44 protein-coding genes and 1 pseudogene are annotated in these 50,609 nt (G+C 37.0%); 33 read left to right on the top strand and 12 right to left on the bottom strand.

Annotated features, from left to right (window positions below; translation table 11 throughout):
- Positions 1-682: 682 nt before the first annotated feature.
- From AAV97_RS02535 to AAV97_RS02515, 5 genes are all read left to right on the top strand, one after another.
- Complete coding sequence (locus AAV97_RS02535; protein ID WP_046759717.1) at positions 683-1,219, top strand: PAAR domain-containing protein; 537 nt, start codon at positions 683-685, stop codon at positions 1,217-1,219.
- The gene (locus tag AAV97_RS02530) at positions 1,206-1,739 is read left to right on the top strand and encodes a hypothetical protein (RefSeq protein WP_046759716.1); all 534 of its coding nucleotides are present in this window, start codon (positions 1,206-1,208) and stop codon (positions 1,737-1,739) included. Before AAV97_RS02535 ends, AAV97_RS02530 begins: the two co-directional genes overlap by 14 nt.
- Before the next feature lie 9 nt (positions 1,740-1,748).
- On the top strand, positions 1,749-2,126 hold the full coding sequence (locus tag AAV97_RS02525) for a hypothetical protein (RefSeq protein WP_005032367.1): 378 nt from the start codon (positions 1,749-1,751) through the stop codon (positions 2,124-2,126).
- A gap of 58 nt (positions 2,127-2,184) precedes the next feature.
- A complete protein-coding gene (locus AAV97_RS02520) occupies positions 2,185-2,475 on the top strand; it encodes a hypothetical protein (RefSeq protein WP_004824633.1) in 291 nt (96 codons plus the stop codon).
- A 596-nt stretch (positions 2,476-3,071) separates the two neighbouring features.
- The gene (locus AAV97_RS02515; RefSeq protein WP_046759715.1) at positions 3,072-5,261 is read left to right on the top strand and encodes a TonB-dependent receptor domain-containing protein; all 2,190 of its coding nucleotides are present in this window, start codon (positions 3,072-3,074) and stop codon (positions 5,259-5,261) included.
- Positions 5,262-5,418: 157 nt separating this feature from the next.
- Here AAV97_RS02515 and ruvB read toward each other — a convergent pair whose 3' ends face one another.
- The 4 genes from ruvB to AAV97_RS02495 are packed head-to-tail and all read right to left on the bottom strand — an operon-like array spanning position 5,419 to position 9,069.
- A complete protein-coding gene (gene ruvB, locus AAV97_RS02510; protein ID WP_046759714.1) occupies positions 5,419-6,420 on the bottom strand; it encodes a Holliday junction branch migration DNA helicase RuvB in 1,002 nt (333 codons plus the stop codon).
- 17 nt (positions 6,421-6,437) lie between these two features.
- The gene (gene ruvA / locus AAV97_RS02505; protein ID WP_005032363.1) at positions 6,438-7,040 is read right to left on the bottom strand and encodes a Holliday junction branch migration protein RuvA; all 603 of its coding nucleotides are present in this window, start codon (positions 7,038-7,040) and stop codon (positions 6,438-6,440) included.
- A gap of 23 nt (positions 7,041-7,063) precedes the next feature.
- Positions 7,064-7,729, bottom strand: coding sequence for a hypothetical protein (locus AAV97_RS02500; RefSeq protein WP_009584539.1), 666 nt, complete (start codon positions 7,727-7,729; stop codon positions 7,064-7,066).
- Positions 7,729-9,069, bottom strand: coding sequence for a deoxyguanosinetriphosphate triphosphohydrolase (locus AAV97_RS02495; protein WP_046759713.1), 1,341 nt, complete (start codon positions 9,067-9,069; stop codon positions 7,729-7,731). The genes AAV97_RS02500 and AAV97_RS02495 overlap by 1 nt, the downstream gene beginning before the upstream one ends.
- A 336-nt stretch (positions 9,070-9,405) precedes the next feature.
- Between AAV97_RS02495 and AAV97_RS02490 the strand changes: the two genes are divergently transcribed.
- The 8 genes from AAV97_RS02490 (at position 9,406) to AAV97_RS02460 (ending at position 17,233) form a co-directional block, all read left to right on the top strand.
- Positions 9,406-9,981 carry a hypothetical protein gene (locus AAV97_RS02490; protein WP_042086848.1) on the top strand — a complete coding sequence of 192 codons (576 nt, stop codon included), beginning with the start codon at positions 9,406-9,408 and terminating at the stop codon, positions 9,979-9,981.
- Between the two features lie 26 nt (positions 9,982-10,007).
- A complete protein-coding gene (locus tag AAV97_RS21595) occupies positions 10,008-10,760 on the top strand; it encodes a hypothetical protein (RefSeq protein ID WP_155769244.1) in 753 nt (250 codons plus the stop codon).
- A 185-nt stretch (positions 10,761-10,945) separates the two neighbouring features.
- Positions 10,946-14,779, top strand: coding sequence for a phosphoribosylformylglycinamidine synthase (gene purL / locus AAV97_RS02480; protein ID WP_046759718.1), 3,834 nt, complete (start codon positions 10,946-10,948; stop codon positions 14,777-14,779).
- 106 nt (positions 14,780-14,885) lie between these two features.
- The gene (locus AAV97_RS02475) at positions 14,886-15,344 is read left to right on the top strand and encodes a hypothetical protein (RefSeq protein WP_228136498.1); all 459 of its coding nucleotides are present in this window, start codon (positions 14,886-14,888) and stop codon (positions 15,342-15,344) included.
- 139 nt (positions 15,345-15,483) lie between these two features.
- Positions 15,484-15,609 (top strand): KGW motif small protein, encoded by a 126-nt coding sequence (locus AAV97_RS21530; protein ID WP_265597202.1) that lies wholly within the window; start codon positions 15,484-15,486, stop codon positions 15,607-15,609.
- A 232-nt stretch (positions 15,610-15,841) separates the two neighbouring features.
- Positions 15,842-16,354 carry a hypothetical protein gene (locus AAV97_RS02470; RefSeq protein WP_046759710.1) on the top strand — a complete coding sequence of 171 codons (513 nt, stop codon included), beginning with the start codon at positions 15,842-15,844 and terminating at the stop codon, positions 16,352-16,354.
- 3 nt (positions 16,355-16,357) lie between these two features.
- Entirely contained in the window at positions 16,358-16,771 is a 414-nt protein-coding gene (locus AAV97_RS02465; protein WP_046759709.1) for a hypothetical protein, read from the top strand.
- A gap of 57 nt (positions 16,772-16,828) precedes the next feature.
- A complete protein-coding gene (locus AAV97_RS02460) occupies positions 16,829-17,233 on the top strand; it encodes a hypothetical protein (RefSeq protein WP_046759708.1) in 405 nt (134 codons plus the stop codon).
- 537 nt (positions 17,234-17,770) lie between these two features.
- On the opposite strand, the gene gltP is transcribed toward AAV97_RS02460, so the two are convergent.
- The 5 genes from gltP to AAV97_RS02435 all read right to left on the bottom strand — a co-directional run bounded on the left by gltP (position 17,771) and on the right by AAV97_RS02435 (position 24,327).
- Positions 17,771-19,060, bottom strand: a complete 1,290-nt coding sequence (gene gltP / locus AAV97_RS02455; RefSeq protein ID WP_004824615.1) for a glutamate/aspartate:proton symporter GltP — start codon at positions 19,058-19,060, stop codon at positions 17,771-17,773.
- Positions 19,061-19,330: 270 nt separating this feature from the next.
- Complete coding sequence (locus AAV97_RS02450; RefSeq protein WP_046759707.1) at positions 19,331-20,446, bottom strand: ABC transporter permease; 1,116 nt, start codon at positions 20,444-20,446, stop codon at positions 19,331-19,333.
- A complete protein-coding gene (locus AAV97_RS02445) occupies positions 20,439-21,572 on the bottom strand; it encodes an ABC transporter permease (RefSeq protein WP_046759706.1) in 1,134 nt (377 codons plus the stop codon). The genes AAV97_RS02450 and AAV97_RS02445 overlap by 8 nt, the downstream gene beginning before the upstream one ends.
- Positions 21,573-21,574: 2 nt before the next feature.
- Complete coding sequence (locus AAV97_RS02440) at positions 21,575-22,807, bottom strand: HlyD family secretion protein (protein WP_046759705.1); 1,233 nt, start codon at positions 22,805-22,807, stop codon at positions 21,575-21,577.
- A gap of 14 nt (positions 22,808-22,821) precedes the next feature.
- Entirely contained in the window at positions 22,822-24,327 is a 1,506-nt protein-coding gene (locus AAV97_RS02435; RefSeq protein ID WP_046759704.1) for a TolC family protein, read from the bottom strand.
- A 186-nt stretch (positions 24,328-24,513) separates the two neighbouring features.
- Between AAV97_RS02435 and AAV97_RS02430 the strand changes: the two genes are divergently transcribed.
- The 4 genes and pseudogenes from AAV97_RS02430 (at position 24,514) to serC (ending at position 27,031) form a co-directional block, all read left to right on the top strand.
- The gene (locus tag AAV97_RS02430) at positions 24,514-24,924 is read left to right on the top strand and encodes an SRPBCC domain-containing protein (RefSeq protein ID WP_004824604.1); all 411 of its coding nucleotides are present in this window, start codon (positions 24,514-24,516) and stop codon (positions 24,922-24,924) included.
- An 85-nt stretch (positions 24,925-25,009) separates the two neighbouring features.
- Positions 25,010-25,096: pseudogene (locus AAV97_RS21090) on the top strand (LysE family translocator); the annotation flags it as partial.
- A 218-nt stretch (positions 25,097-25,314) separates the two neighbouring features.
- Positions 25,315-25,806: a GNAT family N-acetyltransferase gene (locus AAV97_RS02425; RefSeq protein ID WP_046759703.1), complete on the top strand. Its 492-nt coding sequence runs from the start codon at positions 25,315-25,317 to the stop codon at positions 25,804-25,806.
- Between the two features lie 145 nt (positions 25,807-25,951).
- The gene (gene serC, locus AAV97_RS02420) at positions 25,952-27,031 is read left to right on the top strand and encodes a 3-phosphoserine/phosphohydroxythreonine transaminase (protein WP_009584520.1); all 1,080 of its coding nucleotides are present in this window, start codon (positions 25,952-25,954) and stop codon (positions 27,029-27,031) included.
- An 877-nt stretch (positions 27,032-27,908) separates the two neighbouring features.
- On the opposite strand, the gene AAV97_RS02415 is transcribed toward serC, so the two are convergent.
- A complete protein-coding gene (locus AAV97_RS02415) occupies positions 27,909-28,838 on the bottom strand; it encodes a hypothetical protein (RefSeq protein ID WP_010591375.1) in 930 nt (309 codons plus the stop codon).
- Between the two features lie 270 nt (positions 28,839-29,108).
- On the opposite strand from AAV97_RS02415, the gene AAV97_RS02410 reads away from it, so the two are divergent.
- The 7 genes from AAV97_RS02410 (at position 29,109) to AAV97_RS02380 (ending at position 37,308) form a co-directional block, all read left to right on the top strand.
- A complete protein-coding gene (locus AAV97_RS02410; RefSeq protein ID WP_004824594.1) occupies positions 29,109-29,579 on the top strand; it encodes a YaiI/YqxD family protein in 471 nt (156 codons plus the stop codon).
- A 104-nt stretch (positions 29,580-29,683) separates the two neighbouring features.
- On the top strand, positions 29,684-30,598 hold the full coding sequence (locus tag AAV97_RS02405; protein WP_005032330.1) for a DMT family transporter: 915 nt from the start codon (positions 29,684-29,686) through the stop codon (positions 30,596-30,598).
- A 209-nt stretch (positions 30,599-30,807) separates the two neighbouring features.
- Entirely contained in the window at positions 30,808-32,199 is a 1,392-nt protein-coding gene (locus AAV97_RS02400) for an LLM class flavin-dependent oxidoreductase (RefSeq protein WP_046759702.1), read from the top strand.
- A gap of 319 nt (positions 32,200-32,518) precedes the next feature.
- A complete protein-coding gene (locus AAV97_RS02395) occupies positions 32,519-33,769 on the top strand; it encodes an SfnB family sulfur acquisition oxidoreductase (protein ID WP_046759701.1) in 1,251 nt (416 codons plus the stop codon).
- A gap of 32 nt (positions 33,770-33,801) precedes the next feature.
- On the top strand, positions 33,802-35,058 hold the full coding sequence (locus tag AAV97_RS02390; RefSeq protein ID WP_042086872.1) for an acyl-CoA dehydrogenase family protein: 1,257 nt from the start codon (positions 33,802-33,804) through the stop codon (positions 35,056-35,058).
- A gap of 333 nt (positions 35,059-35,391) precedes the next feature.
- Entirely contained in the window at positions 35,392-36,219 is an 828-nt protein-coding gene (locus AAV97_RS02385; protein WP_046759700.1) for an SDR family oxidoreductase, read from the top strand.
- Between the two features lie 138 nt (positions 36,220-36,357).
- Positions 36,358-37,308, top strand: a complete 951-nt coding sequence (locus tag AAV97_RS02380; protein WP_005032325.1) for a LysR substrate-binding domain-containing protein — start codon at positions 36,358-36,360, stop codon at positions 37,306-37,308.
- Between the two features lie 52 nt (positions 37,309-37,360).
- Here AAV97_RS02380 and AAV97_RS02375 read toward each other — a convergent pair whose 3' ends face one another.
- Positions 37,361-37,981, bottom strand: a complete 621-nt coding sequence (locus AAV97_RS02375) for a TetR/AcrR family transcriptional regulator (protein WP_004824579.1) — start codon at positions 37,979-37,981, stop codon at positions 37,361-37,363.
- A 492-nt stretch (positions 37,982-38,473) separates the two neighbouring features.
- Here AAV97_RS02375 and AAV97_RS02370 point away from each other — a divergent pair, with 492 nt between their 5' ends.
- The 3 genes from AAV97_RS02370 (at position 38,474) to AAV97_RS02360 (ending at position 43,119) form a co-directional block, all read left to right on the top strand.
- A complete protein-coding gene (locus AAV97_RS02370) occupies positions 38,474-40,255 on the top strand; it encodes an acyl-CoA dehydrogenase C-terminal domain-containing protein (RefSeq protein WP_046759699.1) in 1,782 nt (593 codons plus the stop codon).
- Positions 40,256-40,338: 83 nt separating this feature from the next.
- Positions 40,339-41,514 (top strand): thiolase family protein, encoded by a 1,176-nt coding sequence (locus AAV97_RS02365; RefSeq protein WP_171249342.1) that lies wholly within the window; start codon positions 40,339-40,341, stop codon positions 41,512-41,514.
- A gap of 105 nt (positions 41,515-41,619) precedes the next feature.
- Positions 41,620-43,119 (top strand): succinate CoA transferase, encoded by a 1,500-nt coding sequence (locus tag AAV97_RS02360; RefSeq protein WP_046759697.1) that lies wholly within the window; start codon positions 41,620-41,622, stop codon positions 43,117-43,119.
- A gap of 67 nt (positions 43,120-43,186) precedes the next feature.
- Here the strand turns inward: AAV97_RS02360 and cysS are convergent, their stop codons facing one another.
- Entirely contained in the window at positions 43,187-44,608 is a 1,422-nt protein-coding gene (cysS, locus tag AAV97_RS02355) for a cysteine--tRNA ligase (protein WP_009584517.1), read from the bottom strand.
- A 196-nt stretch (positions 44,609-44,804) separates the two neighbouring features.
- Here cysS and AAV97_RS02350 point away from each other — a divergent pair, with 196 nt between their 5' ends.
- The 6 genes from AAV97_RS02350 to AAV97_RS02325 all read left to right on the top strand — a co-directional run.
- The gene (locus AAV97_RS02350) at positions 44,805-45,797 is read left to right on the top strand and encodes a KpsF/GutQ family sugar-phosphate isomerase (RefSeq protein WP_009584531.1); all 993 of its coding nucleotides are present in this window, start codon (positions 44,805-44,807) and stop codon (positions 45,795-45,797) included.
- A gap of 3 nt (positions 45,798-45,800) precedes the next feature.
- The gene (locus tag AAV97_RS02345; RefSeq protein WP_004824568.1) at positions 45,801-46,340 is read left to right on the top strand and encodes a KdsC family phosphatase; all 540 of its coding nucleotides are present in this window, start codon (positions 45,801-45,803) and stop codon (positions 46,338-46,340) included.
- A 39-nt stretch (positions 46,341-46,379) separates the two neighbouring features.
- Entirely contained in the window at positions 46,380-46,925 is a 546-nt protein-coding gene (gene lptC / locus AAV97_RS02340) for an LPS export ABC transporter periplasmic protein LptC (protein WP_004824565.1), read from the top strand.
- Positions 46,912-47,478, top strand: a complete 567-nt coding sequence (lptA, locus tag AAV97_RS02335) for a lipopolysaccharide transport periplasmic protein LptA (RefSeq protein WP_004824563.1) — start codon at positions 46,912-46,914, stop codon at positions 47,476-47,478. The genes lptC and lptA overlap by 14 nt, the downstream gene beginning before the upstream one ends.
- Positions 47,478-48,221, top strand: coding sequence for an LPS export ABC transporter ATP-binding protein (gene lptB / locus AAV97_RS02330; protein WP_004824561.1), 744 nt, complete (start codon positions 47,478-47,480; stop codon positions 48,219-48,221). Before lptA ends, lptB begins: the two co-directional genes overlap by 1 nt.
- A 570-nt stretch (positions 48,222-48,791) precedes the next feature.
- The coding region (locus AAV97_RS02325) for an Ig-like domain-containing protein (RefSeq protein WP_046759696.1) at positions 48,792-50,609 on the top strand (1,818 nt) is incomplete at its 3' end.

The following is a 50,609-nucleotide window of genomic DNA, read 5'->3' as shown; positions in this document are numbered from 1 at the left end:
TATTTTGAGGGGGGATTACCCATCTGTTGTAACCTTTGCACCTACAGACAGTCTATCTTTAAGCTTTTGGAAGTCTTTTTTGGGAATGTTATTTGGAAGAGCTTGTAAAGCAAGTTTGTTTTGAATGGCTGTATAAGGGTGCTTACCGACCAAATAGGACATATCATTTTTTAAAATTAGCTGCAATTGCACTTGAAGCTATAACTATTAATAAAACACATAAATATTTCATGTTAAGCCCTTTATAAAATGTTAATTATTCTGCCTTGATTATATTGTGAACTATATTTGAGATACTTTAAATTAACAATAGGAGCTGTTCATATATCCATCTGATCCTTCAAGTTCCATAAATAAAGATCATTTATATAAAGTCGATTGATTTCTCAAATAAATAAGAAGTTTTTGTTCATTACTTAAATTACATTTAAGTAATATTAAATTTTAAATGTATTAATTCTTCACTATTTCTGATAATTTTTGTATAGTTTTGATGGAAATGAGAATTCTTATTATTTTTTTTTGCATATTTCTCAAATCTGATCTCGTCAATCTCATGGAATTTTATGTATGACAAATTTTAATCTTTGACCAAATACAATTGCGCTTTTAGGTATTTTTATAAAAAGAAAATAAGTTTTAAATTTAGTAATTTCAATTATTTATTTTAAGGTAATCAAAGATGCAAGCATTTATAACAAAAGATTGCTTTACTGACCATGGTGGGCGAATTCTCGAAGGTGATGATTCTTGGATCGTTGAAGGCAAGGGGGTTCATCTTGAAGGAATGACACATTATTGCCCAAAATGTAAGGTTTTATCTAAGGCTATTGCAACACAAAGAGGATTTATACAAATTAATGGTCGCAATCTTATTGTGGCTGGTGATACTTCAACTTGTGGGGCTAAATACATAAAAATATCTGATTTGGCTGTTCGTTGTAGAGGTCTGCAAAATAGTTCAATAATGAAAATAATACAATTGATGAATGAACAGCTTTTTTCTGATGAATTTATGCTGATTGATGTGGAAACAAGTAGCATTATTGCAAATATGCCCTACAAGATACATAGAGAGAACGGACGTATAGAAGAGGGGGTTACTGATGAGAATGGTTTAATATCATCACTACAAAATACTAATCGTGCTGAAAAACTTAAAATAGAGATTGTTAATAATTTCTTTAACTTAGATGATTTTTTAGATGAACATTTTTAATAAAACACTTACAATGTCAGGAACAGGAGCTAAAGCCCCAGTTAAAATAGCGATTAAAACAAACTATAGAATAACCATTATGGTCAATGACAATACAGTTATCCTTGGGACACATGCTGGGATGTTATTGATAGGACCAAATACATTTGAAATTTATGACCCTAATGGTAGCTTTCATTATCCTGGTATTTCGGGAGGATCTTTAGGATTATTCCCTGTTGATGACTTAGGTAAACAGCATGACGTTTTTAAAAAATATCTTGAATATCAGTTAATTAATGGTGAGAGAGTTTATTTGTATTCATTTTATGTATCTAGAAAAGAGTTCTATCAAATTGAAGAAAATATTCTAAATCAAGTTGGCTGTGGACCAGTTTTAAATTGTACTCAATGTACCTCTGGTGCAATATCTGGAGTTGGTATTTTTAAGAATATACCATCTGGTATTTTTCTTCCTTCTAATTTAAAAAAGGAAATGGATAAAATTTCAAAACCTTTAAAAATCATAACAGGAAATTAGGGTCTGCTTATGAATAAATATGTAAGTTATATTGTTTTAAATACTCAACTACTTATAGGTTTTATTTTTTCATACAATTTTATAGATAGGGCGTTAATTAAAGAAAATTTTTTTATATATATACTTCTTGTTTTTATTTGTTCAAACATATTATTTTTTATGGGTAATTTCATTAAATATTTCTCAGTTAAAGCATTCTTATCAATTTTTATTTCTAGTTTTTTTATTACCTTGATTGTTCTTAAATTTAATAAACCTGAGATGGAGTTAAGACCTATTGATTATGCGTTAGTAATGGGATATTTAATTGTAATTTTAAAGCTTTATATAACGACTCCCATAGTTTTAATCATAGAAATTTTATTAAAGAAAAAGTATAAGTTTTAATACTTCTTTGGTGCTGAAAAAATCCCTGCCTTAATTGTTGAGAAAAAGAAGTAATTTCATGAAATTAAAAATATTATTTTGGCTTTCTACTTTAAATCTGTTTGGTATATTTTTAGTTTATATACTTTCATTTATGACAAGAAATAATCACTATGCCATATCTATAGATATGTTTTTTGTAGGCTCATCGGTTGTTTTATTTGCATTATCACTATTGCTCAGAAACACAAAAGCAATATCAATTAGTTTGTTATCTATAGGGCTTGCGGTCGGTATGAATTTTTTTAATATCAGTATTAGCTATCAGAAATGGATTGAACGTGAGCAACCTGAATTAGGACATAGATAGGCTTTTCACTGTTTTGAAAAAGTGAATAATGAAAAAAAAATCTTAATGATTATTGAAGAAGAGCATAATAGCTCAGTTTCTGCAATGATTTTTTATGGTATCTCCATAAAAAATACAGCGAGCCTAACACTCAAGCACAACATAAATTTAATAGTATATCCAGCCTAAATATGGGCTGTTAAAATTTTTTTTTGGTGGATCATCAAGCATCAACCTTCACTCAATTAAGACAATGTTATCTGATTAAAATTACCTCCCTATTCCCAGAATTGAATCCCATGGAGCAAGTTGGCAATTCATCAAGTCATCAAGCGACATTGGTTATTAAATCGCTGTTATAAGCGTGATGAGGCTATTGCTCATCAAGCTGTCATAACTTGGAATATGATCTGTTGTAGATAATAAGAAAGATAAGCATTGATTGCAGTCTATTTATGATTCTGAAAATTACATTTAAGTAATATTTAATTTTAAATGTATTAATTCTTCACTATTTCTGATAAGTTTTGTACGGCTTTGATGTAAATGAGAATACTTATTATTTATGTTTGCATATTTTTCAAATCTGATCTCGTCCATCCCATGGAATTTTATGTATGAGAAAGTTTAATCTTCGTCCTGTTTCGATAGCGCTTTTAGGTATTACAACAAGCACAGTCTATGCAAATAACAATGCAGAAGTGAATTCTGCTCAACAACTTGCCACTATTGTTGTTTCAGCTGCAGGCTACGAGCAAAAGTTAAAAGATGCACCAGCCAGTATTACGGTGATTACCGAAAAAGATTTAAAAGATAAACGTATAAACTCTATTGCAGACGCGTTAGTCGATATTGAAGGTGTTGATATTAGCCCTCAAGCTGGAAAAACAGGGGGACTGAATATTCGAATTCGAGGAATGGATGCTGAATATTCTTTGGTGCTAATCGATGGTCGCCGTCAAAACAGTACAGGAGATATTACTCCCAATGGATTCGGTGAATCCAACAATAGTTTTATCCCACCGATTTCAGCAATTGAACGGATTGAGGTGATTCGAGGACCTGCTTCTACACTTTATGGTTCTGATGCAATGGGAGGGGTTGTCAATATCATTACTAAAAAAGTATCCAATGAATGGACAGGTAGTTCGACCATAGAGGCAACTTTACTGCCAAACAGTTCTAATTTTGGTAATCAACGTGCTGTAGATTCTTTTATAACAAGTCCAATTATTAAAGATTTGTTGGGGTTGCAGCTTCGTACACGAACAGCTAGACGAGCTCAGTCCAATGTCGGTTATCTCGACCAAAGTGATAATGCTGTAATACTTGATAGAGGAGATAATCCGACCAAATCAGCGATTGATACTGTTGGTGCTCGTTTAGCACTGACACCAACAAAACAGCATGATCTTTACTTAGAGTATGAAAAAACTGAGCAATGGTATGACAACAGTAAAGCTCAATTGGGCACATTGGGTGCAAATGGAGGCTATGACAAAGCTCAAGAATATAATCGAGATCGAATTGTACTTGCGCATACATGGCGCAATGATATTGGGACCTTAGATTCGAGTATTAGTAATACACAGACAGAAACAATAGGTCGACTTATTCCTGCACGTGCTCAAGTGGGATCAACTGTAATTAACCCGCGTCTTCTTGAAAGTAAAGATACGATTTTTGATATAAAATTTGCTAGTCAATATTTTGATGCCCATAACATTACTTTGGGTGGACAGTGGTGGGATGCCAGTATTAAAGATGGATTAAGGGTAAATAAAGAGGTTTCTTTTAAACAGATTGGTGTTTTTGCAGAAGATACATGGGCACTTACTCCAAGTTTGGCTCTCACAACGGGTTTGCGTTTTGATAATCATGATACCTTTGGCTCCTTTTGGACACCTAGAACCTATTTGGTGTGGAATGCAAATGATAATTGGACCCTTAAAGGTGGCTATAGTGAGGGATATAAAGCACCTCGCTTAGAACGTCTAACCAATGGGATTTATAATGTTGGTGGGCAAGGACGAACGCCACTTTTTGGTAATCCAAATTTAAAGCCGGAAACAAGCCGTAACCTCGAGTTCGGTACTTATTTTACGAATGAGTCCAATTTTGATGCCAATATCACTACATTTTATAGTCAAGTGAAAGACAAAATAGTCAATGGACCTATCGAAAGAACCTGTGATGCCAAGAATATTGCTGATAAAAAGTCTTGTGAAGAATATATGTCAAGCATTGGTACGCCATGGTTAATGCAATCTGGCGACACTGGCACTCGTGCTTGGAGTGTTAGGCGTCCAATTAATGCACAAAAAGCTAACATCTATGGTATCGAAACAGGATTGAATTGGGAGTTCGTGCCGACTTGGAAATTGGGATTGAACTATACATGGACTGAAACGGAAATTCAGGATAAAGCACTGGGAAATCCACCTTTAAACGATACGCCTAAACATATTGTGAATGCATCAATGAAATGGCAAGCCGATGATAAAATTCAATTATGGGCGAGGGGTGAATACCGAAGTGAACGTGCGCGTTATACGTCTAGCTATAATAATTTAACAGCAACCGAAAAGGGGGTATATGATGCCCTCGGTGATTTTAAAGCCTATGCTTTAATGCACGTAGGATCAAACTTTAATGTAAATGAGAAGTTGGATATCGGAGTAGGCTTATACAATGTATTTGATAAAAACTTTATCGATTATCAAAAAGTAGGTTCACTTTATTATAATCAGTACAGCAACACGCAAGAAGGTCGTCGAGTTCAATTGAGTACTACCTTTAAATTCTAGCATGAGCATATATCGAAACTTTATCCTGATAGAGTTTCGATATTTTATAAATTAAAGCATTGATTTTTTGTATTTAAAATTAATAAAAAGAATTTTTATCTTGATGGATACAAAACCATCAATAGGGATCGGGAATATTTAATATTCCCGATCTAACTTACTTGGATTCGGGGGGCGTCATACCAAATTGCAAATAAGCTTGATTAGTCGCAATACGTCCGCGTGCTGTACGCATCGCATAGCCTTGCTGAATCAAATAAGGTTCAATCACATCTTCTAAAGTACCAGAATCTTCAGCCATGGCAGCGGCTAAAGCTTCAACACCTGCTGGACCACCATCAAAGCGTTCTAATAACATCGACAAATAACGACGGTCGAGTGTATCTAACCCATCTTTATCGACATTCAGCATATCTAAGGCACGTTGCGCCATTTCTTGAGTGACTTCACCTGTTCCTTTGACTTGTGCATAGTCTCGCACACGACGTAATAAACGGTTGGCAATACGAGGTGTTCCACGTGCTCTTCGAGCGATCTCTTTTGCACCATCAGGTGTAGTAGGCACATCCATTAAATGTGCTGAACGAGCCACAATGTGGGTTAAATCTTCAACGGAATAGAACTCAAGACGTTGCACAATCCCAAAACGATCACGTAATGGAGAGGTGAGTAGACCTGCTCGAGTTGTTGCGGCAACCAAGGTAAATGGTGGTAAATCCAGCTTAATCGAACGTGCGGCTGGACCTTCACCGATCATAATATCAAGCTGATAATCTTCCATGGCAGGATAAAGGATTTCTTCAATTACAGGCGAAAGGCGATGAATTTCATCAATAAAGAGCACATCGCCTTCTTCAAGATTGGTCAGCATGGCTGCCAAATCACCTGCGCGCTCCAAAACAGGACCAGAGGTTGATTTTAGATTACCTTCCATTTCACGTGCGATGATATTGGCTAAAGTGGTTTTACCTAAACCCGGTGGACCAAATATCAAAGTATGATCAAGTGCTTCACCACGACCACGTGCAGCGCCAATAAAGATTTCCATTTGCTCACGGACTACAGGCTGACCGATGTAGTCATCCAATGATGTTGGGCGTATGGCACGATCAAAATGATCTTCAGGTTTTTCAGTCCCACTAATTAAACGGTCTTGCATGAGTATTTTGATCTGTCTTATTTATTCATGGATTTGAGTGCAGCACGGATGATGTCGCTTGCTTCAGTATAGTCTGCTTTCACGGCATTAATCAGTTTTTGTGCTTCTAAAGGTTTATAACCTAACGATTGTAATGCTGCTTCAGCTTCAGCAACAGCAGAATTACCTGTAAATTGTATTTGAGCTGTAGTCGAGTTATTTGAAGTGCTGCCTGTCGAAAATGCCTTAAAACGATCACGAAGTTCAATCATTAAGCGTTCCGCTGTTTTGGTACCGACACCTGGAACTTTAACCAAAGTTTTGACGTCACCATTTTCAACAGTATGCACTAACATTTCTACACTTAAGGTAGAAAGAATACCCAAAGCCATTTTAGGACCCACACCGTTTACTTTGAGTAGGGTACGAAAAATGGTTTTTTCTTGCGCGTTTGAAAAGCCATATAACAATTGAGCATCTTCACGAACAGCTAAATGCGTCCATAAGGTGACCTGTTGTCCTTTTTGCAGTTGGCAAAATGTTGAAAGTGGGGTGTCAATTTCATAGCCCACTCCATTAACATTTAAAAGTACTGTTGGTGCTTCTAAAGCGAAGACTTCACCGATAAGACATCCGATCATTGCATTGGTTCACTTAATTTTGTTCATGGTTGAATAGTAGATGCCATTTGCTCTAAACGCAAAATTGCTTTGAGGATTTCTTTACGATTTCGTGCAGATTTTATCCAAGCAGGTAAGCGAGAAAAATAACTGGAATTTCCTGTATTTTGTGTTCTTTCACGTAAATCAGCGAGAATAAAGGATTTGAGTACTTGTAAATGCTCAGGATTGTGTATGTAGAGATTGCCAAGTCGGGTATGCGCAGTCAAATACAGTTTAAGCCCAAATTGCGTATGCTTAAGTCGATTTGCGTTGGCATAGTCGATATCTCGTGGTTTTACGCTGAGTTGAGAAGTCTTATTGCATATAGGACAAATTGCCTTTACATGTGTCACTGGATTTTTAAGATGATATATTTTCTGGTTTACACTGAGTTGAGTTCCACCACAAAAATGACAGCGTTCGGTAACATAAACATAGTAATGACCATTAAATTCTTTATTGTATTCTTTAGAATGACTGTCTAAGTGACGGTTGCATTTACGACACGTAAATACAAAATGCGAAGTGCATTCACAACTGAACGTTGTTTTGTCTAACTTTTGATAATGGATGATTCCTGGGGTTTCGCAGTCAGGGCAATGCACCCATTGATCGGCAAAAATAAACTGAGATTTATACACCCCATCATCAATATAGCGTGATGTCATCAGAAAAACCCTACCTTATTCCCTTGAAGTTCTTGCGCCAAATTATAGGCTTGGTGATCTGAAAACTTACTGACAATATCAAGAACTTGCATAATATTGTCATAGTGATTATCACTAAAGCGTGCGCCAAAACGTTCTAAAATGGACATCAAGCGACCATCTTTAAAACTTAAAGTTTTATGTGGTGTGGTCAGTGGAATAAATGCATCTAAGATATGTTGCAGGCTTTGATGTGCAATAATTTCCAACCCTGACTTTTGTGGATGTTCAAAGATCTTTTCACGAGCGAGGTTTTTGGCACGATCTATTCCCAGTTCAATATCTTCAGAACAGTATTGCAATAAAGAGTCTTTGAGTTGTCCTGATATAATTTGGAAATGTTGCTTTGCAAAAGCAGTCGTGACTTCTTCAACTAAACGTTTCATCACACGACCACGTAATGCTGCAATCTTTTGTTGCCAAGTGGTGTAGGGCATATTTAATTCAGCAGGAACACCAAAATCTCCTAATAAATCAAGAAAAATAGGTTCAACTTCTTCATAAGAAAGCATGTTGAGAATAATCCCATCCTCTAAATCAATTAAGGCATAACAAATATCATCTGCTGCTTCTAATAAATAGGTTAAAGGATGGCGACACCAGCGATATTCACCTAATTGAATTAAGCCAAGTTGGTCTGCAATTTGTTTGAGGATTTCTTTCTCAGCTTGATAACAGCCAAATTTTGCCCGTTTACTAGCAGGTGTATTACCTTGAGATTCTATGGTTTGGGATAACCACGGATACTTTAAGTAAGCTCCTAACGTTGCGTAAGTTAAGCGCATTCCTCCATCATGAGGATGGTAGTCAATTTTGGTCAGCAAACGTAATCCTTGCGCATTACCCTCAAACTGACGAACATCTGCTTGTTGTTCAGAACTTAAGTCTTTTAAAAAATCAGTATGTGCTGCATCGTCAAACCATTCACGAATGGCATATTCACCAGCATGCCCAAAAGGTGGATTGCCAATATCATGTGCTAAACATGCTGCTTGTATGATTGCGCCAACATCGGCTGGGGAAATCCAGATTGGAAGTTCTTTTTGTATTTTTTCGGCTGCCAGCATACCCAATGAACGACCAATACATGAAACTTCTAGAGAGTGCGTGAGTCGTGTATGGATACCATCGTGTTGAGTCAGTGGATGGACTTGAGTTTTACGATTCAGTTGTCTAAAACTTTGTGAAAATATAATGCGGTCATAGTCTTTATGAAAAGGGCTTCGTGCTTGTTCTGTACTTTGTTTCTTACTTCCTAAACGAACAGTTGAGAGAAGTTCTAACCAACGCATTTGAGTCATTTATCATTTATCATTTTTTCGTTAATTGTATGATGCCAAATTTATGAAAGATGTACTAGAGGCGGGCGACATAAGTTGTCCCACTATATTTATATTTGGGCGCGTTTTTCCAAATTTTTTTCGCCCTAATTTTTGAAGTCTGTTGATACTTCACAAATGCTAGGTCAGGGCTGGTATTTAAGTTCTTTGAGGAAATAGAAATTGTCGTTGATAGTGTGAAATTAAACTTTTATACATGTTTGCATTCATTAGTCTTATATGTTCAACTTATTTTATTTTTAATTTTATATATTTAGGAAATAAAATAAAAGTAGCTTGCGTTTTTAGGAGTTCAAATTGGTTAACCCAAAAGAGCCACAACAACAAGATGAAATGAAACAACTGTTAGAGAGTTTTCTAGCAAATGTATTCGCAATAACAATCATAGGTGTGATTGGATTATTTTTATACGGATTCGTACAATTTTTAGCTTCCTTTGAACCTAAAACTCGTTTGAAGTATGCGGATGTAACTGTAGAGGAGAGACTTCGCAACTCACCTAAAATTTTTGATTATTTTTACAGGCAATCAAAATTAATTTTTGCAGAAAAATTACCATTGATAAAATATGATGATTTTCTATGGGTCTACCAAAAATCAACTTATAAACGTTATCACTTTGAAATTTCAAGTTTAGATTTATCACAACAGCAATTTGAAGATATTTTTATTGCTAAATTTAATCATGCTGGATGGGAGTTGATTCAAACTGACCGGGATCGACCTTATCAATTAGACCAAGTAGATTATACTTTTGTGGATCAATTAGGAAATCGAGCATTCGTCACTAAACCCATGCATAATCAAAAAAACTTAAATTTCTGGAAAATTTCAATGGTTGAAAATTCAGGTGTTTACACGTATAAGCAGTGAAAAATTTAACTTAATATCATTGAGTAATTAGAGTAAAGCATGAAAAAAAATTATTTTTATACACAGCAGCTATTTTATTTACAGCATGTAGTCAATCGCATGAAAACAAACAGGGGACAATAAAAGAAAATACGCAGCAGTATGACAACCCAAAAGCAAAGCATGAAGAGAAAAATGATTCAAGAAAACCTAAAGTTACTATAGATCAGCCGATTGCAACTTTTGCTTTTCAGAAAACCTCAGATGGTCATCTAACCAATAATTGTATCTGGACAGATGATCCAGATGCACAAGGAAAAGTGTATTGGAGCATCATACCGAGCAGTATGTTGAATGGAAAATCTAAATTTACTGCAGAGGATATTACGCCAAGCAAAGTAAAAATTGGACAACCAATAAAAAACTGCAATGAAGGTTATCAAAATGAAACAGCAAAATATGCTTATGCGATAGATCATGATGGTGATCTAGTGAATACGGTTGCCCTCAAATTAGACCGAATGATAGAAACAGCAGACCACCTTTATACAATTGATCTGAATAAAAACGCACATCCTGAAAAAATTTATGTTTGCTATAACATGGAAAGTTTAGATGTATTTTTTATAGATTCTGTGCCCAAAAATCCCGATTTAAGACATGTAAATGTTGAATTGTCCTATGCAATTGATGGAGAAATTGAACCAGATATTTCATGTGGAAAAGTTTTTTATCAAAAAAGTGGAATCATTGCAAAAGAAGATCCGAAAACAGGGGACTACACATATAGTGCTCAATAATTCAATTGTTACGAATCATGTTTAAAGACGAAAGTCAAAGTAAATCGAATGTTTAAAAGCAAGATTTCAGTCTTTTTTAAGTTGGATATGACTAGCTGAAATCTTGCTTTCACAGTAGAATATGCGCTCTCTTCAAGTCACATTGAGGTAGGTTGCCAAAGCCTGCCCGTGGAGCCAAAAACAGCATGTTTATCGTTGCCGGTGCACCTGCACACTCTTCTTTTAAGCAAACACAACTATTAACACGCCTTGCGTCAATCAGTTCTGTTCAATCAATAGAAAGCCAATGGGTTTACCTTTTCGACCAAGCGCTCAACGAGCAACAACAGCAATCTGCTTTACAGCTTTTAAACGATGGTGCATCGTTTGAACTACATCAGGCAACCAGTGATGAAGTACAGATTTTAGTCACGCCACGTGTCGGTACAATTTCGCCGTGGTCGTCTAAGGCAACCGATATTTTTGCCAATTGTAATACGCCTGTACACCGCTTAGAACGCGGTGTTTTGTTTACTTTAAAGGGTATTTCTGAAGTATCTGAAGAAGTGAAACAAGTTTTACATGACCGTATGACAGAAAGCGTTTTCAATAAAATTGATGATGCATCCGCATTGTTCTCAGAAACTGCACCTAAGCCGTTAAACTCAATTGATATCTTAGGTCAAGGTAAAGATGCACTGGTTAAAGCAAATTCTGAATTCGGTTTTGCATTATCAGATGAAGAAATTGATTATTTAACAGCAGCATTTAATAAATTAGGTCGTAACCCACACGACATCGAGTTGATGATGTTTGCTCAAGCAAACTCAGAACACTGTCGTCACAAAATTTTTGGTTCTGAATGGACAATTGATGGTGAAAAACAACCATTGTCATTGTTCCAAATGATTAAAAATACCTATAAAGAATCTCCGACAGACGTATTATCAGCCTATAAAGATAATGCATCGGTGATTGTTGGTTTTGATACGCAACGTTTTTATCCTAAAAAAGATGAAGCAACTGGGCACTATGTTTATAAATATAAGAGCCAAGCTGCCCACATCTTAATGAAAGTGGAAACCCATAACCATCCAACTGCAATCGCACCATTTGCTGGCGCGGCAACAGGTTCAGGTGGTGAAATTCGTGATGAAGGTGCAACTGGTCGTGGTGGTAAACCAAAAGCTGGTTTAACAGGCTTTACAGTGTCTAACCTGAATATTCCGGGTTTTGAACAACCTTGGGAAGAGAATTACGGTAAACCATCACGTATGGCTTCACCACTTCAAATCATGATTGATGGTCCATTGGGTGGTGCTGCATTCAATAATGAATTTGGTCGTCCCGCACTTAATGGTTACTTCCGTACTTTTGAACAAAACGTAAATGGTGAAGTAAAAGGTTTCCATAAACCGATCATGATTGCAGGCGGTTACGGTAACATTCGCCCTGATCATGTCGAAAAAGATGCGATTCAACCAGGTGATTTACTGATTGTCTTAGGCGGTCCTGCAATGCTGATCGGCTTAGGCGGTGGTGCAGCATCTTCTGTAGACAGTGGTAAATTGGGTGAAAACCTAGATTTTGCTTCGGTTCAACGTGAAAACCCAGAAATGGAACGTCGTTGTCAAGAAGTGATCGATGCATGTTGGAGAATGGAAGATTTTAACCCGATCGTATCTGTGCATGATGTTGGTGCTGGCGGTATTTCCAATGCAATGCCTGAATTGGTCAACGACCATGAATTAGGTGCAATTCTTGATCTTCGTAAGATTCCATCACTAGAACCTGGTATGTCACCAATGGAAATCTGGTCAAACGAAGCACAAGAACGTTATGTGTTGGCAATCAAACCAGAATCATTAGAATTGTTTGAGTCTATCTGTGCACGTGAACGTTGCCCATTTGCAGTATTAGGGGAAGCAACAGAAGCACGTCAACTTACTGTGAATGATCCATTGTTTGATAACAAAGCAGTGGATATGCCAATGCAAGTCATGCTTGGTGGTACACCACGTATGAGCCGTTCATATGAAACAATTGAACGTAAAGGCAATGCATTCGATGCTTCTAAAGTTGACTTGAAAGATGCAATTTTCCGTGTATTGAAAAATCCAACTGTTGCGTCTAAATCTTTTCTAATTACCATCGGTGACCGTTCGATCACAGGTATGGTTGCACGTGATCAAATGGTGGGTCGCTGGCAAGTTCCTGTTGCCGATGCCGCAGTAACCACAACCAGTTTGCAAGGTTATACAGGTGAAGCAATGGCAATGGGAGAGCGTCCTCCAGTCGCATTGTTAAATCCTGCCGCTTCTGCACGTTTAGCAGTTGCCGAAGCAATCAGTAATATCATGTGTGCCAATATTGAACAGATCAGCGATATTAAATTATCAGCAAACTGGATGGCGGCAGCAGGTCAAAAAGGTGAAGATCAAGCATTATTTGAAGGTGTAAAAGCCATTGGTATGGAAATGTGTCCTGCCTTGGGTATTGCGATCCCTGTTGGTAAAGACTCACTGTCTATGCGTACCACTTGGAATGATCAAGGTGAAGATAAAGCAGTCACTTCACCAATGTCAGGTGTCATCACTGCATTTGCACCTGTATTAGATGTACGTAAAACTTTAACCCCTGAATTGAAAAATGAAGATTCCGTTTTAGTCCGTATTGATTTATCTAAAGGTCAGTTCCGTTTAGGCGGTTCGATTCTTGCTCAGGTATATAAAGCAATTGGTTCTGTAACGCCAGATGTTGACAGTTTTGACGATTTCAAAGCATTCTTTGCTTTAGTACAAGACTGGAATAACCGTGGTTTAATCAAGGCTTATCATGACATTGGTGATGGTGGTCTATTGGCAACTGTTGCTGAAATGATGTTTGCTTCACGCTTAGGTGTGTCACTTGAAAACCAAACGAATGAAAGCTTATTTGCTGAAGAAATCGGTGCAGTATTGCAAATTTCTCAAGCAGATTGGGCAACTTTGGCTGATGAGGTTGCAGTCTCAAGCTTAAGAGATGCGATTGCTGTAGTCGGTACAGTCAACGATTCTGATCAGCTTACTGTCAATGGTCTAGTGCTAGAGCGTGCTGAATTACAACAAGCTTGGACTGAAGTTTCTCATCAAATCCAGCGTTTGCGTGATAATGTAGAAACTGCTGACTCTGAGTTTGCATTGATTGGCGACCGTGAGCATAAAGGCTTAATCGCATTACCAACATTTGATTTAAATGAACCTGTTGAAGCGCCATATATCAACGAACGTCGTCCAAACATGATGATTCTACGTGAACAGGGTGTTAACGGTCATGTGGAAATGGCTGCTGCATTTGATAAAGTCGGCTTCAATACTGTTGATGTCCACATGAGTGATTTACTTTCAGGTCGTGTTGATTTAGATGATTTTGAAGGTTTGGTTGCTTGCGGTGGCTTCTCTTATGGTGACGTTTTAGGTGCAGGTGGTGGTTGGGCTAAATCTGTATTGTTCAATACGAAGTTGCGTGATCAATTTGAAAAATTCTTTAATCGTGACAATACTTTCTCCGTAGGTATTTGTAATGGTTGCCAAATGTTGGCACAGCTTGCGCCACTGATTCCAGGTGCAGACAACTGGCCACGTTTCCGTCGTAATACTTCAGAAGTATTTGAAGCACGTGTAGTCAATGTAAAAGTTGAAAAAACACCTTCTATTCTTTTAGAAGGTATGGAAGGTTCTATTTTACCTATTGCTGTTGCACATGGTGAAGGTCGTGCAGAAACTTCTGCGGAAAACTTTGCTTCACTCAATGCGGGTAATCAAGTTATTTTACGTTATGTCGATAGCTTGGGTAATGTAACTCAACAGTATCCATTGAACCCGAATGGCTCGCCTGAAGCAATTTCTGGTGTAACCTCAAAAGATGGTCGTGCCACCATTATGATGCCACATCCTGAACGGAATTTCCGTGCAGTTCAACACTCTTGGAAACCTGAGGAATGGACAGAAGATGGTGCATGGTTACGTATGTTCCGTAATGCACGTAAGTTTATTGGTTAATTAGATCTATACCAATGAATTGTAAAAGCCCCGTAAGGGGCTTTTTTAATTTATGATGTTTGAAAATATTGAATACGTATGAAAAATGAAAAAAAGATTATTGGATGTGACAAGAGTTATTTTGGATAAGTTTAGCAATCGCTATCATGATTATGATAAGTTCTGGGGTATAGGTGTATTGTATAGCCATGCAAAGCATTTAAATACATCGAGCTTTACTTTTAAATTGTTGAATCAACACCATGATATTAACGATGTTTTTTTAGAGAAAGTTCATCAAAAATTCTCTAAACATTTAGTTCATTATTTAAGTATTCATCATAAATTTCTGACTGATTTAAGTTTGGCTATGATTAAAATTGACTTCGATCGTGATCATCTTTTAAAGCCCTCAACGTTATATGGGGATTATTTTTATGTGCAAGTCGAGCTTATAGATCAAAAAGGTCAGTATTTTATTGCTGAGTTGGATGGCTATTGTTGTCCTCACATTGAATGGATTCAACAAAGAAAATTGATTGATTCATTGCCATTAGAACAAAAAAAATTTTACTGGGAAGCTTAGAGTGAACATCAATAAATGCATTGATAATTTGTTACATTTTTTGAGTTGGTTTATTTCTTGCTTGTTATAAATTGTCTATTAAAAGACCAATGTTTTGCCCCAAAGGTGTTCCAACATGTAGCAAGAATGAGGTGATAAAATGATAAGAATAGTAAATTATTCAACAGCAGAAAAGGTCATCCTTCGCCAAAAAGGATGGAAATGGTTTGGTGCAGTTTTACTGCTACAAATAGTGATTATTTTGAGCGCATATTTTATTGCTTAAAAAATACTTTTATTCACATTTAATCGCAAAAGCCACTTGATTGTGGTTTTTTGCATATAATTTTTATAAATGATGCTAAGTATATGTAAATGATAAAAAACATGATGATTTATAAAGTTAATCTTATTTCAAAAATTATTTAACGCTATACTTTCACAAATAATATTATTTTCAATATCAGACAAGCTTATCGCGCTGAAAAAATAATGAGCAAATAAAATAGGATTTCGATATGACAAGAATAATCTTTGCGATTTCAATACTTTTTGGGTGGCAATTTACGCATGCTCAAGGCGTTCAAATTGGATCATTAATTGACATCAAAGCTTTGAATTGCGACATGATTTTTCAAAAGCCTGAAAGCAAAATTGCGGGATTATTGCGTGACTTTAGCGCAAATGGACCAAAGCAGGTCAAATTAAATAAATCAAAACAAATGATGACGATTGGAGGGCATACTTATCTGGGAATACAAGGTCATCAGTATTATAAAACAGCACATACTGAACAGGATGATTTAGCGGTTGATACTGATGTTTTTGGGGTTCGACTAATCAAAATTGCATTACAAAAACATCAATTGGCAAATACGCAATACAAGGGCTATTATTTTGTATTTCGAGGGGAGCCAACCACAGTACTTTATCATTTACGTAAGGTTGTAGGTGATGAATGGAATATCGAAAATGCTATAGATGAAACACCTCAAGGAAATTCAAAATTAAGCTGTGGTTATACAAGTTAAATCATGAATAGAGCTATATTTTTAATTACTTTTATAATTGCTTTAACTGGTTGTTTTCCATATATAGTGATGACAGAGCCTAAAATTAATCTGATTGTAAAAGATTCAGATGGGAGATTAGTCGATCAAGCCCATGTCGTTTTAACAACAATATTAAAAGATGGAAAGATGACTCAAACATATAAGTCTCAATATACTGAAAATGGGATGGCATATTTTGATATTAGAAAATCGCTGACATTAAATATGGGAACAAATAGACAGTATTTTTGGTCAATTTGTATCTCTAAAGAGGGTCATAAACTGCAAACACATACGATTAAGGATCAAAGTAATCTTGAGATCCATTTAGAAAAATTGCAAGACTCTGAAGTAAATCAAAAGTGTCCAACTCATATAAGTCGAGTAGAGCGGTAATTGTCAATAAAGAAACAGTCTTTTAATAGATATTTCGAATTTAAGGAAGATCAATGTATGGACAAATTTTTTTTAATTCCCTTTTTCATCTTTTTAACAGGATGTTTTCCTGTTTATAAAACACAAAAGCCGCAACTGACTGTAAATGTTGTAAATGAACGGGGAGTCGCTATTCCTAATGTAAAAGTCGTCTTAGTGACCAGTGTACGTCCAGCAAAAATAGATGACCAATACGATGAAAAGTATAGCAACCAAATAGGCGTCGTAAACTTTGAAAAGCAAGCGCAATGGAAAGTTGAAAGTCTAATGATTCATGGTGTGCAGTTTTACGATTGGCATTTATGTGTGGCAAAAGAAGGCTATATTACTCAAGATTTTATTGATGTCACTAAAAATGAGCAGATTAAAATTATTTTAAAGCAGGGTAATACACCATTAAGACAATATGCTTATCAGTGCTAAGATGTTAAATATTAATGCTGATTATCATACTTAAAGGTAAATAACTCATAATAAAGCTTGTTCTCTCCTAAGCATTTAACAAATATAGTCAACTTGATGAAAAATTCAGACAGTAAAATATCATTTCTCTTGATCACTAAAATGAATGCTATCGATATATTGTTTGATGACCTAAAGCTTGCACTGCCAAGCTTTACCTCCAAAGTTTAAACCGTTTTGCGCAGGCGATACTTTACTTTTCAGAGATGAAAAGTAACAAAAATCTTGCGTTTAACAGGGGTCTTGCGCTGCGAACAAAGCAATCCTTTGTTTTTTGCTCATATACCCCCGCTCAACATGGCGACATTCATGTCGCCTCACGATAGCAAGACCATCAATGATTCAAAAGGGCAAAATATATGAATGATCAAAATCTTCTAAGGAGTATATAGGTTATTGAATATCAATGATTGATCGCAAAGTACTTGTATGAATCATTAGACGGTTTGACTATATGCATAAAAAAACCACCCGGAGGTGGTTTTTCATCTTAAAAAATTAATGTGTGGCATCAAAATTATAAGATTTTTGTTTTTCAGTATCGAATTTGCCTTCCCATTTACTGATTACAAGAACAGCAAGTGCGTTACCAATTACATTTAATACTGTACGTGCCATATCTAAGATACGGTCAATACCCGCAATAAATGCCAAACCTTCTAGTGGAATACCCACACTGCCCAATGTTGCCAGTAGCACAACGAAAGACACACCTGGAACACCTGCGATCCCTTTAGAGGTAATCATCAGTGTAAGCACTAAAACAATTTGTTGTGTGATGGTTAAATCAATACCATAAAGTTGAGCAATAAAGATTGCCGCAATACTTTGGTAAAGCGTAGAACCATCTAGGTTAAATGAATAACCAATCGGTACAACGAAACTGGTGATTGACTTAGGCGCACCATAAGCTTCCATTTTTTCCATCATACGAGGTAAAACGGTTTCAGAGCTTGCAGTCGAATAAGCAAGTATCAATTCATCTTTTAAGATTTTGATAATTGTCCAAATACTGAAACCACAGAATTTAGCCACAAAACCAAGCACGATAAAGATAAAGAATAGAATTGCTGCATAAACCAATACTGCCAGTTTAATCAGTGGCAATAAAGAACTGAAACCAAAGTTTGCGACAGTAGCAGCGATCAAGCCGAAAACACCAAACGGTGCAAACATCATGATCATATGCGTTACTTTAAACATGGTTTCAGAAACAGCTTTTAATACATCGATTAAAGGCTGTTTGGTTTCTTTAGATAATGATCCAAGACCGATACCAAAAATCACTGCAAAGAAGATGATTGGCAACATATGCCCATCGCTCATTGCAGCAAAGATATTCGGTGGAATAAGTGAAAGAACGGTATTCACTAAACCATGAGCTTCATGACTGACTTCCTGTGTCGTTTCTTTATATTGAGAAATATCAGAAGTTGTCAGTGTAGACATATCAATGCCTGCGCCTGGCTGGAATACATTCGCAGCAACTAAGCCCACAATGATGGCGACGGTCGTAATAATCTCAAAGTAAACAATGGTTTTTAAACCTAATTTACCGACACTTTTACTGTCGCCTGCATTGGCAATCCCTAAAATCAGCATGGAAAGCACAAGTGGGATTACAATCATTTTGATCAGATTAATAAAAATCTTACCTAATGGTTGTAGAAAGTTTGCAACGATGTCATTACGAAGTTCAGGAGAGTTGTGCAAGAATGCACCAACAAGGATACCTAAGAAGAGCGCAATAACAATTTGCCAAGCTAGGCTAATTCTCATTTTCTTCATACTGAGCCCTTAAAATTCAGATTTTGGCGAAAAGAAAACTCTATCAAAAAAATGAAAAAAAAATCCCGCTAAAGTATGTGGGTACTTTAGGGTGGGAGATTCTGAACATTCAGAGTATTTTGAAAATGGTGTATTCTGACGCTATTTGACTCTGTAATACTAATATTTTTATTAAAAATGCGTTCAATTGATTAAAAATAATTCAGTTTGATTAAATTATTCGATTTTATTGTGAAATTTTATTAATTATATAAATTATATTTTACATATTCATTCTATTTGTTTATGTCTTTTGCTGAGTCGGAGATAAGCCCATATCATCAAAATTGCAAACAGCGATCCAAGATAGATCAACTTAGGAATAACGATGAAAGTGGGTACACCCATTTGATTGAGTTGGATAAACAAATTGATGCCTTGTGTGGATGGTAAAATATGAGCAAACGCTTGCATCCAATGCGGCATTGCGGCTAAAGGCCAAGCAGCGCCAGATAATAAAAATAAAGGAATTGATGTAAAAACAATAACATGTCCAGCCCGTTCTGAAATATCCAGATAACTTGCTAGAACCATTGCCATTGCAATCACACAGCTAATAAATATAGGTACTGCAAATAGCATTCCCCAAAAGTTTCCACCTCGTGGATAATCATTGAGCCAATAGGTAAAACCAAATAAATAAAAACAACCCAAACAACCGATGGTTAAAGCGGCTAAATAAATCGCAACAAACTCAGGCAGGGTAGCACGCCAGTATTGTTCACGATAACCAGCAAGCAGCATGCATAAACCTAAAACGATGGTCTGATGGATAATTAATGGTGCAATTGCTGGAAAAATATAACTGCCATATCCAGATAAAGTATTAAATAGTGGAATTTGATGAACAGGAATTGAGGGTTGAAAGTGTGAAATTTTCCCAAACCTTTCTGCATGCTCTGCAATTGTATTTTCAATCGAAGTGGCTAGACCTAAACCAATTTGTTTAGTTTTAAGAAAATAAGCACTACTTAAATATAAACCGATACCGCCTTCTTCGCCCCGTACAACACTATTGGACAAGTTCTCAGGCAACAATAAAATACCATCGGCTTTTTGTTGTTGAACCATTTGTTTAGCATGTTCAAAATTACCCGTAATTTCTGTAATTGCTACATTGGGGCTTTTAGAAACTTCGACAATAATTTCATGACTGAGAAAGCTTTGTTCTTCATCTACAATAATGATCGGTAAGTTTTCTGCTGTTTGTGCTTTATAGGCAGTAGGATAAAAAAAACTATAAAAAAATACCGAGAGTATCATCGTGGTCAATATGGACGAATTTTTCGCTATATTTTTAAAAGTGGCAAAATAGTGTTGAGCGAGTGCTTTAAAGAAATTAATCATATTGCGCCCCTTGAACCACTTTTTTGAGGAGCAAAGTAGAGATTGCACCATATAAAATACAATAAATGGTTAAAATTCCGAGAGGAAGCATCGAGATAAAAATGGGACTGCCCACGACCCATTGTTCAGTTTGTAATTTTGCATAAGGTGTATAAGGGATAATATTGGCCCAAAACTGAGTAAAGATAGGGGCATTATTCAAAGGCAGGGTGACACCTGCAAAACTCAAAGAAGAACCGCCATAGACTGCAATAAAGCCAAAGGTTTTAGATAAATTTTTGGTTGCAAGTACAACTGTGCTACTGATTAGGGCATAAGCTGTATAAAGTAAAAATTGTCCAAGCAAGATCATCCATAAACTTCCAGCAATAAACCAACCTCGAATTTCAACCAGCCAAAACATCCAGACCCATGTCCAAAAACAGAAGATCAATACATAGAGCATATTTTTAGCCAGTAATGCAGTAAAGATAGATCTTCCTTGAACCCATTGCCTAACACTTGCATATTTCAGTTCTTGACCAACTGCAAAAGCAACGCAACAACAAAGCAAGAGGTGCAAAATTGCTGGAATCATAAAAGGTTCTAGATAGAACTCATAACTCAGATTTGGATTAAATAATGGTGAGATTTTAACATTCGGTGTCGCGATTTCAGCATAAGGAATTTTGTTTTGATAATAAGAGTGTTGTGCAAAATCACCGATTGCCTCAACTGTTGAGAGTAACATTGCAGATGAAATGCCATTTCCGATACTGAAATAGGACTGGTTAAATGCAATGCTGATTTGCGCATCTTGTGCTTGTACCAATCTTTGTTCAGCACCTACAGGAATATGTACATAACCCCAAATTTTGGTTTGATTCAGTAAATGTTCAACTTGATTTGGGTCATTTGAAACGGTATGAATCGAAAGTGTGTGGTTGTGACTGAGATATTTCTCGATATTACGACTTAACTCACTTTGATCTTGATCAATAATGGCGATCGGTAAATGTTCTGCTTTGCCTGCATAAAACATGCTACTAAATAAAACAATAACAAACAAAGGAGCGAGTGTGACTAAGCATAAATCCCACTTATGTGTAAACAGATATCGAAGCTCTCTTCGCATGCTCGCCCACATGTTTATTGATGCTCTTGAAGTTTAAAAATCACACTCATACCGACTTTCAAATCAGGCAATGCTTCAGCAGGCGTCAATTTAATTTTAAAGCTACGAATATCATAACCGCCTGTTTGACGCGTGGTTTTAATGGTTGCAAATTCACCTTCTGCATCAATGTTTTTAATGTGAAATGAAACAGTTTTGTTTAATGCAGGTATAAATCCATCGAGTGATTTTGCTTGATAAACCTGTGCATATTGATCTTCTCTAACATTTAAGCTGACCCATTTTTCTTCATCTTGGATAATACTCACCACAGGGACACCAATCGCAACCAATTCAGATGGTTTGCCATAGGTTTTGGATACAGTACCATTCACAGGCGAATAGAGTTTGGTTTCTGCTTCTAGCGCATTTGCCTCGGCAACAGCAGCTTTGGCAATTTCAACTTGCGCATCAGCACCTGATTTTTGTTCAGCAGTGCTGCCACGTTTGGCACGCGCATATTGTTGATAGGCAGCTTCACTCATTTGCGTGGCGGATTGGGCAGCAGCAAACATTTCATCACGGCGTTGGCGTGAAATTACGCCCTGAGCAAAAAGAGTGGAACCACGTTGGTAGGTTGCTTTAGCAAGATTTTCTTGTGCCTTTACACTTTGCCAATTGGCATAGAGGGTATCAATATTTTCTTGTTGCGAGCCACGATTAGTTGTGGATTGCAATGCCAAAGCTGATTGTAGGGTGGCAAGAGCCTGCTGTTTCTTTGCTTCAATTTCTGGACTGCTTAGAGTAACTAGAAGTTGACCCTTATTCACTTTTTGTCCATCACTGACAAAGATACCCTCAATTCGACTGGGCACTTTGGTACTGACATGCAGTGTTTCTGCTTCTACACGACCTTGAACATCTACAGTTTTAGGTTGGTAACTTTTCCATAATCCAAATGCAATCAATCCGATAAGAATGATGAGAATAATCAAACCAATTGCAATTACAGTTCTTTTTTTAAAGGCATTTTCCTTGACTGTTGAATGTTGAATCGCGTGTGATTGTTCATCCGTTGACTGAGATAATGTGGAGTTTTCAGCCTCATTGATTACACGATCATCCTGTGACCTTGAGTTGTTCTGATGTTCCTGAACTTGATCTGACGCTTGCGTATTGGCGATGTTGTCATGCGAACTTTCAGCATTTAACTTAGCGTCTGATGTTGAATTATTATGCGTATTCTGATGGTTATTTTCTTGTGACATTTTTAGCTCCATCTTCAACGAATAAAATCGGTGTTGGTTTGATTAACATAGTCTTTGAACTGAGAAATTGAGCCATGACTTTGCAGTAGGGTCGCCAAAGCCATTACATATTTATAAGCATTGAGTGCTTTTTCAGTTTTTAATACACTCAATTGATTCTGTGCATCAATCACTTGGCTCGCTGTCCCCATATCTTCTTTAAATGACAATTGCTGAATACGGAGATTTTCGAGAGCAGCTTGTTCATTTTGTTGTAAAAGTTGATTGGATTGTTGGGCTGTACTTAACTCACTATAAGATTTGTAAATAATATTCTCAATCTCTTGTTGGGTACGTGCAGTCATTAATTCAGTCGCATATCGCTGCAATTCAGCAGCTTGTACATTTTTATTTTTATCAATGCCTGAGAATAAGTTGTAACGGGCAGCAACTCCTACAATCCAGTTTTGATTGTGATCTAAACTATATTCCCCAAAAGCAAATAATTTAGGTTTCTTGGTTGCACTCTGAATTTTGACATTTTGATTGGCTAACTGTGTATCCATCTGCATCTTTCGAACTAGACTTGATGTTTCAGGATAAGAATCAAGCAATTGATTTAGGGATTGGCTTTGTTGACGATTGACAAAAAGTGGGGTTGTTAGTTGGTCTATACTGGATTTATTGAGTAAATTTTTTAGTTGAAACTGACTGGATTGTAAATTCGCAGTGGCATTTTGTTCAGTTCGCAAGGCATTATTTCGTGCAACTTCAAATTGCATACGCTGTCCTTTGCTGACAAAACCCTGTTTCTCCAGTTTGAGGGCATTGTCATAGTGTTGTTGCATTGCTTTAAGGTTGAAACGGCTGGCATCTACAAGTTGTTGTTGTAATTGCACATTAAAATAAGCCTGTATCACTTCAAAACGTTGCGTATCTTGTTGCTGTTTGGCATCCAACTGGCTACGTTCAGCTTTTAAATTTGCAATTTGTTTGGTGCTGGATGTAATACCACCAGTATAAATTGGCATCATTACTGAAACTGTTGGACGAACAACTTCATCTTCTAACACAACGTTTGCAGTATCTGGAATTAAACCAATACCATTATGAATGCCTTGTGTTAATCCCTGTTTTAAAGGATCCGTGATCGTGGAAGGAATGTTTTGTTCTGATTGCCATTGATCAACACGTTCATTGACACCTTGCGATAAGGTTTGTTCGAGATTATTTTTCACACCGTTTAATGGAAGGTCTGTTTCAGTATGAAATTTATAAGCACGGACATTCAAGTCTACACGTGGTAAACCAATATTTTTTACAGCCTCAGCTTGAAGTTTTGATGCTCGATTTAAAGCGTCACTGGCTTGAGTTGTATAAGAGTTTTCAAGTAAATATTGTTCTGCTTGGCTGTAGCTTAAATTTTCAGCAAAACTCATTTGCCCCAAGATCAGGCTGTAAAAAACATATCCGAAAGTTGAAAGTTGAAGTGTTTTGGATAATGCTTTTCTATTTTTAAGGTGTTGTGATTTGATCAGCATAATCTTTTGCATCTGACTAAATTTAAAAACTATTTTACATGGAAAAGGCTGGAGTAAATAATCTAAATAGCCCTAAGAATATGTGTAGTTTTGTAGTTTTATACAGTACATAGGATTGATTAAATTATAATCGCTAAGGCGATATTTAAATAACAATCGAATCGTAAAACAATTATGGAGAAGAAAATGTCAAAAATTACTGTGGAATCTTTAGTTAAGGCACCTATAGACGTGGTATGGCGTATTTATAATAACCCTCAGGATATAGAGCAGTGGAATACAGCTTCACCTGATTGGCATACGGTAAATTCGAAAAATGATTTACGCATCGGTGGTGAGTTTTCAAATCGTATGGAAGCTAAAGATGGCAGTATGGGTTTTGATTTTGCTGGCACTTATACAGAGATTATTCCAAATGAAAAAATTGCATACTCATTTGGAGAGCGCCAAGCTGAAATTACCTTTACTCAACAGGACCAAGCTATATTGGTTCGCATAAGCTTTGATCCTGAAACTGTATACCCTGTTGAACAACAGCGTGCAGGCTGGCAAGCCATTTTAGATAATTTTGCGCGCTATGTGGAAAACGAAAATTAGCGCTGTACAAACGTATAATACAAAATATTTTAAAGTACTTAACTTAATGATCTGAAAATATTTTAGATCGAAGTTGGGTACTATTTTGGAAATCTTATTGTATACCTTGAGTGTGATGTATAGCCCTGGTCCAGTCAATTTTATTGGGTTAAATTCAGGATTAACCGGCAAAATTTCTTATTTCGTGTCTAGTATCAGTTAAAAAACACGTGTAGTCGCAAACATAGACGAATTATCAACAGACTCTAGTAGTAATTGATTGAATTATAGATTATAAACTTAAAATACACGGCAATTTTGATCAATAAGTCTACTACAAGCCAAGACGGTTTATGGCTATATCCATCTACTTGATTGCAAACCAACAATATCTCTACAGAACCCAAATATATGATCAGTTCAACAAGATTATGTTTAAAACCGTTTACTTCTGCTGACGCTGATGAGTGTTATGCCTGCATTACGCCGACATTGACAAAGTATATGTCCTGGGACCCACCTCAAGATCAAAATGCTTTCGAAAATATTTGGCGAACATGGTTAATCACCATTCAAGATGAGTCAGATTGGGTTTTTGTCATTCGAGATCAATTGAATGATGAATTTTTGGGTTTGGTTGGCTTTCATCAAGCAAAGCAGTCTAGACCTGAGTTAGGTATCTGGATTAGAGAAGATCGCCATGGCTTTGCTTATGGAAAAGAAGCCGTGACAGCAATTGCCGATTGGGCTTCAAGACATTTTAATTTTGAAGCTTTTATTTATCCTGTTGCAATTGAAAACTATGCAAGCTGTCGTATCGCTGAATCTTTAAATGGAACGCCCATCTATTGTTCGCAACAACCAAAATATAAATCAGTAACCTACTTGATCCCTAAAATTTAAACAATATTCAAATTTTGTTATTGAAAACTTAGCTCTAAATATGCAATTACATTGAAATATTGACTGATAAAGCTACTGCAAGAAAAGGCGATTTGTGGTTAAATGCGCCTATTTCATTCGTTTCACTTTATAAAAGGGAAAAATCATGCGCGCGTACAATTTCTGTGCTGGTCCTGCTGCATTACCTACTGCCGTTTTAGAAAAAGCTCAAGCTGAGTTATTGGATTGGCATGGTAAAGGCTTATCCATCATGGAAATGAGCCACCGTAGTAAAGACTATGTGGCTGTCGCTGAAAAAGCAGAAGCAGACTTACGTAAATTGATGAACATTCCTGAGAACTACAAAGTATTGTTCTTGCAAGGTGGCGCATCACTTCAGTTCTCCGCAATTCCACTTAATTTATTGGGCAAAAACTCAAAAGCAGATTATATCCATACTGGGATTTGGTCTGAAAAGGCTACTCAAGAAGCGCAACGTTATGGTGATATTCATATTGTTGAGGCGGGTACAACAATTGAGGGGAAATTAGCCATCTCTGAGCAAAGTACATGGGATTTGTCTGATGATGCTGCTTATGTTCATTATGCCGACAATGAAACGATTGGTGGGATTCAATTTACCAATATTCCTGAAACCAATAAACCTTTAGTTTCAGATCTATCATCAAGTATTTTATCTGCACCACTGGATGTTTCAAAGTTTGGTCTGATTTATGCCGGTGCGCAAAAAAATATTGGTCCTGCTGGTTTAACTTTGGTGATTGTTCGTGATGACTTGTTGGATCAAGCAAAACCTGAAATTCCAAGTTTACTGAAATACGGTGCACAAGCTAAAAATGATTCTATGGTCAATACACCTGCGACCTATGCATGGTATTTGTCTGGTCTTGTGTTTGAGTGGTTGCTTGAACAGGGTGGTGTAGATGCAATGCATAAAACCAACCTTGAAAAATCTAAATTGCTTTATGGTTATATTGATTCAAGCGATTTTTATAACAATCCAATCGCAGTTCAGAACCGTTCGATCATGAATGTACCTTTTACCTTGGCTGATGCTGCACTTGATAAATTGTTCCTGAAAGAGGCGGAAGAAAATCATTTATTAAATCTTGCAGGTCACCGTTCAGTAGGTGGAATGCGTGCAAGTATTTATAATGCTGTACCTTTAGAAGGTGTACAGGCATTAGTCAACTTTATGGATGATTTCGCTCAACGTAATGGCTAATAGGCTGTTCTGAATAAAAACATGCCATCTTTTAGAGATGGCATTCTTTCTTTAACTTCAAGATTAGAGAAAGGAAGGGCGAAGATTAAAGCGAATAAAAATCCCTCTGATCATCATCAAGAGGGATTTTTTATGTAAATAGATCATGTTGCGCATTAAGTCATTGGAAAGATGCCTAATATATGGATCAATATTGCAGCTAAAAACATACCCAGAACAAAAAAGCAACATGCTCCTTTATCCAAACGTAAGTGAAAACCACTAACTTGATTGATTAGACTAGTCGATTGTTCAGGTATAATTTTCATTACTGAGCCTAGATTTTAAATTATTGTTAAATCCTACTGGTTCGTCGTATTTTTAACATAATTGGCTGGTTAAATAAAGCGCTAAATCTAATTATTATAATTTTTGAGAAATTATTATCTCTAAAAAAATATAAACAGTATGAATTTAAAATATGACTTTTGTGGATGGTTTGTGGATAACTTTGGCTGTTTCAAAATTTTATCGGAAAAAATACGTAGAAATGCATGCTAAACGAGCTTAGCCTATACACAAATCAATGATATTTAATAAATTAATTTTTAGGTCTAAATGTTTGTTTTTAAATTTATTTATAAATTCATAAATCTCTACTTTGAGAAACATAGGGATCACTTGATTATTAAAATAATTCCTTATATTGCTTAATTTATTAACAAACAAATTGGGGGAGATTAATTCATTTTGAATTTAAATTGTGGATAAATCGTTATTTTGAATTCAAAACAAGAAAAATTGAACAGCAAAAATTCAATATATCAAAAATGTTACAAAACGTGTAATAAAAAAGCATGATGGACCTTCATCATGCTTTTTTTAATGCTATACAAGTTTATGCAGCAGAATAAATATTGGCTTGAATCCAAATATTGCCACGAATGTATTGACCAATTTCGAAATTTTTATAAGCAGGGTCTTTGGTTGCGATTCGAACAAGAATCGCAGGTTGATTTTCTTCAAGAATCAAGGTCACATCGTAAAGTGTGTAATCTTGTTGCATAAACTGCATTTGGGTCTTTCCAACGACTTTGCCTTGGAACCATGCTTCATCTTCTTGTCCGAGTGTTTCACCGTACAGATATGCTACCATTTTTGAAAAATCAACGGTTACAGGAGCTTTATCGTCCTCAGATTTGGGTTCCCATGCATCGATTTGCTCTTGCAAGTTTTCTGGAGCAACACCATTGTTTTGTGAAAGAATATCATTCAATGCACGATGATGTTTGATTGAAGCAGGATCATCAACAATGATTTGTTCATGATCAGAAACTTTCTCTAGTTCATATGCCCATGCATTTAATTGAACTCTATATTGCTGATCTTGTAGGTATTGATGACTGTTGACACTGTATAAACTATCAAAGGCGTAGACCACACTGTTAGTTCCAACTTTTAAACTCAGTACTGCTTGAGTATTGGTTTTACAGGTGATAATACGATCAATAGAAGCATTTAATTGATATGGGCTTTCAAAACTAGGAAATGCGGTTTTGACGGCTTTAGGCTTATTATTTTCAACATCGATGACTTGGCATAATTGCACAGCAGAGCCATTTGGACCTTGAATCAGCCAAGTTGATACATCCATATCGCACTCTTGTGAACATAGACCCATCGGCATAACAGGCGCATCTAAAGCAAGACCTAACCATTTGGGCACTTCTGTTGTTGGATTCTCAGTTAAAAGATTCCAATGTTCGACATGGCTACCAAAATTTTGATCTTCGATGATAATTGTTTCAGGTCTGTTTTGATTGTTCATTTTCACGTATTAAATGCCTCTCTTATTCTATTAAATCGAGGATGATGTATAAATTTCAAGTCACGAAATGTAAAATCATAAGAAAAACCAGAAGATTAAAGCGAATTTTCGACAAGAATGGCTCGGGTTGTATTTTAAATGAACAATATAAGAATCTTCTTGTGAAGATTAATATGATATTGAGGTAGCACGAACAAATAAAATAATAAGCATAGGACACATCATAAGCATTTTGCTAAAATGCTTGAAAATCTTGATTAGAGATATTTTGTGCTGCCATTTAAACTTTGGGTCGATGCAGATGCACTTCCTAAAATTCTTCGTGAAGTGATTTTACGCGCTTCTGATCGTTACCAACTCGAAGTCACTTTTGTTGCCAATCAACCTGTTGGAATCACGCCTTCGGTTCGAATTAATTCAATTCAGGCGATGTCTGGTGCTGATCAAGCCGATCAAGAGATTGTTGAGCGTATGGGTGAGCATGATATTGTGATTACTCAAGATATTCCTTTGGCTGCTCAAGTTATTGAGAAAGGGGGTGTTGCAATCCACCCACGTGGAGAGGTGTATACCTCAGCCAATGTAAAAGCTCGACTGCATTTACGTGATTTCATGGATACTTTGCGTGGAGCAGGTGTACAAACAGGTGGACCGCCGCCAATTTCTGAACGTGATAAACGTGAATTTTCGAGCAGCCTAGATCAAACAATTCAAAAGCAGAAACGGAAAACTTCGATTTAAGCCATTTTCATTCGCTTTTTATTTTGAATTTTTATAATTGTTTGATCTTATCATCTCTAACTCGACAATCCATTGAATTGAACTGATGACTTACAGGACAAATTATGCCTTCCAAATCTAACCTAGTGACGACCTATATTTTATTGGTCTTCATTTGGGCAAGCACGCCTTTGGCGATTGTTTGGAGTGTGGCTGATTTGCATATGATGTGGGCGTTGGTATTGCGTTTTTTTATCGCATTGCCGATTGCATTACTTTTACTTTTAATCCTCAAAGTCAAACTACCGCTCAATAAAATTGCTTTGCATAGTTACCTTGCAGGATCATTCAGTTTGATTGGTTCGCAGATTTTTACTTATGCAGCAACCAGTTATTTGAGTTCAGGAATTATTGCGTTAATGTTTGGTTTAGCACCGATTATGGCGGGATTGATTGGTCGTTTTGGTTTTGGTCAACGCTTGCTTGGAATTCAATGGTTAGGCATGCTGGTCGCGGTATGCGGTTTGGCAATCATTTGTATGAGTGGTAGTGCAAGTCAACATGTACATCCTATCGGTATCGGGTTGATGTTGATGAGTGTATTTACTTATGCTTTGTCAATTTTTTGGGTCAAAAAGGTCAATGCCGATGTGCTACCCATGGCACAAGCAACAGGTTCAATTCTTGTTTCAACCTTAGCAGCAAGCTGTCTTATTCCTTTTATCTGGCAACATGCCCCAACACATATCCCAGAAACTAAATCTTTATTTGCCCTGATTTATACGGTGTTGATGGCATCATTGTTGGCGATGTTCTGTTACTTCAAATTGGTTCAAAATATTAAAGCAACGACTTTATCCTTAACAACGGTCATGACACCAATGATCGCCATGTTTTTGGGGGCAATGTTGAATAATGAAAAACTGACAATAACGGTATTTGTTGGTGCAGCCGTATTAATTTGTGGTTTATTTTTATATTTCTATAAAGATTTTAAAGCCAGTCGAAGACTTGCTGAAAAAATCAAAACTTCATCTTGATTATTTATACTCAGTAAATTGCAGTATTACTTTCAAAGTTATTTATTTTTGTTTTAAACACAGCAATATGGAAAGATGTGAGAAAACAATATAAATAAGCCATAAAATAATATAAAAAATTTCATGATAATCATCGAAGATATTAAGATAAAAGAATAGACATAAATGGCATAGGATAAAAATAATATGAATACCGATGTTGAATAGAAATGACTAAGCAAATTAGCTTCAATGCTTTTGAAATGAATTGTATTGCACATCAATCTCCGGGGGTATGGCGTCATCCATCAGACCGTTCTACAGAATACAAAGATATTGAATATTGGACTGATCTCGCCAAGATTTTAGAAAAAGGCTTATTTGATGGGATTTTCATCGCAGATGTGCTGGGAATTTATGATGTATATCATCAAAGTGCTGAGCATGCTTTAACAGGAGCAGTACAGGTTCCTGTAAATGATCCGTTACAAATTGTCCCAGCAATGGCAGCAGTGACACAGCATTTAGGTTTTGGCGTCACCACCTCTATTTCATTTGAGCACCCTTATCCCTTTGCGCGAAGAATCAGTACTTTGGATCATTTGACTAAGGGGAGAGTAGGTTGGAATATTGTCACTTCTTATCTAGAAAGTGGCTCTAAAAATCTGGGGTTAAGCACACAACTCAATCACGATGACCGTTATGACGTTGCAGATGAATATTTAGAAGTACTGTATAAGCTTTGGGAAGGCTCATGGGAAGAAGGAGCAGTTTTAAGAGATAAACAAGCTGGTCAATTTGCAGACCATACCAAAGTTCATCCGATTTTGCATGAAGGTAAATATTTTAAAGTACCTGGTATTCATATTTGTGAACCATCACCACAGCGTACGCCTGTATTGTACCAAGCAGGGGCTTCATCTCGTGGACAAAAATTTGCCAGTCAAAATGCGGAATGTATTTTTATTGCACCACCTTCAAAAATTGCTGCAAAGAAAATTGTTCAGAGCATTCGTCAGAAATTGCGTGAGGAAGGGCGAGATCCTTATGCTGTTAAAATTTATACATTATTGTCTATTGTGACTGATGAAACCGATCAAAAAGCACAGGATAAATTTAAGGAATATCAAAGTTATGGAAGTTATGATGGGGCGCTAACATTAGTTTCAGGCTGGTCTGGAGTAGATTTCTCACAATATCAAGCAAAAGATAAAGTGGAATATATTGAAACCAATGCTATTCAATCAATGTTAGATGCTTATGTTAATGCAGATCCTAATCGTGTATGGACGATAGAAGAAATTGCACAATGGAATAGTGTTGGTGGAAATGGCCCTGTAATTGTCGGTTCAGCTCAAACGGTTGCTGATGAATTGCAACACTGGATTGAAGAAACTGACGTAGATGGTTTCAATCTGGCTTATATTTTGGCACATCAAACTTTTATCGATGTGGTGGAGTATATTGTCCCAGAATTACAACGACGTGGGGTCTATCAAACTGAATATCGGACTGGAACGCTAAGAGAGAAGTTATTTGGGCAGGGCGCATATCTGGTCGAAAACCATCGTGGTGCGCAATTCAGAAAAGTAACTAAAGACAAATTTGCACAAGCCAGTTAAGTGTTTTCATCAGGTTTAAAGGTTTTTTAAATTTGTTCATTCAATATATAAATGTGCTAGTTTAAGCAAGTATTCAATGTTTTATTTAAAGCTGAATACTTAGTAAAATAATAAGCATTATGCATCGCTTAAAAATAAAACACGATAAATTCAATATTATGCCCACTTTATGTGGGTATTATTTTTTGATTTTATTGATTATGAATTTTAATGATAAATTTATGATTTTATTTTGAATATTGAATGCATTTATTGATATAAATGACTGAAAAGAATAATGCTAGTTTAATGTCATGCTTATTTTAAGAGAGTGACAACAATGACTGATTTAAACCAAGAAAAATTTTCTTCGCAGACGGCGGTACCTTTACATTTTTTTAAGCTCAGACAAGATGCGCATGTGATTCAATCGGATGCAGAAGCTGTTCAAGTGGCTCAAGCTTTGGCGAAAGAGTTTGCCAAAGAAGCTTCACAACGTGATTATGAGCGCCGTCTCCCTCTTGCTGAAATACAACAGTATTCACAAAGTGGTTTGTGGGGAATCAATATTCCTAAAGCTTTTGGTGGCGCTGAAGTCAAATATCGGACTTTAGCAGAAGTGGTCAAAACGATTTCAAGTGTTGATCCATCCTTGGGGCAAATTGCACAAAACCATTGGGCATTCATTGAACATTTACGCTTGGATGCAAGTCCAGAACAGCAAAAGTTTTTCTTTGGAGAGATATTAAAAGGGCGTCGTTTAGGAAATGCCTTTTCAGAAAAAGGCAGCAAAACAGTGGCTGATTTAGAAACCACCATTCATAAAACAGCACAAGGCTATGAAATCAACGGGCAAAAATTTTTTGCCACGGGCGCATTATTGGCGCATTGGGTCCCTGTAGTTGCGGTCAATGAAGAAGGTTTGCCGGTCGTAGCTTTAACACCTCGAACCACAGCTGGACTAGAGGTGATTAATGATTGGTCCGGGTTTGGACAACGTACCACAGCAAGTGGCACAGTGGTATTGAAACAAGTACAAGTGGATGCCCAATATATTGTGCCGATCTATAAAGCATTTGAAAAACCAACAGTGGCTGGAGCAATTTCTCAGTTTATTCAAGCTGCCGTCGATGCAGGAATTGCACGTGGCGCGATTGAAGAAACCATTCAATATGTCAAATTGCATTCCCGTCCTTGGGTAGATTCTGGTTTGGAAAAAGCATCCGATGATCCTTATACCATCGCCAATATTGGTGAATTAAAAATTAAATTAAGAGCAGCTGAAGCCGTTTTAGACTTGGCAGGTGATGCAATTGATTTAGCAATTGCTCAACCTTCAGAAGAGCACGCCAATGAAGCGACATTGTTGGTCGCTGAGGCTAAAGTGCTAACTACTGAAATTGCAATTTTGGCATCCAATAAATTGTTTGAGTTATCGGGTACTCGTTCAACTTTATCTGAGTTGAATTTAGATCGTCATTGGCGCAACGCACGTACCCATACTCTACACGACCCAGTGCGTTGGAAGTTTAATTTGGTTGGTAATTATTATTTAAATAACATTCACTTGCCACGCCATGCGTGGAGCTAAGAGTGATAAGAATAGGATAATGGAGAGCCAGCATGAGTGAACAAAATATTCAAACCAATATTAATGATGATTTATCAATCACAGCCAATTATGAAAAAGTTGCAGCAAAGTATCGTCCAATTTTCGAAAAAATCGCCGAAGGAACTCTCGCGCGTGAACAGCAACGTTCATTGCCATATGAACAAATCAACTGGTTAAAACAAGCGGGTTTTGGGGCACTTCGTGTCCCTGTGAAGTTTGGTGGCGATGGTGTCTCCTTACCCCAGCTGTTTCAGTTACTTATCGAACTTGCCAAAGCAGATTCTAATATCGTGCAGGCATTACGGGGGCATTTTGCCTTTGTCGAAGATCGTTTAAACGCGCATAAAGTTGCTGATCAAGCGCTGTGGTTTAAACGTTTTGTTCAAGGTGATCTGGTGGGGAATGCTTGGACTGAAATTGGTCAAGTCAAAATTGGGGATGTAATCACTAGGGTAAAACAAAAAAATAATCAACTGTTGGTCAATGGGAAAAAATATTATTCAACAGGCACTATTTTTGCCGATTGGGTAGACTTATTCGCCTATGATGAAACAACAGACCAACATGTGATTGCTGCTATTTCTCGCCATGCTTCAGGTGTACAGGTATTGGACGATTGGGATGGTTTTGGACAAAAGACGACGGGAAGTGGTACGTTAAGCTTAACTGATGTTGCAATTGAGCGTGATCATATATTGCCTTTTGAACAACGCTTTAAATACCAAACAGCATTTTATCAAGTCATTCATTTGGCGACCTTGTCGGGTATTGCTCAATCAGCTGTTGCAACATTTATTCATGAAGTACAAAAGCGTGATCGTATCTTTAGTCATGGCAATGCAGATCTGGTTCGTAATGATCCGCAAATTTTACAAGTGATCGGTAAAGCATCTGCACAAGCATATGCCAGTGAAACCATTACCTTACGAACAGCAGAAGCTTTACAAAAAGCGTATCTTAGCCATTTTGGAGAGTCTGAGATCAAAAATATTCAGGCGAATAATGATGCTGAACTTGAGTCGGCACAAGGTCAAGTGGTGATCTCTGCGTTGGTGTTGGAGCTAACCAGTCAATTGTTTAATGCATTGGGTGCATCAGCCAGTACAACATCTAAGCAGCTTGATCGCTTTTGGCGAAATGCGCGAGTCGTGTCTTCACATAATCCTTTAGTTTATAAGGAAAAAGTGATTGGAGATTGGGAGGTGAATCATGAGCCTTTACCTTTTGTATGGCAGATTGGCGCGAGTCCAAAGATTGGGGCAGCTTAAATTTTTCATGGGAATATATCAAAAGCTTGCAGATGCAAGCTTTTGTTTTTGAGGCGAGATAAAATTAAAATAATTAATGTACTGGTGAGTACATAAATTGGAAGTTTTAATGCTATAAGAATAAAATAAAATTTAGTAGATTAGAGCCTGTTGACATTTCTATCCTAACCCTTTGGGATAGGAGCTTTTTTGTTGCGAAGATGTTGGTCTTGTTAACTTAGACTGGTTAAGTTTTGCAAAGCCTGCCTTGTGCGGTTAAAAATGTCGAATCTCGCCAGCATCTATGAAGTGTCAACAGATCTAACCGTCAAAAACAAATACAAAGAGGATGTTATGTCACTTCAAGGAAAAACACTTTTTATCACGGGTGCAAGTCGTGGAATAGGGCGTGAAATCGCACTAAAAGCTGCTCAAGATGGCGCGAATATCGTGATTGCTGCAAAATCTGCAGAAGAACATCCAAAATTGGGCGGTTCGATTTTTACTGTTGCGAAAGAGGTCGAAGCAGCAGGTGGGAAGGCGTTGGCAATTCAATTGGATGTGAGAGATCAAATTGCTGTGGCAGCAGCCATGCAGCAAGCCGTCGCGCAATTTGGTGGGATTGATATTTTAATCAATAATGCGGGTGCAATTAAATTATCTGGTGTTGAACTACTTGACCCAAATCGTTTTGATTTGATGTATCAAATCAATACACGTGCGGTGATGGTATGTAGCCAAGCAGCATTACCTTATTTAAAAAATAGCGATAATCCGCATATCCTCAATCTTTCTCCGCCTTTGAATTTAGATGAGAAATGGTTTGCTAGTTATGCACCATATACCATTACTAAATATGGTATGAGTATGTTGACTTTGGGGATGAATCAAGAGTTTGCTAGCTATGGAATCAGTGTAAATTCACTTTGGCCAAGAACGATTATTGCAACTGCTGCAATTGAGTTTTCTTTAGGCGGTAAGGCGTTGTTCAGTAAGGCACGTAAACCAAATATCATGGCGGATGCTGTTTATCATATATTGAATAGCCAACAACGTGCATTGACTGGGCGATTGTTGATTGATGAAGATATTCTTCGAGAATCAGGCATCTCAGATTTTTCTGAATATCGCTATGCTGATTCAGACGATGAATTAATGGTTGATTTATTTGTAAAAGAATAGAAATGAATACAAGTCAAATGTACCGATTTTTCATCACTGGTCTGATTGTTTAAAATCGGTACATTAAAACATTGGAAATTTTTATAAAAAAGCAGAAGATATAGCACCGAATACAAAAAATGTGAGAGTTGTAATTTCGTGTTTGAGTTAGATTGTAAGTTGCTCAGTATTTTTTACTATATCTACAAATTTAAAAGTGTGTCTGTTGCTGCAGACCATTTAGCAATGAGCCAACCTACAGTAAGCAATATTCTGAACAAAATTCGTGCTCACTATAACGATCCGTTATTTTTACGGATTGGTAATGAAATGGTGCCTACTGAATTGTCGAAACAGCTTTATCCTCTGGTGAGCGAGGCTCTGAGCAAAGTTGAAATTATCAATAACTTTAGTGTGAACTTTGACGAAACAGCATCGCATCAACAGTTTACTGTTGCTATGACGGATGTTTCGCATTTGGTTTTGCTTCCAAAGATTTCTCAATACCTCAAACAACATGCACCTCATGTTAAATTAAATGTTCGTGCCATTACTTCTGAAACCAGCTATCAAATGGCAAATGGAGAAATTGATTTAGCCATTGGCTTTTTACCGCAATTGGAAAATGGATTCTATCAACAAAAATTATTTGAACAGTTCTATGTGGTGATTGCTTCAAAAGATCATCCACGTTTAAATCAACAAAGTATGACTGTTGAACAGTATTTGAGTGAATCTCACATCGATATTGATGCAGGGGTAGGGCATTATCACATTGCCAATGAGCTATTGAATTTGGATTTAAAACGTAATGTGTTGATGCGCATTCCAAGTTATCTCGGTGTGGGCTTGGTGGTACAAGATACTGACTCGATTGCAACCGTTCCGTATTATTTGAGCGAAGTTTTGTTGTCTCGAGGAAATTTACAGATTTTTCCTGCACCTATCTCGTTTCCGACCTATTCGATTAAACAGTATTGGCATATGTCCTGTCACCATAAAACCAGCCATCAGTGGCTCAGACATATGTGTTATGAAATTTTTAGTCAAGTTAATTCCATGCCATTACCTAGTCAGTTACTCAGCCCTCAAAACGAATTAGATATATAGCAAATCATAATGTCTTAACTAAACAGTGAATCTGATCAGAAAACAATGAATATCAGTCATTTGAGGTTTCTGAATCAGTTAATTTATCAGGTGTCATCAGGGCTTGATTGACGTAAAGTTTAATCAAGCGTTCACGAGAGCCAATTGACTTTTGATAATGGGTTGAATTTAACAGTAGGGATGCGCCATAGGTGACTGTCCAAATATAAGACAGATAATCACGGATCGACATAATGCTGTTTAATGATTTGAGATGTGCACCAAAGAGGTCTTTAATTTCTAAAATTCGTTGCTCACGGATTGAATAAAGTTCTTCAAATAAATCTTTGAGCTTGCGTTCATTGTTGGTTAAGCGCTCTTCGATCACATGTAATAGAATCGTACGATTCGAATTCAGCATGTTATACAGCATATATTGAGAGACATAAATTTTAATGTCGTGATGGTAGGCTTTGGAAATATCTAAGAGTCTTTTTTCATTTAAGATAATCAGTTCAAGGTAGAGTTGATTTTTACTTTTAAAGTGCTTGTAAATCGTGCCTTTAGCAATATCAAGTTCTGCGGCAAGCTCACTTAAAGTAATATCCTGATTATTATCAAGCAATAAGGTTTCTGCCATTGCTAAAATTTTCTCTTTACGGAGAAGAAAATTTTGTTGGCGCACTGAACTCATTCTATTAATCCAAAACCACTGATGAAGAACTAGAATCAGAGTATATCAGCTATTTGAGTTATTCAATAAAACTATAGTCGTCATTTTCAAGAAAATATTTCAAAAGAACTCTGAGATTCCAAGTCAAAAATCATTGATTTATCAATTGGCAAAAGATAAAGAATTTTCTTTTTTAAAGTCAATAAAATTGAACCTATGAGGTCAAATTATGTAAATGTATTTCCATTATTTTAAGAATTGGATTATTGTTTTTTGACTTGCTTTTGCCTTAAAAAGCTTATGATTTATTTATTTTTACAAATTATATAAGGCTTTAGCTAAGGGGTGTTTAAAGAAAACAAACTTCTAGTGTTGATCAATCTTTGTAAATTTATATATGTTTTATATATAAAATAGCTAGGTTGATGAATGAGGTGTTTGTTTTTTTAATGCAAAAAGATTTATACACGGCTTTAGTCGCAACTGAAAAGTCATGTCACAAGGAAAGCAATCATGCCAATTTACAATGCACCACTGAAAGATATGCAATTTATTCTTCAAGATGTGTTTAAGGCTGAAACGTTCTGGCAAGAGAACGAGAATTTAGCGCATTTGGACATGGCAACTGCCAATGCAATATTAGAAGAAATGGCAAAATTTTCTAAAAATGTCATTCTGGATTTAAATCGTAGTGCGGATGAAGAAGGCGGTGCTGAATTTAACCAAGGTGAAGTTAAAACGCCACGTGGTTTTAAAGAAGCTTTTCAACAGTTTGCCCAAGGCGGTTGGATTGGTTTAGGTGCCAATGAAGCATGGGGTGGTCAAGGCATGCCTAAAATGCTGACCGTGCTTGCAGATGAGATGATTTGGAGTTGCAATCCTTCATTTATGTTGTATCCACTGTTGACTGTGGGTGCAGGGATGGCAATTGATCAAGCAGCATCAGAAGAACAAAAAGCCACTTACTTACCAAAATTTTATACAGGGGAATGGTCAGGGACCATGTGTCTAACAGAACCCCATGCAGGTACTGATTTAGGGATTATCAAAACAAAGGCAGTACCTAATAATGATGGTTCATACAATATTTCAGGAACAAAAATATTCATTACCAGTGGAGAGCATGATCTCAGTGAGAATATTATTCATCTTGTATTAGCCAAAACGCCGCATGCACCAACAGGTTCCCGAGGTATTTCTTTATTTATCGTACCGAAATTTCTTATCAATCAAGATGGTTCATTGGGTAAGCGTAATACGGTTACTGCAGGTTCTATTGAACATAAAATGGGAATTAAAGGCTCAGCAACATGTGTCATGAATTTCGATGCTGCTCAAGGATATCTTGTAGGTAAAGAAAATGAAGGCTTAGCAGCCATGTTTATTATGATGAATTATGAGCGCCTTTCTATGGGGATTCAGGGAATCGGTGCGTCAGAGTTTGCTTATCAAAATGCAGCGCAATATGCCACAGACCGTTTGCAGGGGCGATCTGCATCAGGTCAACAATTTCCTGACAAGCCTGCTGACTCTATCCTGGTTCATGCTGATGTGCGCCGTATGTTGCTCAACGCACGTGCCAATAATGAAGCATCACGTGCATTTGCTGTGTATGTTGGACAACAACTTGATATCACCAAATTCTCAACAGATATTGATTGCATAACAAAAGCCAATGAGCGTGTGGCATTGCTAACACCTATTGCAAAAGCATATCTGACCGATAAGGCACTGGAAGCGGCACTTGAAGCGCAAATGTGCTTCGGTGGGCATGGTTATATTCGTGAATGGGGAATGGAACAATGTATTCGTGATTTGAGAATTTCCCAAATTTATGAAGGAACCAATGGTGTTCAAGCACTCGATCTAATTGGACGAAAAACAATTAAATCGAATGGTGCCTTTATCGCAGACTATCTGACAGAAATACGTGAATTTGCCGACAGTATGCAGGACGCAATATCAATTAAGGCGGTCACATTGGATGTCTGTGCTCAAGTCGACGAAATCACGAAAATAATTATTGAGCAGTCAAAAGTGAGTCCAGATTTTCCGAGTGCAGTTGCCGTAGATTATTTACATGTGGTTGGCTTGTTGAGCTTTACTTATATGTTTGCACGAATAGCTCAAGCGGCTCAAAGTAAATCAGAGACTTTTTATCAAAACAAATTGGTCTTAGCACAGTATTATGTTGCTAAAGTGCTTCCAGACTTAGCGACAAGAATACAGCGTATCCAAGCTGGTGCTGATCTCATTATGCAACTGCCTGAAGATTATTTTACAGCACAGGCTTAAAAATTGTGATTGACAATGGCAAACCATAAGGTTGTTTACTTCTTTGTGGTTTAAAACAAGATTTAAAATCAATGGACAGGGAGATAAAAATGATCGTAATTGTTGAAGCAGTACGTACAGCAATGGGGGGATTTCAAGGTGCTTTATCAGCTTGTACAGCCCCGGATTTAGGCGCAGTTACCATTAAAGAAGCAATTGTTCGTGCAGGTTTACAGCCTACAGATATTGATGAAGTGATTTATGGTTGTGTGCTTCCTGCGGGTCTAAAACAGGGTCCTGCACGTCAAGCCATGCGCCAAGCTGGATTGCCAGATTCAACGGGTGCAACCACGATCAATAAAATTTGTGGCTCAGGTATGAAAGCAGTCATGCAAGCTGCTGATGCAATTCAGGCAGGTTCGGCGAATATTGTTGTTGCGGGCGGTATGGAGTCTATGACAAATGCACCATACTTGCTTGAAAAAGCACGTGCTGGTTATCGAATGGGGCATGGTAAGGTCATTGACCATATGTTTCAGGAAGGTTTGGAAGATGCTGAAACAGGGTTGTCCATGGGTATTCTGGCGCAAGAAATGGCAGATCAAAAGGGCTATACACGTGAACAGCAAGATGCTTATGCAATTGGTTCTTTGAATAAAGCGGTAACAGCGATTAATAAGGGTTATTTTAAAGCTGAAATTGTGCCTGTTACAGTATCATCTCGCAAAGGCGAAGTTGTGGTTGAGCAAGATGAGCAGCCATTGAATGCCAAAGCAGATAAAATTCCAACTTTACGTCCAGCATTTAAGAAAGACGGTACCATTACCGCCGCGAATTCAAGTTCAATTTCTGATGGTGCTTCGGCATTGGTGATTACCTCAAGTGAAGAAGCCAAACAACGTGGTTTAAAGCCACTGGCACAAATATCAGCATATGCGACACATTCTCAGCATCCCTCTGAATTTACGATTGCACCAGTCGGTGCGATTGAAAAAGTATTAAAGAAAACAGGCTGGAATGTTGAAGATGTTGATTTATGGGAAGTGAATGAAGCTTTTGCAATGGTTGCCATGTTGGCGATAGATGCTTTCCAACTGGATGCAAATAAAGTCAACATCCATGGTGGTGCTTGTGCATTAGGGCATCCGTTAGGTTCTTCTGGTTCACGCATTATTGTCACGCTTATTCATGCTTTAAAACGCACTGGTGGTAAGAAAGGTATTGCAGCACTATGTATTGGTGGTGGTGAAGCTACAGCAATTGCCATTGAATTAATTTAATCCTATCCCTTTCATAAACGAATAATTCAAAATCTACTGCATCCCTGTTCGCAGGGGGGGTGGGCGCTTTCATGCTTTATTTTTATATTTTTGAGATTTATTTAAATGATTAACGGTTTGGAACGTGTACGCTTAAATTGCCTGCACAGTAAAATAATGTGTGCTGAACAGGCTGTGAGTTTAATCAAAGATGGTTCAGTGGTCGGTGTAAGTGGTTTTGGCGGTGCAGGCGAGGCAAAAGCAGTCCCTTTAGCATTGGCAGATTATGCGCAACTGCATCCTTTGAAAATTACTTTGGCGACTGGTGCAAGTTTAGGTAACCGTATAGATGGTCGCTTAACTGAAGCGCATGCTTTGGCACGCCGTTACCCTTATCAGGCTGATCCTATTTTACGTAAAGCAATTAATGCAGGCGAGATCATGTATATTGATCAACATCTATCTGAAGTTGCAGATAATATTCGCCATCATAATTTAGCAAAAACCAATGTGGCGATTATTGCAGCCACTGCGATTACTGAAGATGGACAAATCATTCCAACAGGTTCATGTGGAAATGCAGCAAATTTTGTTGAAATGGCAGATCAGGTAATTGTTGAAATTGACACAACTATTCATCCGATACTGGAAGGGGTGCATGATATTTATCTTCCAAAGAAGCGACCTTATCGCGATCCAATTCCTCTTACTCAAGTGAGTGATCGCATTGGAACTTTTGGTATTCATATCGATCCTAGTAAAATCTCAGCCATTGTTTTGAATGATATTCCAGATACTTCATTTAAGATGGATCAAGCAGACGATGAAACACTTGCTATCGCACAGCACTTGATACACTTCTTTGAAAATGAAGTAGCACTTGGGCGTTTACCTGAAAACTTAGGTCCATTACAGTCTGGCGTTGGTTCAATTGCAAATGCTGTTTTTGCTGGTTTTGCACATTCAAACTTTCATGATTTAGAAATGTATTCAGAAGTTTTGCAAGATTGTACATTTGAATTAATTGACTCTGGCAAAATGAAGTTTGCTTCAGGTTGTTCAATGACTTTGTCTGATGAATGTGCCAAGCATGTGATGACAAATTTTGAATGCTATAAAGATAAAATCGTGTTACGTCCACAGGAGCTGTCGAATCATCCTGAAATCATTCGGCGCTTGGGAATCATTGCAATCAATACCGCATTAGAGTTTGATATTTATGGAAATGTAAATTCAACACATGTGGGCGGTAGCAAAATGATGAATGGTATTGGGGGATCAGGGGACTTTACTCGCCATGCCCATTTGGCTATTTTTGTGAGCAAGTCGATTGCCAAAGATGGTGCAATTTCTTCAGTTGTACCTATGGTCAGTCATTGTGATCACGCAGAACACGATATTGATGTTTTAGTGACAGAACAAGGATTGGCTGATTTAAGAGGGTTAGCTCCTCGGGAGCGTGCGCTTAAAATTATACAATGCTGTGCACATCCATCTTATCGGAATGAATTGACGGATTATTTTGAACGGGCATGTGTATTAGGTGGGCAAACACCACATCTTTTACGTGAGGCTTTGTCTTGGCATGCGCAGTTTGAAGAAACAGGAACGATGAAATCTGCTTAAAAACATAAAGCCAATAAAAAACCTGATCTTAATCAGGTTTTTTATTGGAAAATACTACATGACTGAATTAATCAGCGCGACGCCAAATTGTACCTTGACGAGTATCTTCGAGTACCACTCCTTGAGCAAGTAAAGACTGGCGAATTTCATCAGCACGCGCAAAGTCCTTATTTTTTTTGGCATCTACACGTTGCTGGATAAAATCTGTAATATCAGCTTCAGATAAGCCTAATGCTTCTTGCCCAATATCAGACTTTAAAAACTCATCAACATTGTACTGAACTAAACCTAGAATATTAGTCAAATGGCGTAAAGTCGAATAATAAAGCGTTGCTTGCTCTGCATTTTCTTCTTTAACTGCACGATTCAGTTCTTTAATGATTTCGAACAATACCGCAATTGCTTCTGAAGTATTGAAATCATCTCGCATCGCGATATTAAAGCGTTCCACAAATGTTTCATCAAGTACATCTGTAGATAGATCAGCATACACTTGCTGATATGCCTTAAATGCATGATAGAAACGAGAAAGTGTTGTTTTTGCTTCTTTTAATGCAAAATCAGAAAAGTTCACTGGGCTGCGATAGTGTGAAGAGACAATAAAATAGCGAATCACTTCTGGGTGGAACTTCTCCATCACATCACGAATGGTAAAGAAGTTGCCTAATGATTTAGACATTTTCTCACCATCTACATTGATAAAACCAACATGCATCCAGTAATTCACATATTGTTCATCTGTAGAAGCTTCTGATTGTGCAATTTCATTTTCATGGTGTGGGAATAAAAGGTCTGAACCACCACCATGAATATCGAAATGATTGCCTAAGCAGCAGGTCGACATTGCTGAACATTCAATATGCCAACCAGGGCGTCCATTGCCCCATGGTGAAGCCCATGAAGGTTCATTTTCTTTGGCATGTTTCCAAAGCACGAAATCGAATGGATGTTTTTTCTCAACGTCTACATCGACACGCTCAGAAGCGCCAGCTTGCATATCATCCAGTTTACGTCCAGAAAGGCGACCGTATTTGGCAAATTTCTCAACTTCAAAATACACATCACCATTTGCAGAAGGGTAAGCAGCACCTTTATTGACTAAATGACCAATCATATTTTGCATCTGATCAATATAATCGGTCGCACGGGGTGCTTCATCTGGATGTAGACAGCCCAGATTTTCTGCATCTTCATTCATCGCTTGAATAAAACGGTCTGTTAATGCCGTAATACTTTCACCATTCTCGTTGGCACGTGCAATGATCTTGTCATCAATATCGGTGATATTTCGAACATATTTTACATTCCAGCCTTGGCTGCGTAGAAAACGAATGATGTAGTCAAAAGCAACCATCACTCGAGCATGTCCAATATGACAGTAATCATAAACTGTCATACCGCACACATACATGTCGATATGTCCTTCTTTACGGGGAACAAATTCAACTTTTTTACGTTGCTCAGAGTTGTAAAGAACAAATGGTTGCATAGGTTTTCTAAATGTTTCAACAAAAGGGTGATTTATCTTAACCTAAGCTCCATATTTCATAAAGATTTATACGTTAATTTTCTAAGAAAATGAAATTTATACATTTAGGAAAGCAGGCTATTGTATTGCTATGCTAAAATAGCAAAAATATTCCGTTTGATATTCAAAACTCGTCTAGAGTTAAGGTAAGTCCATTTTGAATTCTGAAAATAAGTCAAATCATGTTGATTTTCAAAAAGTTGCGCTTGAAACCTTGCGCATTGAAGAGCATGCCTTAGAAATTTTAGCGACCCAAATCGATGAGCGTTTTACCCGCGCCTGCGAAATTATTTTGCAATGCCAAGGTCGTCTAGTGATTACTGGGATGGGAAAATCAGGGCATATTGGACGGAAAATGGCTGCAACTTTTGCCTCTACAGGAACGCCTTCATTTTTTATGCATCCTGGCGAAGCTGGTCATGGTGATTTGGGCATGTTGGTTAAAGGTGATGTACTGATTGCGATTTCAAACTCTGGAAAGAGTGATGAAATTATGATGCTGATGCCACTCATTAAATATTTGGAAGTTCCATTAATTACCATCAGTGGTGATGATAAAGGTCCGATGCCACAAAATGCCGATGTGGCGCTAACACTTGGAAATATTAAAGAAGCTTGTCCATTGGGCTTAGCACCGACATCGAGTACAACTGCAACATTGGCATTAGGTGATGCTTTAGCAGTGGCATTGTTAGATGCACGTGGTTTTACTGCGGATGATTTTGCGATGTCTCATCCCGCTGGAGCGTTAGGTAAGCGTCTGTTATTGCATGTGAAACATTTAATGCACACAGGCAATGACTTACCCAAAGTATTACCCAATACACCTATGAATAAAGTACTGTATGAAATTTCTAATAAACGTTTGGGTTTAACCACGATTGTCGATGAAAATGACACTTTATTGGGTATTTTTACAGATGGTGACTTGCGTCGTTTAATTGATAAGCAACAAGGTTTTGATGTGAATTTAGCTGTGTCTGAGGTGATGATTAAAAACCCATCAACGATTTCTAAAGAAGCACGAGCTGTGGAAGCTTTGGAAAAAATGAATGAAAAGAAAATTAGTCAATTTGTGGTTGTCGATGAGCATCATAAAGTGATTGGTGTTATTAGTATGCATGATTTGATTCAAGCTGGAGTAAATTAATCAATGGCTTCTTATGTTTTATTAGAACAAGCGCGTCATATTGAAGCATTGGTTTTAGATGTAGATGGAATTTTGAGTGATGGTTTTGTGACTTTGACCAATTCTGGAGACGAAATCAAATCATTTGATATTCGTGATGGATTGGGCATGAAATTGGTCCAAAAATCTGGGATTAAAGTCATTATCATTACTGGACGTAAAAGTCACATCGTAGAAAAACGTATGTCTGATCTCGGTGTCGATTTGATTTTCCAAGGTCGAGAAGATAAGGGTGTTGCGCTTAGAGAAGCATGTGCACAACTTAATTTAGATCCTGAAGATTGTTTATACATGGGCGATGACTGGCCTGATCTTTCAGCATTTGCACTGGCTGGAATGAAAGTTACAGTACCTAATGGTCATGTTGAAGTTCGCCGTCGAGCAGATTTAGTCACACAAGCAATGGGTGGACGTGGGGCGGTACGGGAAGTTTGCGATATGTTGCTGATGGCTAAAGGCACTTACCAAGAACTACTTGAAAAATATACAGCTATACCGCATTAATAGCTTAAATTCAGATTGATCAAATGTTGAATATAATTTATGGATACTAAGGTTCTATATGTGACCGCTGTTGTCATTGCGGCAATTAGTGGTGGCTATTACTATTACAGCGGGAAAGGTAAAAAGCTGGATGGAAATTCAGCACAAAGCATGACCTATTCTGCTGAAGGTATTCAGTTGGTCCAGACCGATGAAAAGGGCAATCTTTATGTTCGTGCTCAAGTTGATCATCTAGAACAAGATTTACAAAGAAAAACGTCTAAACTCAGCAATCTCAATGCTTCAATGTTTAATCAAAATCAAGTTGATTCAACTTTTTTTGCCAAAGAAGCTAGAGGATTTAATGACAATGAGAAGGTTGTTTTATCTGGACAGGTTAAAGCAACTAAACTTGGTGAACGTGGGACGATGGAATTTCAAACAGATGAATTAACAGGCTATCCTAAAACTCGTCAGTTCGAAACAACTCACCAAGTTACTGTCAATGCACCTGATGCAGAATTTATTAGTCAGGGTTTAAAAGCTGATTTAAACCAAGGTCAATATGAATTTGCAAATATTCGAGGAAAGTATGTACCTAATTAAGATCTTTTCACTGAAACAATCTTTCCTGAGAAAAGCGATCTGTACGATCAGTATGTTGAGCTTGTCAGCAACGGCATTTGCATTACCATCAGACCGTAATCAGCCTATTTCACTTGTTGCTGATAAAGCAACGTATAGTGAAGCGACAGGTGTGACAACCTATACCGGCAATGTCATTATTGAACAAGGTACAATGAAGCTACAAGCGTCTTCAATTGTTGCTCAATTGAATAAAAGTAAACAAATTAGCACTATTACTGCGACAGGTGGACCAGCAAAATTTCAACAGCAGGTAGACAGTGCAAAAGGCGTGGCGCGCGGTGAAGCACAAAAAATTGTTTACAATGCTGAGACTGGTATTATCAACCTGATTGGAAATGCTTATCTATACCAAGATGGAGCAAGTATCCGAAGCAGCACTTTAAAATATAGTATGAACAAAGGTGATGTTGAAGCTTCGGGTTCATCGAATACAACAGGTTCATCTAAAGGACGTGTGCAAATTATTATTCCACCAAACAGTGCTAAGTCTTTCCCTGGAGCACGTGATTAATGACAGCTTCGAATCAAAGCCAAACACTGTGTATTAAACACTTAGCCAAAGTTTATAGTAAACGCTGGGTGGTAAAAGATGTTTCTTTTAGTATGCAAAGCGGGCAAATAGTCGGATTGCTTGGTCCAAATGGTGCTGGTAAAACAACAAGCTTCTATATGGTTGTTGGTTTGGTTCGTATGGATAAAGGCGAAATTCATTTAGATAATGAAGATATTTCCGACTTAGCCATGCATCAACGTGCACGTAAAGGAATTGGTTATCTGCCACAGGAAGCTTCTATTTTTAGAAAGCTCACGATCGCTGATAATATTATGGCAATTCTTGAGACTCGAAAAGATCTCAATAAACAACAGCGACAACAACGTCTAAAAGAATTGTTGGAAGACTTTAAAATTACCCACATCAAAGATTCATTAGGCATGAGTGTTTCGGGGGGGGAACGTCGCCGTGCTGAGATCGCAAGAGCTTTGGCAGCAGATCCCAAGTTTATGCTATTGGATGAGCCTTTTGCAGGGGTAGATCCAATTTCTGTTGGAGATATTAAAGATATTATTCGGCAGTTGAAAGATCGCGGTATTGGTGTTTTGATAACAGATCACAACGTTCGTGAAACTTTAGCAATTTGTGAGCATGCTTATATTGTGAGTGAGGGAGCAGTCATTGCAGAAGGCACTCCTGAAGAAGTATTGGCAAATGAAACAGTACGTCAAGTTTATTTGGGTGATGATTTTACTGTTTAATTAATATTATTAAAAGAATGGAGTTTTATACTCCATTTTTTTTTTAATACAAACTATTGGTTAAATAAAAATAAATTCTTAATTTATTAAATTTGCATAATATGTTTTTTTTGCAATATTATTTACATTGATAAAAAAAATTACATTTTTTATATAAAATTTAATTTATCAATAATTTTTAAGTTTCAATAATACCCGTAAATTTTAAATGGAAATCACTTGTCTATAAAAATCATGGTTAATCAGCTTACGCTGTAGATGGTTTTTATCAGAATATAAGATTATTAATAAAAGATTAATAAATTTGTAAAAATGATGAAAGCAACAGCAAATGATGAATATAAAACGATAATTAAATTTAATTGCGTATAGACAGTCTAAAAATATTGAATAAAAATAAATAAATGATAAGCACATCACGAAATTCTTTTAAATATATTAGTTATTATAGACAACTAATATTTTTTATAATGTTATTCATTTTTATTATTAAAACTATACACTTGTGAATTTTGTCGCACTTATTTATCTTTTTTGCATAAGAGTGAATTATAAGACGGAAGAACTATTATGAAAAACATCACAATTTATGAAAAAGGAACGGCTAAAATTCTGACTCAGGATTTAGTGAATAAACATCACGCTGTTTATAAAGTCAATTTAGATAGTGCTGAAATAGCCAAAATTGTTAAAGTTAATAATAATCTGGAGGTGTATTTACAAAGCGGAGAAAAAGTTGTTATTGAAGACTTTTTTATTGGAGAAAAACCAAAAGAATTTACTATAGAAACTTCAGATGGAAAACATTATTTACTTGAATTCCTTGAATTTGATGCAAATGGCACTGTGACTAAAATTGATTATCTGGGTATTAATGATTTTCATGAATATTTGGTTGGTGAGCATGCAGCAGTACCAGTATGGGCATGGGTTGCAGGTGCAGCAGGAATTATAGGCATAGCCGCAGCTGCAGGAAGTAGTGGTGGAAGTTCAAATCATTCTGGAAATGGTGATAAGACTGCTCCTAAAATAACACATCAGATTTTAGATAATCAAAAAATTAAAATAACTGCGGATGAAGCAAGTAAGATAACCATAGTTGATTCTACTGGAAAAACAATTGGTAGTGGTCAATTAAATCAGGCGGGTTCGCTGGATATTACTTTGACAAGACCATTGGTCGATAATGAAAAAATTACAATTACAGCAATTGATAATGCTGGAAATAAAACAACAGAAACAATAAATGTTGGGGATGTTACAAAACCAGAAGTTGAAGTAAATATTGTTGATAATAACACTGTTCATATTGTTTCAAATGAACCAGGTAGCAAAGTTATTATAAAAAATGAAGCTGGTCAAACAATTGGAGAGGGAGTAATTGGTTCTAATGGGGAGCTAAATGTTGATTTAAATACTACATTAACTGATGGCAGCAAAATTATTGTAGATGTTATTGATACTTCAGGTAATCAAACAGAAAAAGTAATAACGGTAGGAGATGTAACACCACCGATTATTGAATCAAATATTAAAGACGCAACTCATATAGAAGTTACCTCAAATGAACCAGGGCAAGTAAAAATTACCGACAGCAATGGCAATGTGATTGGTACGGGCACGATCACTGGGAATAACGTGGTTGATGATATTCAACTGACTCGTCCATTGGCTGATGGTGAAAAGGTCACAGTGACAGTGACAGATGGAGGAGGTAATCCAAAAACGATTGAAATCACAGCTGGAGATGTAACCGCGCCAATCATCACTTCTACGGTTCAAGATGCGACGCATATCGAAGTTACCTCAAATGAATCAGGGCAAGTAAAAATTACCGATAGCAATGGCAATGTGATTGGTACAGGCACGATCACTGGGAACAACGTGGTTGATGATATTCAACTGACTCGTCCATTGGCTGATGGTGAAAAGGTCACAGTGACAGTGACAGATGCTGCGGGTAATCCTAAAGCTCTTGATATTATTGCTGGGGACGTAACTGCGCCAATCATCACTTCTACGGTTCAAGATGCGACGCATATCGAAGTCTCGTCAAATGAAGCTGGTCAAGTAAAAATTACTGACAGCAACGGTAATGTGATTGGTACAGGCACAATCACTGGAAATAACGTAGTTGACGATATTCAACTGACTCGCCCATTGGCTGATGGTGAAACGGTCACAGTGACAGTGACAGATGCTGCGGGCAATCCTAAAGCTCTTGATATTACTGCTGGGGATGTAACAGCGCCAATCATCACTTCTACGGTTCAAGATACGACGCATATCGAAGTCTCGTCAAATGAAGCTGGTCAAGTAAAAATTACTGACAGCAACGGTACTGTGATTGTTACAGTCACAATCACTGGAAATAACGTAGTTGACGAT

It is taken from the genome of Acinetobacter sp. Ag2 (assembly GCF_001005515.1).
Lineage (GTDB): Bacteria > Pseudomonadota > Gammaproteobacteria > Pseudomonadales > Moraxellaceae > Acinetobacter > Acinetobacter bereziniae.
This window is presented reverse-complemented; position numbering and strand designations above follow the sequence as displayed.

Coding starts and splice junctions, on each gene's coding strand:
- AAV97_RS02530 (WP_046759716.1), top strand. CDS start 1,206: ATGAACATTTTTAATAAAACACTTACAATGTCAGGAACAGGAGCTAAA.
- gltP (WP_004824615.1), bottom strand. CDS start 19,060: ATGAAGAAAATGAGAATTAGCCTAGCTTGGCAAATTGTTATTGCGCTC.
- lptC (WP_004824565.1), top strand. CDS start 46,380: ATGGATACTAAGGTTCTATATGTGACCGCTGTTGTCATTGCGGCAATT.
- ruvB (WP_046759714.1), bottom strand. CDS start 6,420: ATGCAAGACCGTTTAATTAGTGGGACTGAAAAACCTGAAGATCATTTT.
- AAV97_RS02460 (WP_046759708.1), top strand. CDS start 16,829: ATGGACAAATTTTTTTTAATTCCCTTTTTCATCTTTTTAACAGGATGT.
- AAV97_RS02450 (WP_046759707.1), bottom strand. CDS start 20,446: ATGATTAATTTCTTTAAAGCACTCGCTCAACACTATTTTGCCACTTTT.
- AAV97_RS02535 (WP_046759717.1), top strand. CDS start 683: ATGCAAGCATTTATAACAAAAGATTGCTTTACTGACCATGGTGGGCGA.
- serC (WP_009584520.1), top strand. CDS start 25,952: ATGCGCGCGTACAATTTCTGTGCTGGTCCTGCTGCATTACCTACTGCC.
- AAV97_RS02415 (WP_010591375.1), bottom strand. CDS start 28,838: ATGAACAATCAAAACAGACCTGAAACAATTATCATCGAAGATCAAAAT.
- AAV97_RS02470 (WP_046759710.1), top strand. CDS start 15,842: ATGACAAGAATAATCTTTGCGATTTCAATACTTTTTGGGTGGCAATTT.
- AAV97_RS02360 (WP_046759697.1), top strand. CDS start 41,620: ATGATTAACGGTTTGGAACGTGTACGCTTAAATTGCCTGCACAGTAAA.
- AAV97_RS02405 (WP_005032330.1), top strand. CDS start 29,684: ATGCCTTCCAAATCTAACCTAGTGACGACCTATATTTTATTGGTCTTC.
- lptB (WP_004824561.1), top strand. CDS start 47,478: ATGACAGCTTCGAATCAAAGCCAAACACTGTGTATTAAACACTTAGCC.
- AAV97_RS02390 (WP_042086872.1), top strand. CDS start 33,802: ATGAGTGAACAAAATATTCAAACCAATATTAATGATGATTTATCAATC.
- AAV97_RS02430 (WP_004824604.1), top strand. CDS start 24,514: ATGTCAAAAATTACTGTGGAATCTTTAGTTAAGGCACCTATAGACGTG.
- cysS (WP_009584517.1), bottom strand. CDS start 44,608: ATGCAACCATTTGTTCTTTACAACTCTGAGCAACGTAAAAAAGTTGAA.
- AAV97_RS02345 (WP_004824568.1), top strand. CDS start 45,801: ATGGCTTCTTATGTTTTATTAGAACAAGCGCGTCATATTGAAGCATTG.
- AAV97_RS02525 (WP_005032367.1), top strand. CDS start 1,749: ATGAATAAATATGTAAGTTATATTGTTTTAAATACTCAACTACTTATA.
- purL (WP_046759718.1), top strand. CDS start 10,946: ATGTTTATCGTTGCCGGTGCACCTGCACACTCTTCTTTTAAGCAAACA.
- AAV97_RS21530 (WP_265597202.1), top strand. CDS start 15,484: ATGATAAGAATAGTAAATTATTCAACAGCAGAAAAGGTCATCCTTCGC.
- AAV97_RS02375 (WP_004824579.1), bottom strand. CDS start 37,981: ATGAGTTCAGTGCGCCAACAAAATTTTCTTCTCCGTAAAGAGAAAATT.
- AAV97_RS02435 (WP_046759704.1), bottom strand. CDS start 24,327: ATGCTGATCAAATCACAACACCTTAAAAATAGAAAAGCATTATCCAAA.
- AAV97_RS02425 (WP_046759703.1), top strand. CDS start 25,315: ATGATCAGTTCAACAAGATTATGTTTAAAACCGTTTACTTCTGCTGAC.
- ruvA (WP_005032363.1), bottom strand. CDS start 7,040: ATGATCGGATGTCTTATCGGTGAAGTCTTCGCTTTAGAAGCACCAACA.
- AAV97_RS02465 (WP_046759709.1), top strand. CDS start 16,358: ATGAATAGAGCTATATTTTTAATTACTTTTATAATTGCTTTAACTGGT.
- AAV97_RS02515 (WP_046759715.1), top strand. CDS start 3,072: ATGAGAAAGTTTAATCTTCGTCCTGTTTCGATAGCGCTTTTAGGTATT.
- lptA (WP_004824563.1), top strand. CDS start 46,912: ATGTACCTAATTAAGATCTTTTCACTGAAACAATCTTTCCTGAGAAAA.
- AAV97_RS02395 (WP_046759701.1), top strand. CDS start 32,519: ATGACTGATTTAAACCAAGAAAAATTTTCTTCGCAGACGGCGGTACCT.
- AAV97_RS02385 (WP_046759700.1), top strand. CDS start 35,392: ATGTCACTTCAAGGAAAAACACTTTTTATCACGGGTGCAAGTCGTGGA.
- AAV97_RS02500 (WP_009584539.1), bottom strand. CDS start 7,729: ATGACATCACGCTATATTGATGATGGGGTGTATAAATCTCAGTTTATT.
- AAV97_RS02370 (WP_046759699.1), top strand. CDS start 38,474: ATGCCAATTTACAATGCACCACTGAAAGATATGCAATTTATTCTTCAA.
- AAV97_RS02445 (WP_046759706.1), bottom strand. CDS start 21,572: ATGTGGGCGAGCATGCGAAGAGAGCTTCGATATCTGTTTACACATAAG.
- AAV97_RS02520 (WP_004824633.1), top strand. CDS start 2,185: ATGAAATTAAAAATATTATTTTGGCTTTCTACTTTAAATCTGTTTGGT.
- AAV97_RS02400 (WP_046759702.1), top strand. CDS start 30,808: ATGACTAAGCAAATTAGCTTCAATGCTTTTGAAATGAATTGTATTGCA.
- AAV97_RS02440 (WP_046759705.1), bottom strand. CDS start 22,807: ATGTCACAAGAAAATAACCATCAGAATACGCATAATAATTCAACATCA.
- AAV97_RS02495 (WP_046759713.1), bottom strand. CDS start 9,069: ATGACTCAAATGCGTTGGTTAGAACTTCTCTCAACTGTTCGTTTAGGA.